The following is a 56,240-nucleotide window of genomic DNA, read 5'->3' as shown; positions in this document are numbered from 1 at the left end:
TTCCCGAAGAACTTCCTGCGTGATTTGATGCGGTTCACGATACCTGGCGCCACCGTTTACGACGCGGTGGCCTACTGCCGCAATCGACGAAAGACCGATCTGCTCGGCAAGCCAGTCGAGCAGGAAATCTGTCGCCGAACGATGATCGAGCTCACCGATGCCGCGATTACCCTGCTGCTTCCGGGTGGGGTCATCGAAAGTGAAATGGGTTCCCTGCAGGCCGATGCGGTCGATCTTGCCGCGCAGTCTCTTCCGGGGCTGGTCGCCGTCCATCCTGTACACCGCGAACTTGATGCTCGAGGAGCCCCCGTTGATCGTGAGGATGCACGCGCCGGGTGACATCAATCGAACCCCTCTTGCGCATGTAGCCCTGCGTAGGTCGTCCGCGCTGCTGAATGCGCCGAAGTCATGATCCACCGGCTCCATGCTCCGCGTGGCCGACGCCACGCGTTGCGGTCCATTGACCGAGGTAGATCCGCAGGAAGCCGAATACCGCGCCGATCGCGATCGCGGCGTAGAGGACGATGGCGGGATCGCTTTGCAGTTTCATCGCAGTGAAGGCCGCGAGCACCGCCGCGTCGGAGCCAATCGCCGCCAGCAGCACAGCGCCCGCGGCACCGATCTCTTGCCGTCGGTACCGGAACACGCCCCAATGGATGGTCATGTCCATGATCAGGTAGAAAAATGCGCCCAGCGACGCGATGCGGCCCAGATCAAAGAATACGGCCAGCGCCGAAGCGATGACGACAGTGTAGATCAGCGTGTGGCGCTGGATCGGACCCGACATGCCGAAATGGCTGTGCGGGATCAGCTTCATGTCGGTGAGCATTGCCAGCATCCGCGACACCGCGAAGACACTGGCCAGCAGTCCCGAAGCGGTGGCCACCGCCGCGAGAAGCACGGTCAAGAGGAACCCCGCCTGGCCCAGGGCGGGCTCGGCGGCCTCGGCCAGCGAATAGTCGCGCGCTGCGATGATCCGGTCGATGGTGAGGCTCGATCCGACGCCGAAAGCCACAAGCAGATAGACGACGACGCAGAGCGCGATGGAGATCATGATGGCCCGGCCGACGTTGCGGTTCGGTTCGGTGATCTCGGCGCCGCTGTTGGTGATCGTGGTGAAGCCCTTGAAGGCGAGTATGGCCAGCGCCACAGAAGCGACGAAGCCGGTCGCGGTGAAGTCCCGGCCGGTCTCAGAGGCGGCGGCGAAGGAAAATCCGCTCGCCCACAACGCCGCGATCCCGAAGAGCGCGATGCCGCCGATCTTGAGCGTGGCCATGACCAGCGAGAACAGCCCGACCGACCGGTTGCCGGCAATGTTGACGAGGAACGCGAACAGGATCACCGCAACTGCGAGGATCGGCACGAGCGGCCCGCCCGTTATGTCGAACGGTCGCAGCACATAGGTCGCGAAGGTGCGCGCCACCAGGCTTTCGGCGATGACCATGCTGAGCGCCATCAGCAGCGCCGCACCGGCGGTGACCGCTCCCCGCCCATAGCACTTCTGCAGGATCATCGCGATTCCGCCCGAGGAGGGCCAGGCGTTCGACATCTTGATGTAGCTGTAGGCGCTGAGCGCGGTCACGATGGCGCCGACGATGAAGGACAGCGGAAACCAGGGTCCCGCCAGTTCGGCGATCTGACCGGTCAGGGCAAAGATGCCGGCGCCGATCATCACGCCCGTGCCCATCGCGACCGCACCGTGCAAGGTGATGCTGTTTTCCTTGTACTGCCCTTGCATTCGGGGCTGGCCCGTCGACGGAGTCATAGTTTTGCGCGCTTCAACAGTTGCGCGTTGATGGCCACAACTACCGTGCTCGCGGACATCAGGACCGCGCCCACCGCGGGCGTCAGCAGTATGCCCCAAGGCGCCAGAACGCCGGCGGCAAGGGGGATCGCGAAGATGTTGTAACCCGCCGCCCACCAGAGATTCTGGATCATCTTGCGGTATGTGGCGCGGCTCAGGGTGATGATCCGCGGGATGTCGCGGGGATCGGATCGCACCAGCACGATATGCCCGGCCTCGACGGCGACATCCGCGCCCGCACCGATCGCGATCCCGATATCGGCCGTGGCCAGGGCTGGGGCGTCGTTGACGCCATCGCCGATCATTGCGACCTTCTTGCCCTGAGCCTGAAGCTCGCGGACCTTCGAGGCCTTGTCCTCGGGCAGCACTTCCGCGAACACGGTATCGATGCCCAGCTCCCTGGCGACGGCATCGGCCACGGCCTGCGCGTCGCCGGTCAGCATGGCAACCTCGATCCCCCGTTCATGCAGCGCCGTAATGGCTTCGCGGCTCTCCTCGCGGATCGCGTCCGCCACGGTGTAGACGGCCAGGGCCTTGCCTTCGCGGACGAGATAGATGGCAGCCCGTCCACTGTCGGCCGCCGCCTTGGCCGCCTCCAGCAGCGCCTGCGGTACCTGCACATTCTCGGCCTTGAGCAGAGCCGGGCCACCCATGTGGTATTCGGTGCCGGCGATCGTCGCCGCCACCCCCTTGCCGGTGATTGCGCGGAAGCCTTCGGCGACGGGCACGTCTATGCCCTTGTCCTGTGCGGTCTTCACGATGCCCCGGGCGATCGGGTGCTCGGATTCGGCTTCGATGCCGGATGCGATCCGAAGCGCCTCGTCCTCGGCCAGCCCATCCGCGACAGACATCGCCACGACCCGGAACTCGCCAAGCGTCAACGTGCCGGTCTTGTCGAAGATCACGGTGTCGAGGTTCCTCGCCTCCTCGAGTCCGCGCCGGTCGCGCACCAGAAGCCCGTTGCGGGCGCCCAGCGTCGTCGAGATGGCCACCACCAGCGGCACGGCCAACCCAAGCGCGTGCGGGCAGGCGATCACCAGCACCGTCACCATCCGCACCACGGAGAAGTCGATCGCTGCGCCGACAGACTGCCACACCACGATGGTGATGGCCGCGGCGGCGATCGCGACGAAGGTCAGAAGCCGGGCTGCGCGATCTGCAAGGTGCTGCGCTCTGGACTTGGACTTCTGGGCATCGGCCACGAGTCGCATGATGCCGGAAAGCTTGGTTTCCTCTCCGGTGCCGGTGACCTCGACGCGCAGAGACCCTTCTCCGTTGATCGTGGCGGCGATCACCTCGTCGCCTTCCCGCTTTTTCACCGGCCGGGACTCGCCGGTGATCATGGCCTCGTTGACGTCGCTCTCTCCCTTTCGCACGGTCCCGTCGGCGGGAATGCTCTCCCCCGGATGCACCAGAACGAGGTCTCCGTTCCGCAGCGCGCTGACGGCGACCTTCTCCTCGCCCCCGTCGGTGATCCGCGTCGCGGTATCCGGAAGGAGCTTCGCGAGTTCCTTCAATGCGCCTTCGGCCTGGTTGATGGACCGCATCTCGATCCAGTGGCCAAGCAGCATGATCGTGACCAGCGTCGCCAGTTCCCACCACAGGGCACTCGCCTCGATCAGCTCGAGCTGAACCACCCAGGAAAACAGGAAAGCGACGGAGATCGCGAGCGAGATGAGGGTCATCATCCCCGGCAGCCGGGACCGCAGTTCCCGCCAGGCCCCCTGCAGGAACACGAGACCGCCGTAGAGGAAGACGACCGTGGAGAGCACGGGGCCGATCCACTCCGATCCCGGAAACGCGGGGGCCCGGTAGCCGAGAAGGTCCTGGATGTGGGCCGACCAGATAACCACCGGAACCGTCAGGGCAAGCGAAAGCCAGAAGCGGTCCCGAAACATCGCGGGCGAGTGGCCCGCGTGCTTGTCATGGTCCTGGTGTCCTGAATGGCCCGATGCCGGTCCTGGACTCTCTGGTGATGCTCCGGCCGTCGCGTGGCTTTCGTGCCCCCTGCCGGTCGAAGCGGCAGGCGGCGCATCGACGCCGGGACCAGGCCGCCGAACCAGGGATTTGATGTCGGCGACCTTTATGCGGGTCTCGTCGTATTCGACCGTGGCGTTTTGCGACGCGTGATCCACGGAGACGCTTTCGACGCCCGGCACCTCGCCGATCCGCCGTCCCACTTCGTCCGGGCCCAAGGCTGTCAGCAAGTCGCCGACGTCGATTGCGATTGTTTTCATCGTGTTCTCCTTAGGCGGGCGCCAGTACCGGTGTCAGGTGTCCGCGTTATTCGGCTATCTGCCGGAACAGACCGGGATAGCGGTTGAAGGCGAGCTTCTGCACCAGCGAGCCGTCCACGGTGACGATCTCTGCAGTGATGCTCCCGTCAGGCGCAGTGCCGATCTCGCCGAGCCTCAGACGGGGATTGCCAAGATTGGTCAACTGCTGCTCGAGCAAGGCGCGGACGCGATCCTCCGTCATCTCCTCCGGTGTGCCGTTCGGCGTTCCGAGGAGGATGCCCTGACCACCCATCATGCCGGGCATGCCCATTCCTGCCTGGCCGTTCATCATCATTCGCATCATCGGGCACGCCATCATGCCTGCGATGGGCATCTGACCGGCCATGCCTGGAACCGCGCCACCCTCGGCCATGCCCTGGCCTGCCATTTCGCCCATCATCATGCCGGTCATTGCACCCTGACTCATCATGCGCTGCATCATCTGCATCATCTCCGGCGTCATCATGCCCATGCCGGGCATGCTTCCGGGTGCGGCTGCTGAGGGCGCGTCACCGGGCGCCGGGCTAACTGGCGGAGCGTCCTGGGTTTCTTCCGGGTGGTGTTCGTCCTGTGGCTGTGCGCTGGTTTGGGCTGCGACCGATGCTGCGGTCCCGATAAGTAGCAAACCCGCGAACAGGGCCGCCTGAAGGTTTCGTGTTCTCACGTTTCGTACTCCTTGGTTGATGAGATGGAAAAATCGCCACAGTCACCACCTGCTCGAACGAAGCAGATCGGAGGGGCGCGGCAGGAAAGCCGGAACCGCACTGGCATAGCGGCGGTATTGGTCACCGAAGGCCGCCTCCACTTCGCGCTCCTCGGTCCTTGCGAGCCGCCAATACATGACCAGAAGCACTGGCAGCATCAGACCCGTCACCAGCGTTGGCCACTGCAGGAAAAATCCGATCATGATCAGCGCGAAGCCGAGATACTGCGGATGCCGCAAGCGGGCGTAAGGGCCGGTCGTCGCGAGCAATCCCTTCTTCTGCGCATCGTGCAGCACCCGCCAAGCGGCGGCGATCAGTATGAAACCGCCGCCAATGAGGACGTAGCTCAGCAGATGGAACGGGCTGAAATGCGGATTCATGGACCAGCCGAACAGGGCTGGCCAAAGATGTCCTGCATCGTGCGAGAGCGGATCGAAAGCCGGCACGGTGCTGCCGAGCCAGCCTGCCAGCAGATAGAGCGTCAGCGGGAACCCGTACATCTCGGCGAACAGGGCAACGATGAAGGCCGAAAAGGCCCCGAGCGAGCGCCAGTCGCGCGTCGTTTCGGGCTTGAAGAAGCTGAAGGCGAACAGGATGAAGATGCCCGCGTTCAGGGCCGCCAGAAACCACAGGCCATAGGCGGGAACGTCACCGTTCATCGCTGCCACCACCGTGACCACCATGGCCACCGTGACCTCGATGCATGAAGAAGTGCATGCCGCCGCAGACAAGCAGGAACAGGAGCGGCCAGGCTCCCAGAAGGTGAACCCGGTGCTCGAAAACAAGAAGGACGCCGCCGACGGCGAGAAACACGCAGATCGCAAGTCCGGCCGGTGTTTTCAGAAACGGCTGGCGCCGATCTTCGTCTGCCTTTGGCTCGGCGGGTGAGTGATCGTGATGGGTCATGACCCTGCGCCCTCGTGACGGGGGCACTTTGAAAACAGCAGCGAAGAAGCCGCGCCGATCATGCCTGCGGTGTCGGTGAATGCCAGAAACTGGCGATATGATGGATGGTTCATGACGAAACTCTCTCGGGAACGTTGCAGGGCCGGACCGGCGGGACCGGTCGGATCAGCCCGACACGCCGGGAGAGGCGCGCGGGCTCAGCCGTTCGCGGAGAGACTCGGAGGTCGCAAACCGGGCGACGGCGCGCGGCCGGGATGAACTTCGTCGGGAAGGCGTGCTACAACTTCAGCGACCGTCGCCATGCTCGTGCCTCCCGCCGAGACCGGCGGGACGAAATAGGAACAGACGCTGCCGGTGCAACAGGTTGGACCGTGGGCTTCATGGGCATCGCCGCCACAATCCGGTTCCGCAGTCACGGCCTGATCAATGGACGCAACATCAAGCGAAAGCGATGTTGCCGATGCGGCATGGTCGCCCATCGAAACATGGGCAAGACCTGACGTTGAAAAGGCAAGTACAAGCAGCAGCGCCAGCCAATGCTTCAGGCCCCGTGTCAAACGATACGGATCCTTTCTGCGCTGCCAAGTAATTGCCTGCGACATGCGCTTCCTTGCCCTGTCCAACGGACTTGCTTCGATTCTCCATGTAGGGTGGGGTCGCCGCGTCCGCACTGATCTGGATCAATATGACAATGATAGGACGGATTACGCTCGAATGAAACCGTCAGTTCTCTGCATCGGGCAAAGCTTGGCACATCGGCAATGACCATTGGCGCTGCCTTCCGCCTTCTCGTGGTCATGGTGCTTTGGGCCGCCTGCTTTCCCCTCATCACCATTGGCCTGGACCTTGCGCCGCATCTTGCCTTTGCGGCCCTGCGGGCCGCGCGGGCAGGCCTTTGCCTGATTGCACTCGGAGTCCTCTGCCATCGTCCGGTGCCCGTCGGCGCGCGGCCCTGGTTTCTGATCGTCGTGGTCGGGCTGGGGGCGACAAGTATGGGTTTCCTCGGCATGTTCCATGCGGCCGAGTTCGTTTCGCCGGGACTCGCGACCGTCATCGCGAACGTGCAGCCGATCGTCGCCGCGGTTCTCGCGTATGTCTTCCTGGGGGAACGCCTCAAGGCGACTGGAAGGATCGGGCTGGCGGTCGGCCTGGCCGGCATCGCGGTGATCGCCTGGCCGGGCCTCGCCGGAGACAGCGCCCGCGGCTACTCCCAAGGCATCGCCTATGTCCTGCTCGCCGCCACCGGTGTTTCCATCGGCAATGTTGCCATCAAGCGCCTCACCGGCCAGGCCGACCCCGTCATGGCGATGGGTTTCCAGTTGCTCATCGGTGCGGCACCGCTGGCTCTGCTGTCCATGTTGACGGAAGATGTCTCGTTGCTGGCGTGGTCGAAGGAATTCGTCCTCGTCCTCGTTTCCCTTGCGGTCCTCGGATCATCGCTCGCATTCTGGCTCTGGTTCGTGGCGCTGGAGCGAGTCGAGCTCAGTCGGGCGAATGCCTTCACGTTTCTGGTGCCAATCTTCGGGCTCATTATCGGCGCGGCCTTTTTCGGTGAGCGGCTGGAGGCGGTCCAGATTATCGGTGTCGTCCTGGTGCTGAGCGGCATCTTGCTGGTGCAGCGGAGCGCCGCTTCATCCTGACGGCGCCAGCGGAAACGAGGATGGCATTGGACAGGCCATGATAAGATGGACACCGTTCAAAGAATTTCGCCAAGCCGGGTGGTTCGGGAGCAGTAACTGAGCCGCATTTGTGGAATACTTGGCAGTATTTCGACAGCAGCCAGCGGCACATCACGGACGTGCGCTACCAACGCGAGGAGAAGCCGATGACCCCAGCGAAAAAGATCCGCGTCGCCGTGAACGGCTACGGCGTGATCGGAAAGCGTGTCGCCGACGCCGTTGCGATGCAGGACGATATGGAACTGGCCGGGGTTGCGGATATCAGCGCCGACTGGCGGCCACGCATGGCGACGCAGAAGGGTTACCGCCTTTTCGCAGCCACCGGTGACCATGCAGAGGCGATGCGGAACACTGGACTCGATGTCGCCGGGAACCTCGATGATCTGCTTGAGGCGAGCGACCTGGTGGTGGACTGCACGCCGAAACGGATCGCGGCGGTGAACGTCGACATCTATCGACAAAGGGGCATCAAGTTCATCGTCCAGGGTGGCGAGAAGCACGATGTGACCGGACACTCCTTCGTTGCGGAATCTACCTATGCGAGTGCGCTGGACCGGGACAGCACGCGCGTCGTCTCCTGCAACACCACCTCGATCGTGAGAACCCTTACGGCATTGAAGCAGGGAGGCCTGCTGCGTCGCGCGCGCGGGACGCTGCTGCGCCGGGCGACGGACCCCTGGGAAAGTCACCTTGGCGGGATCATGAACACGCTCGTCCCCGAGCCCGAGATTCCCAGCCATCAGGGGCCGGATGCGCAGAGCGTCGACCCCGATCTCGATGTCGTCACGATGGCGGTCAAGGTGCCAGAGACCCTGGCGCATCTGCACTACTGGTCGGTGCAGTTGACCCGTCCGGCCTCAAGGGAAGAGGTGCTCGACGCTTTTGCAGCATCGTCCCGGATTGCCCTGATCCGCATGGATGCCGGATTGACGGCGATCAACGCGGTCAAGGAGCTCATGGCCGACCTGGGCCGGCCACATGACAACCTCTACGAGGTGGCGCTGTGGTCGGACATGCTGAAGGTCCAGGGAGACGAACTGTTCTACGCCTACATGGTGGACAACCAGGCCATCGTCATTCCAGAGACGATCGACGCGATCCGGGCACTGTGCGGAGTGATCGCGAGCGCCGAAGACTCCATCGCAAGGACGGATGCGGCACTCGGGATCGGCCTGCTGACCGAAACACTGGGGCAACGATGATGCCAAGACTTTTCGATGCCCGCATCGGGCCTGACGCGCGTCCGGCCTGGGGACAGCCAGGGCTTTGGGGGCGATGAGCGATCCAGGCCCCACGTCCACGGGTCCAGTTCAGACCCTCTCGGAGCGGCTGAACCAGAATTGCTTGTGCATCACCCTCGACCGTCGGTCGCTCTGCGAGGCGCTTGAGCGCGAGGCTGGCGACCCGGAGTTCTGCGAGACCTTCATCCTACCCAAGGCGCATTTGTTCTCGAATGTGCCAGTGTTCCTCGCGGCCAGCCAGGTGGCCGAGATGCAGGAGGTGGTCGCAGCGATCGAGGCGACCGCGCGGCTCGCCGCATACAAGGCCGCCGTCCTCTCCTGGGCGCCGGAAATCTCGCAAGAGGATCATGGCCCTGTTGGCGCGTTGATGGGCTACGATTTCCATCTAGGCGAAGACGGGCCCCGGCTCATCGAGATCAATACCAACGCCGGCGGGGCATTCCTCAACGCCCTTCTTGCAAGGGCGCAGCGCGCTTGCTGTGCCGAAATGGACATGCCCTTGAAGCCGCACGCCTTCGAGGATGTGGCATTTCGCATGTTCCAGGACGAATGGGAGCGCCAGCGGGGAAGCGGTTCCGCAGGCCGAATTGCCATCGTCGACGACAGGCCGGAAGAGCAGTATCTCTATCCCGAGTTCGTCCTTGTGCGGCAGGCGCTGGCCGCACGCGGCGTCGATGCCGTTATCGCGGACGCCAGCCATCTTCGCCATGAAGCCGGTAGGCTCAGCGTCGAGGGGAAACCGATCGACCTCGTCTACAACAGGGTCACCGACTTCACGTTCGATCAGCCGGAACACAGCGCGCTAAGAGATGCCTACCGGGAGGGCGCGGTGGTTGTGACGCCAAATCCGCACAACCACGCCCTTCTCGCCGACAAGCGCGCCCTTTCGCTGCTCTCGGATCCGGCAACGCTGCAGGCCTGGGGGTTGGCCCCAACACTTCTTGCGCGGCTCGAATCCGTCCCGCGCACCGTCCTTGTCACTCCCGAAAATGCCGATGAATTGTGGAGATCGCGCAAGAGCCTGTTCTTCAAGCCGACAGGCGGACATGGCGGCAAGGCGGTGTACCGCGGCGACAAGGTGACGAAAGGCGTCTGGTCGGACATCGCGCATGGCGGCTACGTCGCCCAGACCCTGGTCAAGCCGAGCGAGCGCATGATCCGGATCGACGACGCAATCGAGGCGCGCAAGATGGACGTGCGGCTCTATACATATGACGCGCAGGTGCTTCTGGTGGCCGTCCGCCTCTATCAGGGCCAGACCACCAATTTCAGGACGCCGGGGGGCGGCTTTGCCCCGGTCTTCGTAATCTGATTGCCAAGGCATGACCGGCGACCCCAAACAAGTGGAGGCTATCGATGACCCGGAAGATGAAGGTGACCATTTTCGTGGAGCCCGGCCGCATCGCGCTGGATGAAAAGCCGATCCCCGATGTTGGCCCGCTCGATGCGCTCGTCCGTGTCTCAACCACTACGATCTGCGGCACGGACGTGCACATCATGAAGGGCGAGTATCCGGTCGCGAGAGGGCTGACGATCGGCCATGAACCGGTCGGCGTGATCGAGAAGCTCGGCTCTGCGGTCGTCGGTTACACGGAGGGACAGCGCGTCATTGCCGGAGCGATCACTCCGAGCGGCTGGAGCAATGCCTGCCTCTGCGGCTACTGCTCGCAGGATGGTGCCGGCACGAAACACGGCTGGAAGCCGATGGGGGGTTGGAAATTCGGCAACACCATCGACGGCTGCCAGGCGGAGTACGTTCTCGTACCAGACGCGATGGCCAACCTTGCGCCCGTGCCGGACGGGCTCACCGACGAGCAGGTGCTGATGTGCCCGGACATCATGTCGACCGGCTTCAGTGGCGCGGAGCGCGGCAGGGTCCGCATCGGCGACGCGGTCGCGGTCTTCGCCCAAGGCCCGATCGGTCTTTGCGCGACAGTCGGCGCACGGTTGAGCGGCGCGACGACCATCATCGCCGTGGACCGGGTGGCCGAGCGGATGGCAATCTCGCAGAAGCTCGGCGCGAACAACGTCATCGACTTCACGAAGGTCGATCCCGTGGACGAGATCATGCGCATCACCGATGGCCGGGGCGTCGATGTCGCCATAGAGGCGTTGGGCACCCAGGCGACGTTCGAAGCTGCGCTTCGCGTCCTACGGCCAGGGGGATGGTTGTCGAGTCTTGGCGTCTATTCAAGCGACCTCAAGATACCGCTCGGTGCGTTCGCTGCCGGACTCGGTGACCACACCATCGTGACACTGCCCGGGCGGCAAGGAGCGCATGCGTCGACTGATGGAAGTCATCCGGTCCGAGCGTGTTGACCTGACACCGCTGGTGACGCACCGCTACAAGCTGGACGACATCGAGGCGGCCTACGACCTCTTTTCTCACCAGCGTGACGGCGTCCTGAAGGTCGCAATCACGCCGTAGTCGCACATAAAGCCAGACGTCGAACGCGTTCCGCGGTGACGCGAGCAACGGATCACCGGTCGGGTGACTTGGCCGCATTCCCCGAGACGGGCAGAGTCCTGCCACGCACTCAAGCATCGTGACGTACCGAACTCGTGGCTTCGACGCAGAGCATGGCGTGCGCCACCAGCATCCCGAGGACCGCAAGACCCGCGAGAAACCCTGCGCGCAAATTCATCTCAGATCGCCGCGACGGCCTTCGCCAGAAGGTCGCGAACCTCACCCGCGACCGCGGTCAGTTCAGGGTTCTCGATCGCTTGCATAGACGCCACCGGGTCGATCGCGCTGACCTCGACGCCGCCCTCGACCTCGCGCAGGATGACGTTGCAGGGCAGCATCGCACCCACCCGAGGCTCGATCCCGATGGCCCGATGCGCCATTTTCGGGTTGCAGGCGCCGAGGATGCGATAGGGCGGCATCTCGACGTCAAGCTTCGTCTTCATCGTCGCCTTGACGTCGATCTCGGTCAGCACGCCGAAGCCGCGGTCTGCAAGCGCTTTTCGGGTCCGCGCGTCGAGGTCGTCGATATTCGCGTCGGAGATCATGCGATTGATCGTGTAGCTCATGTAAGCGTTCTCCTGGTTATGTGAATGGCGACACCGGGTAGGCCGCCGCAGGGCGGGCGAGCCGGATTCGGCGTTCGTGGCGAGCATCCGGGGCGACCCGCTCCAGCCACCTTCTGCAACATAGCACCTGAAAGCAGGATCGCGGGATTGATGTAGATCAGGGCGCGGAGGTTACTCACCCTCCATATGAGTACGTAATGGCAATTATCGCCAACCAAAAGGATGAGACGGATGAAAACCAGAAGCTTTGCGGTGGCCACAAACCTCATCGCAGCAACAATCGCAACAGCGCATCCCGCGATTGCGCAGGTCGGAGACATTCCGGATCGTAGCGCCCCTTACTTCTACGGACATGACATGATGTGGGGTGGCAGCCAATGGGGAGGATTCGGCATGATACTCGGACCGATCTTCATGATCCTGATCGTGGTCGCGATCATCGCCGGGACGGTATTCCTCGTCCGGCACTTCGGCGGTCCGGCGATGACCGGCAGCGGCCATGGGGCGCATGATCGAGCCCTGGCACTGCTCAAGGAACGCTATGCCAAGGGCGAGATCGACAGCAAGGAATTCGAGGAACGCAAGAAGCTGCTTGCAGATTGACCGGCCTTCCCTTGCTTCCATGATCCAAGAGGATGATATCCCGTGTGCGCGTGCACGATGGAATGGCATCCGTCCTCGGGCACGTGATACGGGGAACTGCAAGCGATTTGCCCATGGGGTCCGGGTGGCCCAGCATCGGGCACCCGGCATGCCTATCGAAAGACCAGAATGAAAAGACGCCAGTTCCTGACTTCCTCGTCCTCCGCACTCCTGACCGCCGGTATCCTTTCGTCCGTGCCTGCCCGGCGTGCCTTTGCCCAGGACACCGCTCGCTTGACACGCCTGTCGATGCCGCCACTCCTCGATACGCGGGCGACGGGTCGGCTGTCCCTGACAGCGATGGCTGGCAGCAGGAGATTCAGTGACGGACCCGCCGTTGCAACCGCTGGCTTCAACCAGGGTTATCTGGGGCCGACGATCATCGTGCAGAACGGCGACCTTGCGACCGAGGTCACCAACAGGCTGGACGAGCCTGTCAGCGCGCATTGGCACGGTCTCCTGGTGCCGGGAGAGCATGATGGCGGTCCGCACCTCGCCATTGCGCCCGGTGCGACATGGCGGCCGGAGATGGTGATCGCTCAGGATCCGGCAACCGCCTGGTATCACACGCATATTCATGAACGCACGGCGGCACAGGTCTATTCCGGCCTGGCGGGCGTCATCCATGTCGCCGACGGCCGCGACGACCAGCGCGGTCTTCCAGCGGAGTACGGTGTCGATGATCTGACACTGGTGCTCCAGGATCGACGATTCGATGCCGCGGGACGGATGGTCTATGACCCTTCCATGATGGACATCATGCACGGGTTCGCCGGCAACCGGATGCTGGTGAACGGGCAGGCGGGCGCGACGGCGGTCGTGCCGGAAGGGATCGTCCGGCTGCGGCTTCTGAACGGCTCCAACGCGCGCATCTACACGCTGTTCTTCGACGACACGCGGCTGATGCACCTGGTGGCGACGGATGGCGGCTACCTGCCTGCGCCGCTGGCGCTGGACGTGCTGCGGCTTGCTCCGGGCGAACGCGCGGAGATCCTTGTCGATTTCGCCGCAGGCGGGGCGCCGGTGCTGCTCAGCGATCCCGGTCAGCCCTATGGTGTTCTGCAATTCGAGAAAGATCCCACGCAGACGGCCCGGATCATGCGCCTGCCGGACCAGCTTGACGGTGCACCCGAGGATCTGTCGGGCAACGAGATCAGGACCCGACAGGTTTCGCTCGACATGGGCATGGGCGGCATGATGATGGGCGGCGGCGGCTTTGCCATCAATGGCCGTCCTTTCGACATGAACAGGGTCGATTTCGAGGTGGCGCTCGGGTCGGTCGAGCGCTGGCATGTCCGCAGCACGATGGTGGCCCATCCATTCCACGTCCACGGCGTGCGCTTCCGGGTGGTGTCCGAGAATGGCGGGCCGCCACGACCCGAAGACACCGGGTGGAAGGATACCGTTCTGGTCCCCGGCGAGGCCGAGATCCTCACCCGCTTCGACCAGCCGGCGAGCCGCGAGACACCGCTCATGTTCCACTGCCACATCCTCGAGCATGAAGACGCTGGCATGATGGGGCAATTCACCGTTACCTGAGCGAAGCATCGTGCAGCGCGCTGGACGCCCGGAAGTGACCCCGGCGCCGACACATAACACCAGTCGGCAAAGGAGACCGCCGCCGCTCTCCTGTCTTTGCACGCCACACTACGACGACGCTAATTCCTTGTTGAATCGACCCTAAAGCAGGCCCTTTTAATCATCCCCGCATGGGGACCATCTGGTTTGTCCCCGTCGAAATCGGGGATCAGATGGCGACCTCGCATCACAATTCGGAAGGTATTGCGCGCGGCGCGCGGATGTTACGCACCGCGCTCGGTCCCGCCATCGGCCGCTTTCTCGAAGACGCAGGCGTCGTCGAGGTGATGCTGAATCCGGATGGGCGGCTGTGGATCGACCGCCTCTCCGAAGGCCTGTCCGATACGGGTGAACGCCTGGCGCCGGAGGATGGCGAGCGGATCATCCGTCTCGTCGCCCATCATGTCGGCGCGGAGGTCCATAGCGGGAGCCCGCGCGTTTCGGCGGAGCTGCCCGGGACGGGGGAGCGCTTCGAGGGGCTTCTGCCGCCGGTGGTCGCAGCCCCGGCCTTCGCGATCCGCAAGCCCGCCGTCGCGGTGTTCACTCTCGACGACTACGTCGCCGCCGGCATCATGACGGCCGAACAGGCCACCGCGTTACGCGGCGGCGTCGCGGCCCGCGCCAACATCCTCGTCGCCGGCGGCACCTCGACCGGCAAGACGACGCTGACCAATGCGCTTCTTGCCGAGGTCGCGAAGACCGCCGATCGCGTCGTCATCATCGAGGACACGCGCGAACTGCAATGCGCAGCCCCCAATCTCGTCGCCATGCGGACGAAGGATGGCGTGGCCTCTCTCTCCGATCTCGTCCGCTCTTCGTTGCGCCTGCGTCCCGACCGCATTCCCATCGGCGAGGTCCGTGGCAGTGAGGCGCTTGATCTTCTGAAGGCCTGGGGCACCGGCCATCCGGGCGGCGTCGGAACGATCCACGCGGGCTCGGCACTCGGTGCGCTGCGCCGTCTCGAACAGCTCATCCAGGAAGCCGTTGTCACCGTTCCGCGCGCGCTGATCGCCGAGACCATCGATCTCGTGGCGTTGCTGTCAGGCCGTGGCACGGCCCGCCGTCTTTCCGAACTCGCCCGCGTCGAAGGCCTCGGGCCGGATGGCGATTACCGCGTCGTGACAGCCGTGGTCGCGCCTGGCGCAGCTCTTCTCGCACCAGCCGCAAAGGAAAGTCCACATGCATCAGACCCTGCGTAACGCCTACCATCGCCTGGCTGCGGCGGCTTCGGTCGTGGTCATCGCCTTGATGACCACGCCTGCCGCTCATGCGTCTGGTTCCTCCATGCCATGGGAGGCACCGCTCCAGTCCATCCTCGAATCGATCGAGGGGCCAGTCGCGAAGATCCTCGCCGTCATCATTATCATCATCACCGGCCTGACACTCGCCTTCGGGGACACGTCGGGCGGCTTCCGGCGCCTCATCCAGATCGTCTTCGGTCTGTCGATCGCCTTCGCGGCAAGTTCGTTCTTCCTGTCGTTCTTCTCCTTCGGCGGCGGAGCGCTCGTCTGATGTCGAGCCTTGGCGAACAGGACGGCGAGCTGCTCGGCTTCTCGGTCCCGGTCCACCGGGCATTGACCGAGCCGATCCTGCTCGGCGGTGCGCCGCGCGCCATCGCCATCATGAACGGCACGCTCGCGGGCGCCATCGGGCTTGGCTTGCGGCTTTGGCTCGCTGGCATCGCGATCTGGGCCATCGGTCATCTGGCCGCCGTCTGGGCCGCCAAGCGCGACCCTCTCTTCGTCGAGGTCGGCCGCCGGCACCTGCGCATTCCCGCGCATCTGACGGTCTGAGCGAGAGGAACCGCCCATGATGAACCTCGCCGAATACCGCAATCGCAACGCACGCCTCGCCGATTTCCTGCCCTGGGTGGCGCTGGTCGGCCAAGGCATCGTCCTCAACAAGGACGGGAGCTTCCAGCGCACCGCGCGGTTCCGCGGCCCGGACCTCGATTCGGCTGTCCCGGCCGAGCTCGTCGCGGTCGCGGGACGCCTCAACAACGCCTTCCGCCGTCTCGGCTCGGGCTGGGCGATCTTCGTGGAGGCGCAACGCCATCCATCGAACAGCTATCCCGACAGCCGCTTTACCGACGCCGCATCCGCGCTTGTCGACGCCGAGCGCCGGGCGAGCTTCGAGGAGGCCGGCGCGCATTTCGAATCCAGCTATTTTCTCACCCTCACTTATCTGCCGCCGGCCGAGGATGCCGCCCGCGCCGAGGGCTGGCTCTATGAGGGCCGCGAGACCAAGGGCGTCGACCCGCATGAGGTGCTGGCCGGATTCGCCGACCGAACCGACCGTGTGCTGCACCTGGTCGAAGCCTTCATGCCCGAATGCCACTGGCTCGATGACGCGGAGACCCTGACCTATCTCCACGGCTGCGTCTCCACCAAGCGCCATCGCGTCCGTGTTCCCGAGACGCCGATGTATTTGGATGCGCTGCTCGCCGATCAGTCGCTCGCCGGCGGGCTCGAACCGCGTCTTGGCGACCAGCATCTGCGCGTCCTGACCGTCACCGGGTTTCCGACTGTCACGACGCCCGGCCTGCTCGACGAGCTCAACCGGCTGGCCTTTCCCTATCGCTGGTCGACCCGCGCCATCCTGATGGACAAGACCGATGCGACCAAGCTGCTGACACGCATCCGTCGCCAATGGTTCGCCAAGCGCAAGTCGATTGCCGCGATCCTGAAAGAGGTGATGACCAACGAGGCCTCGGTGCTGGTCGACACCGACGCATCGAACAAGGCGGCGGACGCCGATCTCGCGCTGCAGGAACTCGGCGCCGACTATGCCGGCGTCGCCTATGTCACCGCGACAGTGACGGTGTGGGACGCCGACCCCCGTGTGGCCGACGAGAAGCTGCGCCTCGTCGAGAAGGTTATCCAGGGCCGCGACTTCACCGCGATGCCCGAAACCATCAATGCCGTGGATGCCTGGCTCGGCTCATTGCCCGGACATGTCTACGCCAATGTCCGCCAGCCGCCGATCTCCACGCTCAATCTCGCCCACATGATCCCCCTCAGCGCCGTGTGGGCGGGGCCGGAACGGGACGAGCACTTTGCAGCGCCCCCACTGCTGTTCGGCAAGACCGAAGGCTCTACCCCGTTCCGGTTTTCCCTTCATGTCGGCGATGTCGGGCACACGCTCGTCGTCGGTCCGACCGGCGCGGGCAAGTCCGTGCTTCTGGCGCTGATGGCGCTGCAGTTCCGCCGCTATGCGAGTGCCCAGGTCTTCGCCTTCGATTTCGGCGGCTCGATCCGCGCCGCGGCGCTCGCCATGGGCGGCGACTGGCACGATCTCGGCGGCGGCCTGACCGAAGGCGACGAGCACAGCGTCTCGCTGCAACCGCTTTCCCGCCTCGAGCAAACAGCGGAGCGCGCCTGGGCCGCCGACTGGGTCGTGGCCATTCTCATGCGCGAGGGCGTCGGGATCACACCGGAGGTGAAGGAACATCTCTGGACGGCGCTGACCTCGCTCGCCTCGGCGCCTGTCGAAGAACTCACGATCACCGGCCTTGCCGTGCTGCTTCAATCCAACGACCTCAAGCAGGCGCTCAAGCCCTATTGCGTCGGCGGCGCCTATGGCCGTCTGCTCGATGCGGAGGTCGAGCATCTCGGCAAGGCGTCCGTGCAGGCTTTCGAGATCGAGGGCCTGATCGGCACCGGGGCGGCGCCTGCGGTGCTCGCCTACCTCTTCCACCGCATCGAGGACCGGCTCGACGGCTCGCCGACGCTCATCATCATCGACGAGGGATGGCTGGCGCTGGACGACGAAGGCTTCGCCGGTCAGCTCCGCGAGTGGCTGAAGACGCTCAGAAAAAAGAACGCGTCCGTCGTCTTCGCCACGCAGAGCCTCAGCGACATCGACGGCTCCCCCATTGCGCCCGCCATCATCGAGAGCTGCCAAACGCGATTGCTCCTGCCCAATGAGCGGGCGATCGAGCCGCAGATCACCGCGATCTACCGGCGCTTCGGCCTCAATGACCGGCAGATCGAGATCCTCGCGCGAGCGACGCCCAAACGCGACTATTACTGCCAGTCGCGGCGCGGCAACCGGCTGTTCGAGCTGGGGCTCAGCGAAGTGGCGCTCGCGCTCTGCGCCACCTCCGCCAAGACCGATCAGGCCGCCATCGCCCGCATCCTTGCCGAACATGGTCGCGGCGAATTCCTCGACGCCTGGCTGCGCCATCGCGGCGTCGACTGGGCCGCCGACCTCATTCCTGACCTCAGCAATCTCATCCGCCAAGCCGAAAAGGAAACCCTGCCATGAAGACCCGTAAACCCCGCACACGTGCGGCCCGCTTTGCCGCCGCTCTGATCGCCGCGCCGATCGCGGCACTGCCGATGGTGCTGGCGCCACCGGCGCAGGCACAGTGGATCGTCTATGACCCCACCAACTATGCGCAGAACGTGCTCCAGGCGGCGCGGGCGCTGGAGCAGATCAACAACCAGATCACCTCGCTCCAGAACCAAGCGCAGATGCTCATCAACCAGGCCCGCAATCTTGCGAGCCTGCCGCATTCCTCGTTGCAGCAACTTCAGCAAGCCGTGGGCCGCACCCAGGCATTGCTCAGCCAAGCCCAGAACATCGCCTTCGACGTCCAGCAGATCGATCAGGCCTTCCAGCAGAACTACAGCAACATCGACATGAGCGCCTCGGAGCAGCAGTTCGTCGCCGATGCGCGCTCGCGCTGGGAGAACACCGTCGGCGGTCTGCAGGACGCCATGCGCGTCCAGGCCGGCGTGGTGGGCAATATCGAGACCAACCGCGCCCAGATGTCTGCGCTGGTCGGTCAGAGCCAGGGCGCGACCGGCGCCTTGCAGGCGACACAAGCCGGCAACCAGCTCCTCGCACTTCAGGCGCAACAGCTCGCCGACCTTACGGCGGTCATCGCCGCCAACGGCCGGGCACAGGCCCTGACCGACGCCGAGCGCGCGGCCGCGGCCGAACAGGGTCGCGTCCAGCGCGAACGGTTTTTGACACCCGGCAGCGGCTATCAACCCGGCAATGCGCAGATGTTCAACGGCAGCAACTGACCCGCCAGACGACCGGAAAGGGGGAAGAAATGGAAGGCAAAAATCTGGCGCGGATCGGAGCGATCGTCTTCGTCGCCTTCGCCATCACGGCGACGGTGATCGAGCTGACGCGCAAGGACGAACCGGTGCGACCGGTCTCCACACCAGCGCTGGCGCCTTCCGCCGACCCGCTGCGCGCGGAACAGCGCCGCTGTCAGCAAATGGGCGAGGCCGCCGCGAACGAACCCGAATGTCTCCGCGTCTGGGCCGAGACCCGCGACCGGTTCCTCGGCCGCTCACCCTCCGATTCCGTCCAACGCGATAACGAGGATCAGTGATCCATGGGCGGGACGGGCGTCATCGACAATTTCCTCGGGGTATTCACCAGCTATATCGATAGCGGATTCGGCCTGCTCGGCGGCGAAGTGGCGTTCATCGCCACGACGCTGATCGTCATCGACGTGACGCTGGCCGCGCTCTTCTGGTCATGGGGCGCCGACGACGACATCATCGCCCGTCTGGTCAAGAAGACCCTGTTCGTCGGCGTCTTCGCCTACATCATCGGCAACTGGAACAATCTCGCCCGCATCGTCTTCGAGAGCTTCGCGGGCCTCGGCCTGATGGCGTCGGGCACCGGCTTCACCGCAGCCGATCTGATGCGGCCCGGCCGCGTCGCCCAGACCGGGCTCGATGCCGCGCGGCCGCTGCTCGAATCCATCTCAGACCTGATGGGGTGGGTCGCCTTCTTCGAGAACTTCATCCAGATCGCCTGCCTGCTGTTCGCCTGGGCGCTGGTGCTTCTCGCCTTCTTCATCCTTTCCATCCAGCTCTTCATCACCCTGATCGAGTTCAAGCTGACCACGCTTGCCGGCTTCGTCCTCATTCCCTTCGGCCTCTTCGGCAAGACCGCCTTCATGGCCGAGCGCGTGCTCGGCAATGTGATCTCGTCCGGCATCAAGGTACTGGTGCTCGCCGTCATCATCGGCATCGGCTCGACGCTGTTCTCGCAGTTCACCGCCGGCTTCGGCGGTGTCACCCCGACCATCGACGAGGCCATGGCCGTGGTGCTGGCCGCGCTGTCGCTGCTCGGGCTCGGAATCTTCGGACCAGGCATCGCGAACGGAATCGTGTCCGGCGGACCGCAACTCGGTGCCGGGGCCGCAGTCGGCACCGGCCTTGCCGTCGGCGGCGCCGCGCTCGCCGGCGTGGGTGCCGCTGGTCTGGCAGCGCGTGGTGGCGGTGTGGCGTTCTCCGGAGCGGCGGCCGCTGCTCGCGGCGGCGTCGCCGCGGCGGGAGGGGCGGCGACCGCCTACAGCCTTGGCTCGGCCGGTCAGTCGGGCGCCGCAGGCGTCGCCTCTGGGCTCGGCGCTGTAGCGAGCACAGGCGCGCGCGCTGCCGTCTCTCCACTGCGGCGCGCCAGCGCCAACGCCTCCGGCAGCCTGAGGCAGAGCTTTCAAGCCGGCGGGCGAGCCGCCTTCGAGACGACGGGCGGCACTGTAGGCAATGCGGGCGGTGCAGCAACCGCCGCGGCTGCACCATCCCCCTCATCCGCCTCCGACAGTCCTCCGGATTGGGCCAAGCGCATGAAGCGCTCTCAGCGGCTCTCCCATGGCGTCCAGGCCACTGCCCATGCCGTGCGATCCGGCGACAGCCATGGCGGCGCCAGCTCCGTCAATCTCTCCGAAGGGAACCGCTCATGAGCTTCTTCAAACGATCCTCGACCCACTACGGCAAATCTCCCGGGCCTGAAACGCCCTATCAGCGTGCAGCCCAGGTCTGGGACGAGCGCATCGGCTCGGCCCGCGTGCAGGCGCGCAACTGGAGATGCATGGCGTTCGGCTCGCTGATCCTCTCCGGCGGCCTCGCGGCGGCGCTCGTCTGGCAGTCCGCCACAGGTTCAATCGTGCCCTGGGTGGTGCAGGTCGACAATCTCGGCCAGGCGCAGGCCGTCGCGCCTGCCACTGCCGACTACCAGCCCACCGATCCGCAGATCGCGTTTCATCTGGCGCGCTTCATCGAGCAGGTGCGTTCGATCCCCGCCGACGCGATCGTGGTCCGTCAGAACTGGCTGCGCGCTTACGAGTTCACCACCGACCGCGGGGCGCTCGCGCTCAATGACTATGCGCGGGCCAACGATCCCTTCACGCGCGTGGGACAAAACCAAGTCTCCGTCGAGGTCTCCAGCGTCATCCGCGCTTCGCCGAACTCCTTCCGGGTGGCCTGGACGGAGCGGCATTTTGAGAACGGGCAGCTCTCCGTCACGGAGCGATGGACGGCGATCCTGACCATCGTCATCCAGCCGCCGCGCGACGCCGAGAAGCTGCGCGCCAACCCGCTTGGCATCTACGTCAACGCCATCAACTGGTCGCGGGAGATGAGCCAATGAGCACGATCTTCCGCAAACCCGCACTTCCGGTTTTCCGTAAATCCGTACTGATGTTTGTGCTGCTTTCCGCCTCCACGCTTGCCGGATGCGCCACCTACCGCCCACCGCAAATCAGCTACGACGACAGCGTGCCGCCGCTGCCCACGGTGCAGAGACCAAGCACGGACGAACGGCCGCGGGCGCTCCATACGCCACCGGCATGGACGGTTGCACGAGGCGGCACGGATGCGTCCACGCCGACCGGCCAGGTCGAGAGCGCCAATGCGGCCGCGCGTATCGAACCCCGCCGGGAAGGCTATTACAACGCGATCCAGATCTATCCCTGGAGCGAAGGCGCGCTCTATCAGGTCTATGCGTCGCCAGGCCAGATCACCAACATCGCGCTCGAGCCGGGCGAGGCCCTCACCGGCGCGGGACCGATCGCCGCCGGCGATACCGCGCGATGGATCATCGGCGACACGACAAGCGGTTCCGGCGCGACACGGCGCGTCCATATCCTCGTCAAGCCCACGCGTCCGGACATCACGACCAACCTCGTCGTCACCACCGATCGCCGCACGTATATGATCGAACTGCGCGCCGAAGAGGAACCTTACATGCCGGCGGTCGCCTGGGCCTATCCGCAGCCGCCGGCCACCCAGCGCGCGACGCCGGCCACCCCGACCATTCCAGCAACCTCGGCGCGACACTATCGCTACGGCCTGCAAGGCGACAGCCCGCCCTGGCGGCCGGTGTCGGTCTTCGACGACGGGCGGCGCGTCTACATCGTGTTCCCCGCCGGAATCGTGCAGGGCGAGATGCCACCGCTCTTCGTGCTCGGCTCCGATGGAGAGCCGGAGATCGTCAACAGCCGCATCTATCGCAACATCCTGATCGTGGACCGTATCTTCGCGGCCGCCGAGCTGCGTCTCGGCAGCGGCGACCGACAGCAGACAGTCAGGATCGTGCGAATCGACGGGAGGCCTGCGTCATGAGCGATATCGATGACAATAAAGACGAAAGCGCTCCGCTCACCGCATCGCCCGCCGACACGGCCGAACCGATGCGGCTGCGCGGCAATCCTCCGCGCGTCACACGTCTCTCTCGTCGGGTATTGGCCGGCATCGGCCTCGTCGCCGCGCTCGGCGTCGGTGGTGCGCTCATCTATGCGCTTCAGACCCCGAAGGACGGAGTTGGCAGCGAGGAGCTCTATTCGACCGAGAACCGCAGCACCGCGGATGGGCTCAACGAATTGCCCCGCGATTATACCGGCCCGGTGCTCGGTCCCGCCTTGCCCGGCGATCTCGGCCGGCCGATCCTCGACGCCCAGGAGCGTGGGCGGCCCGTCGTCCCACCCACGATGAACACGCCGGCAGTCGATCCAGAAGAACAACGACGCCTTGCCGAAGAAGAGGCGGCGCGCACCAGCCGGGTCTTCTTCCAGACCGCCCCGGCCGCGGCGAATGCCACGCCTGCGCCCGAAACCGTGGGTCTCAGTCTCGGCGTTCAGCCGCCCGCCGCTCAGAACAGCAATGTCGCATTCCTCAGCGGTCCCGTGGACCGGCGCACCGTTGCGCCCGATCGCGTCATGCCGCCGGTGTCGCCCTATGTGCTACAGGCCGGGTCCGTGATTCCGGCCGCGCTCATCACCGGCATTCGCTCCGATCTGCCCGGACAGATCACCGCGCAGGTCACCCAGCACATCTATGACAGTCCGACGGGCAGCATGCTCCTGATCCCCCAGGGCACCCGCATCATCGGTGAGTACAGCAATGATGTGGGCTTCGGCCAGCGTCGGGTATTGCTCGTCTGGAACCGGCTGATCTTTCCGAACGGGCGTTCCATTGTACTGGAACGTCAATCTGGAGCCGACACGCAAGGCTATGCCGGGCTTGAGGACGGCGTCGACTATCACTGGTGGGACATCGCCAAGGCGGCTGCACTCTCGACCCTGCTCGGCGTCGGGACGGAGCTGGCCGCCGACGACAACGATCGCCTGATCAGCGCCATTCGCGGCGGTGCGCAGGACACCATCAACGACGCCGGCCAGCAGATCGTCCAGCGCCAGTTGCAAGTTAGGCCGACGCTCACCATCCGGCCCGGCTTTCCCGTCCGCGTGATCGTTACGCGCGACCTTGTCCTCGAACCCTATGGCGGATGATCCATGGCAAAACTGAAACTCGGCGCCATTGCCGACGACCGGCCGGTCAAACTCACCATCGAACTTCCCGCCGCAGTGCATTGCGACCTCGTCGCCTATGCCGAAGTCCTGGGCCGGGAAACGGGACAGCCTGTCGGCGAACCGGCCAAGCTGATCGCCCCGATGGTGGAACGCTTCATGGCGACCGATCGCGCCTTCGCCAAGGCGCGGCGGAACTCTCATTCGTCGTTGGACAGCAAGGGGTAGCGCTCCTCGAGCAGCTTGAGGAAATGCGCCAGCGCCGGATTGTCGTTGTCGCCTTGCCAGTAGGCGGCATAGCTGATCCGGCTCGGGCCGTTGCCGTCGCGCGCCTCGCGATAGACGACGCCCACATAGCTGGCGCCAATGCATGCCTCGCACATCAGGCCGACGCCGAATCCCGCGCCGACCAGGCTCTTGATGTTCTCGCGGCTGATATCATGGCTGATCACCTTCGGCCGCTCGCCGGGCGCGGCAAGCTTCGCCAGAAGGATGTCCTGGATCTCCGGTCCCGGATCGCGCTGGCTAAGAAGGAAGGTTTCGTCCTTAAGGTCTGTCCAGTAGACGATATTGTTGGCCGCCAGCCGGTGGCCTTCGGGCAGCGCGACCATGACACGCTCGCTCCAAAGCGGCATGGTCTTCACGTCGCGCGTGCTCGGCTCTCCGGTGATGATGGCGACGTCGAGCCTGCCGCGCTCCAGGCCGGCGAATAGGCTCCGCCGCGATCCCTCGATCGTCTGAATGTCCACCTTCGGGAAGCGGGCCGCGTACTCGATCAGGCTGGCACGCAGATTTCCGGCCGAGAGTGACGTATAGAACCCGATGGTGAGCTGGCCGGATTCGCCCCTGCCCATGTCCCTGGCGGTCGCCGCCATATGATCGACGGTCTCAACAAGATGGCGGGAGGTGCGCAATACTTCTTCGCCTGCGATCGTCAGGCGCACACCGCCGCTGGTTCGCTCGAACACCTTCACGCCCAGTCGGTCTTCCATCTGGCGAATGCAGCGGCTCAGCGTCGACTGCTTGACACCCAGTTCCTCAGCCGCACGCCGGAAGCTCTGGAAATGAGCAGCGGCGACCGCATAGCGCAAATGCCTCAGTTCGATACCCGCTGCCAGTGATCGGAACTCCTCCTGGCGCTTCCGGCCCCACCCAGGCTGGCGTCACCGGGAGACTTTGTGTTCGGCCGATGCGCGACCTTTTCAATTGTATGCCGTTGACACGAAGGAATTGTGACCCCCCCCCGTGCAACCGACTCGGATCACCAGAGCCGCTGACGGGTGTATAATCCGATGAGCCTAGAAACACTAATGAGAAGCATTCGCACATAAGGCTAATCGGCATTCAGGGGACGGTTCCCTTGTCAGCGGACCGCCGTAAGCGCGCTACGGTATCCGGGGACTTTCGTCCGGGTGCATAGATGGTGCCTAAATGACGACGGATTGGGCGCTCTAAGCAAAAGACGGTCCCACAGGGCCGTTCTCAAACGCTTGATTTTTTTGGGAAGTTTTGACCAGGCGAACAGATTCGGCCCTCGACCCCAACCTTGGCAGGTTGGCGCACCCGACAGGATTCGAACCTGTGGCCTTCGCCTTCGGAGCCGTTGTCAAACGCTTGATTTTCTTGGGAAGTTTTGACCAGGCGAAGGTATTCGGCCCTCGACCCCAACCTTAGCAGGTTGGCGCACCCAACAGGATTCGAACCTGTGACCTCTGCTTTCGGCAGGCCTGAGATCATCTCTCTAAAAGCACAACATATTGTTTTAATTGAGAGTTTCCGGCGACTAACCTCTGCCGTCCTTGATTGCGCGGACAGTCAGTTAGAATAATGGATACCAAAATAATAGAGCGGTCCCTACTGGACCGGACCGGGAATTGAACATGACCATCTCGTTGCCAGTTCGTTGGTCGAGCGCGACGGAACGGGCACCCTCAGCTGCACATACACCCTATTCTAGCTTGGCGAAGAGGCTGAAGGATTGAGGCGCCAGACCGCGAAATTGAGCGCCGTGGCGAACGTGACCCAGGCGAGGTAGGGCACGAGCAGCAAAGCTGCCCCGACGGAAATCGAAACGAAAAGCATGATCGTCGTGACGATGGACAGCCACAGCAGAACGATGTCGACGAAGCCGAGATCGGGACGGTGCAGGCCAAAGAAGAGCGGCGTCCACGCGGCGTTGAGAAGGAGCTGAAGGGCATAGACGGCGAGCGGCAGCGCCGCGCCGGCGAACCCCGCCTCCCGCCAAACCAGCCAACCGGATACCGCGATCATCAAATAGAGAACCGTCCACACCGGTGCGAACAGTCGGTTCGGCGGACGCCACGCCGGCTTCTTCAAGCGCTCGTACCACTCGCCTGGCCGGAAGAAGGCGCCGGTCATGGCCGCGAGTAAGCAAGCGGCGACAAACCCCACGAGCGGAAGCCAGGACGACGCATCCATCACCACCTTCTCCGATCAGATCGCGACCGTAGGGGCGTCGTCGCCTGAGCGACAGTAGTCATTCGGTTGTCTTGCCGTCGAAATGCTCTTCCGAAGCCTCGGCGTCAGCCCTTGTCGCCCGCACCGTGCCGTCGCGATGCGCCGGCGGCCCATAGAGGGTATAGAGCCTCAAGGGCTTGTCGCCGGTGTTGATAACGTTGTGGCGGGCGCCGGCCGGCACAATGATCGCGTCATCGCCTTTGATCTTCGAGCGATGCCCGTCGATCACGACCTCGCCCTTGCCCTTCTCAACCCGGAAGAACTGGTCCCCACCATCGTGGACCTCTTCCCCGATCTCTCCGCCTGGCTCGATCGCCATCAGCACCAATTGAAGGTTCTTGCCGGTGTAGAGCACTCGACGGAAATCGGTGTTTTCTTCCGTCAGCTCCTCGATGTCCGCAACGAAACCCTTCATCGTTCTTACTCCTTTGTTCGGTAGTCACATGAGCGTCGTTGCCCTGGATCATCGCCGGCAGCACGAACCCTTGCGTGTCGGCTCAAACCACAGTTCCAAACAACGCGCCGATGCCCGCTGTCAGGGCCATCGCCAACGCGCCCCAGAATGTCACGCGGGCGGTGGCGCGCAGAACATTCGCTCCACCTGCTCTGGCCCCGATCGCGCCCAACAATGCAAGAAAGACGAGGGATGCGGCAGATACCAATGGCACCATCATGCTTGCCGGCGAAACAAGGACCATCAACAGAGGCATGGCGGCACCGACGGAAAATGTCGCAGCCGAAGTCAGCGCAGCCTGGACCGGACGTGCGGTGGTGATCTCCGAAATCCCCAGCTCATCGCGAGCGTGAGCCATCAAGGCGTCTTTCGCCATCAGCTGCTCGGCGACCTGCCGTGCAAGCGTCGGATCGACGCCGCGCTTCACATAGATGTCGGCCAACTCCTCGCGCTCAAACCCGATGTTCTCGCTCAACTCCTTGCGTTCGCGCGCGAGATCGGCCTGCTCGGTATCCGATTGCGAACTGACTGAAACATACTCTCCGGCCGCCATCGACATCGCACCGGCGACTAATCCCGCGATACCTGCAATCAGCACTTCGTTCTGGCTTGCCGCCGCCGCAGCAACACCGACGATCAAGCTTGCCGTCGAAACGATGCCGTCGTTGGCTCCGAGCACCGCGGCCCGAAGCCACCCGATACGCGCGACCAGATGACTCTCAGGGTGTGCGTGAAGACGGCTCATCGCGAAGTCCAAGGCGCTGAGGTCAAAGCCTACCCATGAGAACCAGAACGACGAGAATGATTAGGATGACGCCGATAACACCAACGCCGCCATGACCGAACCCGTAGCCGTAGCCACCGAAGCGGCCGCTGAAGCCACCGAGCAGGAAGATGACAAGAATGATGATGAGTATGAGTCCGATCGACATGATCTATCTCCCGTTGCCCGACTGAGCCGGACGATGCCCTTTGAACGCGAGTTTGGAAACCGGATTGGCTCTGCCCTACGGCGCGGCCGTTCTACTTGGTCTCGATAGAAACGTCACCCTCGCCCACTTCGATCTGTATGCCGGTGGTACTCTGCTGCTGTTGGTAGAATTGATATCCTAGAACCACAGCGACTACGGCAAGCACACCGATGACAGATAGAGCACATTGCGATTCATGATTGGATGACCTCGATCAAAGAATCCCCGGCCGGTGGGGTGCCGACCGGGGTCCTTAAGCCGGACGTCGAGGGGGCGGGGGATGACGCCCGGCGGGGGAAACAGTGCTTGACTCGTCGACATCGAGGTAGCTCTGCGGGATCTCGCTGGATTTGGCTCATGATTGGCAGAGAAACGCGGTCCCGCACCTATTTCCGTTTTATTGCGTCTTTCAGTCCGCCGACCGCGTTCTGCACTTTGCCTTCGATCTTGTCGGCCGTGCCTTCGGCTTCCAGCTTGGAGTCGCCAACGGCCTTGCCGACGGCTTCCTTGACCTTGCCTTTGGCTTCCTTCGCCGAACCTATGACGCGGTCCTTGTCCATGACTTCTTCTCCTCTGCTTTAGTGGGCTGGGTATTCGAAGCGACCGGTGATCGATATCGCGGTTCCAGAACCGTTCGGCCCGATTGCAGTCTCGAGGCGCCCGTTGAGTTGCTTGACAAGCGCCGCGACGATGCCCGTTCCAAGGCCCAATGCAGACGGGTGTTGATGGCCATTCAGCTTACCAACTCCGTTGTCGGAAACGGTAAGCCGCCAGCCGTGCCCTTCGACCCGATAGGTCACCGTGATCCTGCCGGCGGCAGCCTCGGCGATGAACGCATGCTTCAGCGCGTTAATGACCAATTCGGTGACAATGAGACCTATGTTCGTCGCGACAGCGGAAGAAACCGCACCGACATCGGCCTGGACATCGATCGCGATCCGCGCGGTGTTGCCAACAACTGATGCAGTCAGATTTTCACAAAGCTGGCGCAGGTAGGCCGCGAGTTCAAATTCGCTGCCCTCGCGTGAAATCTGGAGTTGCTGCTGCACGGTGGCCACCGCCAGGATGCGTCGATGGGCATTCTCCAGATGCAGGCGCGCCTCGTCGGAATGCACTTTGCGTGCGTCGAGCGCCAGAATGCTGGCGATGATCTGCAGGCTGTTGCCGACACGGTGATGCACTTCCTGCAGGAGGGTGTCCTTGTGCTGAAGCAGCGCCGCCATCCGCGCCGGGGTCATTTGGGGGCTTCGCGTGCGGATCTCCGGGAAGGGCCGCAGCCGTCCAGTCACAAACGGGGTCGTCCGGAGCGGCTGCCTGACCAGATTCAGTGTTGTCATGTTGGTGCTCCCACCAATTGGCGCCCAAGCTCATTCCCACCGGGCGCGGCGGGGATAAACGTCCAGGGCGGCCTCGGGCCGCTTAAGGAAATTTGGGATCAGAGGGGAATTACCCCCGCGCTATTAACCTATGCGCCTGCAGAGCTGACGACTGTGCAGAATTGATCACCCCGACCAACAATCTGTGGCTCAGCCATCGACATCTGGATCGATGTGAGGTTGATCGTGGAGTACTGCGTTCAGCAACGACCGATGAACCTCGATACCGCCATTGTATGAAATGAAGCCGAGCTTGCGGAATTTGTTCATGAAAAAGCTGACGCGGGCGCGCGTGGTGCCGACCATCTGGGCAAGAGTCTCCTGGCTGATCTTCGCGATCATCGGCTCAGGTTCGCTCTCCTTGCCAAAATTAGCGAGCAGAAGAAGAAGCCGAGCAAGTCTCTTCTCGCTCGAATTGAAGAGCTGATCGATCAGATCGGCCTCGACGCGGACGGCACGTCCCAGGAGGTGGGCAATGAACACCTCCGAAAATTCAGGCTCCTCATGAATCAGCCGGAGGATCGCTGATTTTTCGATCCGAGAAATCACCGAATCCGAAAGCGCCACGACCGTCGAAATACGCTTTGACTGACCGGCAAGGCCGCCTTCACCGAAAAACTCCTTCGGGCCGAGCAGCGCGACGACGGCTTCCTTCCCCTGTTCAGAGACGACCGAAATCTTCACCTTGCCCTGCTGGATGTAGAAGACTGCGTCTGCGGGATCGCCCTGCGAGAAGATGGTCTGCCCGACGGCATAGCTTCCGACGCTGCTGCCGTTGCCGACGCGCGCCAGAAAAGCCTTGGTATCGAACGCCAGCAGGGTTTTTCTTGCCATGGCAGTCGCTCCATCTGCTTCGCACTTCAGAACGAAAGGCTCCGATCGGAATCCGCGTGATAGAGCAATAGCATACTCTGTAGCGCTTTGACTCTGGTCCATCACGCGGCTCAGTCATCGGCTGAGTTCGCGCCAGACCACGGCAACCTCTCGCCTCACTCGCCGATGTTGAGGCAAGCCGCGCCATCAGGCAGGCTGAGCAGGAAGCTTGCCAAGCTCATCCTGATGCCGGCGCCGCAGCCGGCATCAAGCGGCGGCGTCACGTCTCACCAGCGGTCGTTCGTCACGCGCGCCGTTCTCTACGTCGACTTCTTCAACGCAATCGGCGCATTCCCGACAGTTGAGGGCAACGCTGCGACGGCGGTTGCCAGCTGTACAGCGGACCTGGTTGGCAGAGCCCCTTGGAATTGTCCCAAATTTGTCCCATGCGGCGTCGGGGGGCAGCCTGTCTCAAACACGCCATTTATAAATCATTGCTTCTTATCAGTAAATTGGCGCACCCGACAGGATTCGAACCTGTGGCCTTCGCCTTCGGAGGGCGACGCTCTATCCAGCTGAGCTACGGGTGCTTACCGTGTCGCAACTGCTTACGCAGTGCTTACGTGAACTTTTCGCGAGTTGAAAGGCAAGAACGAAGACCTCGCAAATCCTTGTTCCTACTACCTCTTTTGGTCTCCTCATATTCTACCAGCCCCTTGACATCAGCCTTCGGAGGGCAGCGCTCTATCCAGCTGAGCTACGGGTGCTGAGCCGAAGCGGGCGCAACCTAGCCCAGCTTCGGCGTTCCTGCAATCGGGGATTGGCGCTCGTCCCCGACGATATCGGACAGGGGACCAGTCGCGGCCGAAGCCCTGCCGCTCAATGCGCTTTCAAGCCGACAGGTCGCAAGGCTTTCTTCCGGCGGGAGGAGGGCCCGATCAGGTCGATGATCCAACCTGATTGGATCCGCCCCTCTAGCGCCCACTCAGGCTGCGCTCGATCCACAGCCCGGCCGCGAGGATGGCGTCGTCGTCGCCGGAGGGGCGCGAGAACAGGGCCGAAGTCGGCAGGCCCTCGGCATCCGTTCCAGAGGGCATGGCGAGGCCCGGCATGTCGAGGAAGCTGCCGGCCATGGTCAGCGTGAGCGTGGCGAGATTGATGCGGGCGAACAACTCGGGATCCGCTTCGAGCAGCGCGAGCTCCGGCGCCACGTGCTTGACCGTGGGGAGCGCGAACAGCGCGCCGTTAAGCTCATCGGCGATCGAGCGCGTGAGCGTGGCCCGGAGGCCGCGCAGGCGCTCGGCGGCCTCGGCCGTGATCGCCGCCGCGCCGTCGAGCCGCTTCACGACGCGCGCATCGATGAGGTCGCGTTTCGGGCCGCTGATGGCCTCAAGGTGCCAAGCGCGCGCCTCGACGGCGCCGAGCCAGCCGATCTCGGTGATGGCGCGCCGCGCCTCGCGCCAGGCGGCCACCGGCACGCGGCGGACGCGGGCGCCCGATGCTTCGAGACGGGCGAGCACGGCCTCGAAATTGGCGCGCACGATATCCTCGAGCCCGTCTTCCTCCAGCACGGCCGGATCGACGACGATCTCCGGTGCGGCGGAGGCGGCTTCGACGGGCCGCCCGGCGCCCCGCATGACGGCGTCGATGGTCGCGCAATCGGCGACGGTGCGGGCGATCGGACCGAGGCTGTCGAGGCTCTTCGCCAGCGGGAAGACGCCGGCCATGTCATAGCGCCCGCCCGAAGCCTTGAAGCCGACGAGGCCGTTGAGGGCCGCCGGCACGCGCACCGAGCCGGCCGTGTCCGTGCCAATGCCGAGGGGAACGATACCGCGCTGAACGGCAACCGCCGAACCGGAGGACGAGCCACCGGGCACGCGCGGGGCTACCCCGGGGAAATCCGGCGTCGGCGTACCGAAATGCGGGTTCGGGCCCAGGCCGGAGAAGGCGAACTCGCTGAGATTGGTCTTGCCGAGCGGGATGAGCCCCGCCCGCCGCGATGCCGCGACCACCGGCGCGTCCTCGCGCGCGGGCGGGGCATCGTCGCGCGTGCGCGAGCCCGCGGTCGTCCGCGTGCCGGCGATGTCGAAGAGGTCCTTCCAGGCGATCGGGATGCCGTCGAGCGGGCCGAGCGCCTGGCCGTTGCGCCGGCGCGCGGCGGCGGCGCGGGCCTCGGCCAGCGCCTCCTCGGCCATGAGGGTGATGAAAACGGCGGGGGCCGCGCGGGCCTTGTCGAGCGCCTCCTCGACGAGGCGCACGGAATCCGTCCGGCCCGACGCAAGGTCAGCCGCGATGTCGGTCAAAGTCTGATGAGCCATGCCGTTCTTCTGTCCCTGGATGGATATGGCGTGTGATGCGGTCAGCCGGTCACGATGGCGACGCTGGCGCTCGCGCCGATGCGCGAGGCGCCGGCGGCGAGCATGCGCAGAGCGTCCTCGCGCGTGCGGACGCCGCCCGAGGCCTTGACGCCGATGTCCGGCCCGACGATCCGGCGCATGAGCGCGACATCTTCCACGGTCGCGCCGGCCTTGCCGAAGCCGGTCGAGGTCTTGACGAAATCGGCGCCGGCGGCGACCGCGAGGCGGCAGGCCACCTCCTTCTCAGCGTCGGAAAGGAGGCAGGTCTCGATGATGACCTTGAGCAGCGCGGGGCCGCACGCCTCGCGGACGGCGGCGATATCGGCGCTGACGTCGCCCTCCCGCCCCTCCTTCAGGGCGCCGACGTCGATGACCATGTCGACCTCGCGCGCGCCCGCAGCGACCACCCAGCGCGCCTCGGACGCCTTGAGCAGGGACGGCGTCGCCCCGAGCGGGAAGCCGACGACGGCGCAGGTGGCGACGTCGCTGCCGGCGAGCGCCGCGGCGACATCCGGCACATGGACCGGATTGACGCAGACGGAGAAGAAGCCGTGCTCGCGCGCCTCGCGGCAGACCGCCGCCACATCGGCGCGCGTCGCATCCGCCCGCAGGATCGTATGGTCGATGGTGCGCGCAAGTTCGGCGCGCGTCAGGGTCGTCATATGTGCCGCCTCTGCCTCGCGCACACCTTATAGGGCGCGCCGCGCAGCGCCCGCAAGCTCAGAAGCCGAGGGCGCAGCCGTCCTTGCGCTGGTCGGAGCCGGCGTGCAGCACGCCGCGGGCATGGTCGATCCAGATGGCCTGCCCGCCGCCCAAGGGCGAGGTGCGCGGCTTGATCGTGTGGCCCTTGGCGGCGAGCGCGGCGATGACGCTCTCGCCGAGGGTCGGCTCCACCTCCAGCGCGCCGTTGAAGGCGAAGCTGCGCGGCGCATCGAGCGCCGCCTGCACGTCGAGGCCGCGGTCGAGCACGCCGGAGAGGAAGGCCGCGTGGCCGGCTGCCTGATAGTGCCCGCCCATCACGCCGAAGGGCGCGACGGTGCGCCCGCCGCGGCGCATGAGGCCGGGAATGATGGTGTGCATGGGCCGCTTGCGCGGGCCGATGGCATTGGGATGGCCCTCGACGAGGTTGAAGGACGCGCCGCGGCTGTGCAGCACGATACCCGTCTCCGGGTCGAGCCGCGTCGAGCCGAAGGCGTGGAAGATCGAATTGATGAAGGAGATGGCGTTGCCGTCGCGGTCCACCGCGCAAAGATAGATCGTGTCCCGGTGCTCCGGCTCGTGCCAGAGCGCCGGCGCGCCGGCCTGCCCCATGTCGATGCGACCGCGCAGCGCCTGCGCCACCTCGTCCGAGAGCAACTGCTCGACCGGATAGGGCAGATGCGCGGGATCGGCGATGAGCGCATCGCGGTGATGGTAGGCGAGCTTGGTCGCCTCGGCATGGAGGTGCACGCGCTCGGCGAGCGGCAGCTTCTCCGACAGGTCGAAGCCGGCGAGCACGTTGAGCATCATGAGCGCGGCGAGGCCCTGACCGTTGGGCGGGCATTCGTAGACGTCATAGCCGTGATAGCTGGTGACGATCGGCGTCACATAATCGGCGCCGTCGACCGCGTCGGCGAAATCCTCGAGCGTGTGCAGGCCGCCGAGGCCGTTGAGGAAGCGCACCAGGCTCTCGGCCGTGCGGCCGAGATAGAAGGCCGGCGCGCCGTCGCGGGCGATCTCGCGGAGGCGCTGGCCGAGCAGCGGCTGGGCGTGCCGCTCGCCCTCGGTCGGCGCGCGTCCGCCGGGCAGGTAGACGGCCTTGGCGCCGGCATCGCGCGCCAGAAGCGGCACCTCCTCCGCCCAGTCGAGGGCGACGCGCGCGGTGACCGGATAACCGTTATCGGCATAGGCGATGGCGCGGGCGAAGAGCCGCTCCAGCGGCAGGCGGCCGTGGTCGCGGTGCAGCTTCGTCCAGGCGGCGATGGCGCCCGGCACGGTGACGGCATGGGGGCTGGTGCGCTCGATGGTGGAGACGCCGAGGTCTTTGAGGCGTCCCACGCTCGCCGCCGCCGGGGCGCGACCGCTGCCGTTGAGGGCAAGGACCTCGCCACCGGCCGGGGCGTAGAGGACGAAGCAGTCGCCGCCGATGCCCGTCATGTGCGGCTCGACCACGCATTGCACGGCAACCGCCGCGATGGCGGCATCGACCGCATTGCCGCCGGAGGCGAGGATATCGAGCCCGGCCGCGGTCGCGAGCGGATGGGATGTGGCGATGGCGGCCTCGCCCGCGAGTGTCGGTCCACGTCCCGGCCTGAAGAAATCGCGCATGCCTGACCCCGCCGTTCTAGTCACAGCCGCCCACGCGCGGTGCAGCGCCGCGCCGGCTGTCCGTCCCATGGCGGTAACAGTGGCGGGCGCTGCGTGCAAGGGCGCTGCGTGCGAGGGCGGGGCGGTCAATGCGACATGAGCTTCTGCCCCTCGCCGGCGCCTTCCTCGTCCCGCGTCTTCCACAGCGACCAGCCGATGCCGGCACCGAGGATGGCGAAGGTCACGGCGAGCGACCATTCGGCCGGGAACTTCGTCCAGCCGAGGAGATCGGCGACGAACACCTTCGAGCCGATGAAGACGAGCAGGACCGCCAGCGCCTGCTTGAGATAGGCAAAGCGGTGCAGCACGGCGGCGAGCGCGAAATAGAGCGCGCGCAGGCCGAGGATGGCGAAGATGTTCGACGTGTAGACGATGTAGGGATCGGTCGTGATGGCGAAGATGGCCGGCACCGAGTCGACCGCGAAGATGACGTCGGCGATCTCGATGAAGACGAGCGCCAGGAACAGCGGCGTCAGGAACAGGAAGCTGCGGCCGTTGCCGCTGCTTCGGCGCACGAAGAAGCGCTCGCCGTGCAGGCGCCGCGTCACCCGGAAGCGGCGCTTGATCAGCCTGAGCAGCGGGTTCTGCGCGAGGTCCGTCTCCTTGTCGCCCCACCACAGCATCTTGAGCCCGGTGATGACGAGGAAGGCGGCGAAGAGATAGAGCACCCATTCGTATTGCGCGACGAGGGCGGCGCCGAAGCCGATCATGATGGCGCGCAGCACGATGACGCCGAGGATGCCCCAGAACAGCACGCGGTGCTGGTAGCGCCGGGGGATGGCGAAGAAGCCGAAGATCATCGCGATGACGAAGATGTTGTCCATCGCGAGGCTCTTCTCGACCACGAAGCCGGTGACATATTCGACGCCCGACTGGGCGCCGAGCTGCCACCACACGAAGCCGCCGAAGCCGAGGCCGAGCACGATGTAGAAGGCGGAGAGCGCGAGGCTCTCGCGAACGCCGATCTCGCGCGAGCCGCGATGCAGCACGCCGAGGTCGAGCGCCAGGAGCGCCATGACGAGGCCCATGAAGCCGAGCCACATCCACAGCGGATGGCCAAGAAAAAGGCTGGTGAGAACGTCCATCGGTTTCCTCTCTGTCCGGAGGGGAAACCCGGTGCAAAGCCCTGACTGGACAAAAGCAGAAATCCGGACCCTGCATCGGGTTCACCCGATACGGTCCGACATCACGATGCATCGGCATCGCCAGAGGGGCCCGGCCCGCGGCACGGCACATGGGAAGCGGCAGGGCCGATTGCAAGGCCCGGAGCGGCGACTGATCGAAATTGCCCCGCACGATCTCCCGATGCGCTAAGACGCGGGGAGGTGGAGTTCGAGGGACGGGCCGGCGATGATCGATCTCAGGAACATCGAGACCTTCTTCTGGGCGGCGGCGCTCGGCAGCCTGCGCGCGGCCTCCGAAAAGCTCGGCACGACCCAGCCGGCCGTGTCGCACCGCATCGCCTCGCTCGAAGAGGCGCTGGGGGTGCGCCTGTTCGAGCGGGACGCGCGCGGCGTGACGCTGACCGCCAAGGGGCAGGAGCTGCTCTCCCATGCCGAGCGCATGATCCAGCTCCGCGGCGACATGGTGCGCGCCGCCCAGGACCAGAACGTGATGAGCGGCACCGTGCGCATCGGCGTCGCCGAGACCATCGTGCAGACCTGGCTGTCGCGCCTCATCGAGAAGGTGCACGCCGCCTATCCGGCGCTGGCGCTCGAGATCGAGGTGGACAGCTCCATGGTGCTGCGCTCGCACCTCATGTCACGGCAGATCGACCTCGCCTTCCTTATGGGTCCGGTGCTGGAGGAGCGGGTGGAGAACATCCACCTGTGCACCAACCCGCTCGCCTGGGTGGCGAGCCCGCGGCTGAAGCTCGGCGACGGGCCGATCACGCTGAAGCGCCTGTCGGACCGGCCGATCATCACCTATCCCTCCAACAGCCGGCCCTATCTCGTGCTGCGCGACATGCTGGCCCGCGCCGGCGTGAAGGCGCGGCTCTACGGCAGCGCCTCCCTCTCCATGGTGGTGCGCATGGCGCTCGACGGCATCGGCACGGCCGTGATCGCCCCGGTGTTCCTCGGCAAGGAGCTCGCCGGCGGAGACTTGAAGATTATTGATGTCGAGGCCGATCCGCTGCCGGACCTGAGCTTCACCGCCACCTGGATCAACGGCCCGGAAAGCCACGCCGCCCGCGTGATCGCCGTGATGGCGCAGGAGGTTGCTGCCCAGGCCGACAGCGGCATGACGAGCGGTCCGGAGACGGAGGGTTGAATTGAATTTATACCCCCCATTCGAACATACGATTGGACATGAAAATCAATCCCGAGCTGCAATGCAGGCGGGGCGCCGGCTGCGGCCGGCCCGGCGGAAAAGCCGCCACAAGACCAGCAGGGGACTGACACCGTGAAACACCTTCTTCGTGCCGCCGTTGCCGTAGCCGCGCTCGCCGGATCGGCCGCGCTCGCCCAGGACCTGCCGAAGACGAACCTCAAGATCGTCGGCGGCCTCAGCAACCTCACCGCCTACAACGACTACGAGAAGCCGTTCTGGACCCAGAAGGTGCCGGAGCTGTCGAACGGCCAGATCACGGCCGAGATCAAGGGCTTCAACGAGATGGGGCTGAAGGGGCCGGAACTGCTGCGCCTCATGTCCCAGGGCGTCGTCGAGTTCGGCACCGCCACCCTCTCCTATTTCGCCAGCGACAACGCCATCAACGAGGCCATCGACCTCGCCGGCCTCGCCCCGGACGTGACGACGGCACGCGCCGTCACCGAGGCCTTTACGCCGGTCTACGCCAAGTTCTACGGCGATGGCGCCAAGGTGAAGCTGCTCGGCATCTCGACCTATCCGGCGCAGGTGCTGTTCTGCAACGCCGAGATCAACAAGCTGTCCGACCTCAACGGCAAGAAGGTGCGCACCTCGAGCCGCACCCAGGCCGAGTTCGTCGAGGCCTTCGGCGGCACGAGCGTGACGATGGCCTTCGGCGAGGTGGTGCCGGCCCTGCAGAACAAGGTGGTCGACTGCGCCATCACCGGCTCGCTCTCCGGGTATTCGGCCAAGTGGTACGAGGTGTCCACGCACCTCTATGCCCTGCCCATCAACTGGAACCAGCAGATCCACGCCGTCAACCAGGCGGCCTGGAACAAGCTCGACCCCAAGGTGCAGGCCTTCATCGAGACGAACGTCAAGACGCTCGTCGACGACATCTGGAAGGCGGCCGCCGAGCAGACGGAGCTGGGCTATGCCTGCAACACGGGCTCGGATGCCTGCACCCTGCCGGTCAAGGGCAAGATGAAGCTGGTAACGCCGAGCGACGCGGACCGCCAGCAGCTGCGCGGCGTGCTGGGTGAGATGGTGCTGCCGAAGTGGGCGGCGCGCTGCTCGGCCGATTGCGTGAAGGATTTCAACGACACCGTCGGCAAGGTGCTCAACATCTCCGTCTCGAAGTAAGGGAATGGTGCGCCGCCCCGCGCGGCGCACTCACCCGAGGCGCCGCAGCGGCGGCGCCACCGATCCCGACGAGGTGGAGCCCATGTCCCTGCATCGTCTTTCCCTCGCCGACCTGACGCGCGGCGCGGAACGCCTGTCGCTTCTCGCCGTCTGGGCGGGCGGCGCCCTCACCATCGGCAGCGTGCTGCTGATCTCCTTCGACGTCATCGCGCGCAAGTTCTTCGGCTTCAGCACGGGCGGCGCCGACGAACTGTCGAGCTATGCCTTCGCCATCAGCACGTCCTGGTCGCTCGCCTTCGCCACGCTGCAGCGGGCCAATGTCCGCGTCGACGTGATCTACCAGCACCTGCCGGTGCGCCTGTCGGCGGTGCTCGACTGGATCTCCATCGTCGCGCTCGGCGTCTTCATGGCCATGCTGACCTTCTACGCCTACGACGTCGTCGCCACCTCCTGGGCCGAGAGCTCGACCGCCAACACGCCGCTGGGCACGCCGCTCTACATCCCGCAGGGGCTGTGGCTCGCAGGGCTCGCCTGGATGTGCCTCGTCCTCGCGCTGATGCTGCTGCGCGCCTCGATTGCGCTCGTCACCGGTGACATCGACACCGTCAAGACCATCGCGGGCGTGCGCTCGGCGAAGGAAGAGGCGGCGGAAGAGGCGGCGGCCGGCGAACGCCTCGTCAAGGAGGCCGCGGCATGATCGCGACCGCGCTCGTCCTTCTCTTCGTCCTCATCGGACTCTCCATCCCCGTCGGGGCGGCGCTCGGCGTGCTCGGGCTCATCCTCGACCCGCTCTATTCCATGCTGCCGCTGACGCGCGCCATGGGCGAGCTCGCCTGGGGCACGAACAACGAATTCCTGCTCGTCGCCATCCCGCTCTTCATCCTCCTCGGCGAAGTGCTGCTCCGAGCCGGCTTCGCAGAACGCATGTATGCGGCCATGAGCCTGTGGCTGTCGTGGCTGCCCGGCGGGCTGATGCATGCCAATATCGGCGCCTCGACGCTCTTTTCCGCCACCTCCGGCTCGAGCGTCGCAACGGCCGCCACGGTCGGCACCGTCGCCATCCCGCAGATCCGCCGCTACGGCTACAACGAGCCGCTCTTTCTCGGCAGCATCGCGGCCGGCGGCACGCTCGGCATTCTCATCCCGCCGTCGATCAACCTCGTCATCTACGGCGTCCTGACCAATTCCTCGGTGCCGAAGCTCTATCTCGCCGGCATCATCCCGGGCCTGCTCATGGCCAGCCTGTTCATGGCCGTCATCGCCGGCGGCTGCCTGGCGCGGCCCGGCTGGAGCGGCCACCAGGTCCGCGCCTCGTGGGGCGAGCGCTTCCGCGGCCTCGTGCATCTTGCCCCGCCGCTCGGCATCTTCCTGCTCGTCGTCGGCTCGATCTATGCCGGGCTCGCGACGCCGACGGAAGCGGCGGCGCTCGGGGTGCTCGGCGCCCTCATCCTCGCCGCCTGCTTCGGCCGCCTGACATGGACGATGCTGCGCGGCGCCGTCGAGGGCGCCATGAAATCGACGGCCATGATCATGCTGATCGTGATCGCGGCCGGCTTCCTCAACTTCATCATGTCGGCGACCGGCCTCACCGATGCCATCACCGGCTCGATCAGCGGCCTCGGCCTGTCGCCCGGCTGGATGCTGCTGATCATCGTCGTCTTCTATCTCGTGCTCGGCTGTTTCATGGAGACGCTCTCCATGATGATCACGACGATCCCGATCATCGCGCCGATCATGATCGGCATCGGCTACGACCCGATCTGGCTCGGCGTCGTCATCATCGTGCTGGTCGAGGCGGCGCTGATCACCCCGCCCGTAGGGCTCAACCTCTTCGTCGTGCAGAGCCTGCGCAAGGCCGGATCCATGGACGCGGTCATCGTGGGCACGCTGCCCTTCGTCCTCGCCATGTTCTTCATGCTCGCGCTGCTCGCCTTCTTCCCGGCGCTCGCCCTGTGGCTGCCGGGCCTGTTCGGGTGAGCGACCAAGCTTCCTACCGCTGAAGGACCATCATGAGACTTGCCTTCGACATCGCCGGCGCCACGGGCGCCGGTGCCCTCGACATCGACATTGTGTCGCTCATCATCGCCGGCTGGGCCGGGCGCGATCGCCACGCGATCGAGCACCACATCGAGGAGCTCGCCGCCATCGGCGTGCCGCGGCCGAGCACGGTGCCGCTCTACTACCGCGTATCTGACAGCCTGCTGACCCAGGCGCCGCGCATCCAGGTGGTGGGCGGCGAGAGCTCGGGCGAGGTCGAGGTCTTCCTCTTCCAGGCCGGCGGCGAACTCTTCGTCAGCCTCTCCTCCGACCACACCGACCGCAAGCTCGAGACCGTCAGCGTCGCCCTGTCGAAGCAGGTCTGCGCCAAGCCGGTGGCGCGGCAGGCCTGGCGCTTCGCCGAGGTCGCCGGCCACTGGGACGAGCTCGTCATCCGCTCGCACATCGTCGAGAACGGCACGCGCGTCGTCTACCAGGAGGGCCGGCTCGCCGCGCTGCAGCCGCCGCTCGACCTCGTCGCGGGCTTCACCGGCGGCGCAGCCATGCTGCCGGAGGGCACGGCGATGCTTTGCGGCACCGTCGGCGCGAACGGGGGCATCCGCCCGGCTGCGTCCTTCGCCATGGAGCTCTTCGACCCGCACAGCGGCCGCTCGCTCAGCCACGGCTACGACATCGAGGTTCTGCCGGAAGTCGCGTGAGCCGCCCGGCCAGGAGCGGCCCGGCCAAGTGCAAGAGGGACATCATCCATGTCACCAGACTTCGACCGCACGGATCCCCATGCGGTGCGCCTTGCCGCCCGTGCGGGCGAGCTGACGGGGCATACGGCCAATCTCGCGCCGGGGCGCGTCCAGGCGAATCTCGCCATCCTGCCCGGGGCGCTGGCGCACGATTTCCTGCGCTTCTGCCAGCGCAATCCCAAGCCCTGCCCGCTCGTCGCCGTGTCCGAGCCCGGCGATCCGATGCTGCCGACGCTCGGGCGCGACGTCGATATCCGCACGGACGTGCCGCGCTACCGCGTCTGGCGCGACGGCGAGCTCGTCGACGAGCCGACGGACATCCGCGACCTGTGGCGCGACGACCTCGTCGCCTTCCTCATCGGCTGCTCCTTCTCCTTCGAGGATGCCATGCTCGCCGACGGCCTGCCGGTGCGCCACATCGAGCAGGGCACCAACGTGCCGATGTACCGGACCAACGTGCCGACCGTTGAGGCCGGCCCGTTCGGCGGGCCGATGGTCGTCTCCATGCGGCCCCTGACCGCCGCCCAGGCCATCCGGGCCGTGCAGGTGACGTCGCGCTTTCCGGCCGTGCACGGGGCGCCGGTGCATCTCGGCGATCCGGCCGCGATCGGCATCGCCGATATCGGCAAGCCGGACTATGGCGATCCCGTCGAGATCCGACCCGGCGAGATCCCGGTGTTCTGGGCCTGCGGCGTGACGCCCCAGTCCGTCATCGAACATGCCCGCCCGCCGTTCTCGATCTCGCACGCGCCGGGGCACATGCTCGTCACCGACCTCAGCAACAGCGCCGTCGCGGTGATGTAGAGGGCGTTCACGCCCCCGCGACAACGGCGGGCGAGAATTTACCCGGACGGCGTCGCCGGCTATGCTCGTCCGGCCCCGAACAGCAACGGGCCGGACGATGCATCACTACGCCATCTTCGAGACGGACATCGGCTTCTGCGGCATCGCGTGGAGCGAGAGCGGCATCGTGCGCTTCCAGCTGCCGACCACGGACGCCGCCGGCACCGAGCGCCTGCTGAAACGGCGCCTTCCGGACGCGATCCCAGGCACGCCGCCTCCGCCCGTCGCCGAGACGATCGCGGCGGCAAGAGCCTATTTCGCCGGCCGCGAGACGGATTTCTCGGCCTGCATGCTCGACCTTTCCGGCCGTGATGCCTTCGCCAGGGAGATCTATGCCGCGGCCCGGCGCGTCGGCTGGGGGCATACGACGACCTACGGCACGCTCGCGCGCGAGGTCGGCGCCGGTCCGGAGGCGGCGCGCGACGTCGGCCGGGCCATGGCGGAGAACCCGGTGCCGCTGATCATCCCGTGCCACCGGGTGCTGGCGGCCGGCGGCCGGCTCGGCGGCTTCTCCGCCCCCGGCGGCACTACGGCCAAGCTGCGCATGCTGGCGCTGGAAGGGATCGACCTTGCGCCGGAGCCGGCGCAGCAGTCCTTCGCCTTCTAGGATCTGCCGCGGGCAGGTCGCCTTTGAGCGACCTCAAGGCGCGGCCGCCGCTGCGGTTCCACGATGCTCCGTCGACAGGCGACAGGGAGCCTCACCATGATCCGCGACATTCTCGTGCATCTCGACGGCAGTGCTCAAGACGAGACACGCATCATCCATGCCGAAGCCATCGCCGGGCACTTCGATGCCCATGTGACCGGCCTTTTCACGAACGTCGTGCCGACGCCCGTCATTCCCGCGGCCGACGGCCTCGCCGTGGCCAGCATCCTCGAGGAAAACCGGCTGCAGGCCGAGGCGGCAGGCGACGCCCATGCCACGCGCCTGGCGCAGCGCCTCGACGCGCTCGCGGCCCCCACCGAGCTGCGCCGGTTCGATCTTTTCGCCGATGCCGTCTGGAGCGCCGTCGCGCGGCAGGCGCGCGCCTGCGATCTCTTCGTCACCCTGCGCCCCTACGGCGCCGACGAGTCATCCCGCTGGCCTGAGGTGGTGGAGGCGGCCCTGTTCGGCTCCGGCCGCGGGGTCTACCTCGTGCCGCCGAACGTCTCCGCCCGTCCACTGGGGACCGTGCTCGTCGCCTGGAACGATACGCGCGAAGTTGCCCACGCGGTGGCCGAGGCGATGCCCCTGCTCAGGCTGGCGAAGCAGGTCGTCGTCGCCACCGTCGACACCGAGGGCCCGCCCGAGGAGGACCGCGAGGAGCCCGGCGCCGACATCGCCCGCCATCTCGACCGGCACGGCGTCAGGGTCGACCTGCGGCATCTGCCGGAATGGCGCGAGGTGTCCCGCGCGCTCCTCAACGAGATCGAGAAGAGCGGCGCCGATCTCGCCGTCCTCGGCGCCTACGGGCATTCGCGCCTGCGCGAGTGGATGCTGGGCGGGGCGACGCGCGATTTCCTGACGCACTGCCCGGTGCCGATGCTGATGGCCCATTAGGCCGATGCCACGCAAGAAAAGGCCGCCCCGGCATCCGCAGGGGCGGCCTTGTTCCGTCGCTGCCCGCTCAACGATAGACGAGGACGGGGATCGTCGAGTGGGTGAGCACCTTCTGCGTGACGCTGCCCAGCACGACGGCGGCCACGCCGCCGCGCCCATGCGAGCCCATGGCGATGAGGTCGCAGCCGCGTTCCTTGGCGGTATCGATGATGGCGCGGTAGGGCTCCTCGTCTACCACCTGCACCGTCTCGTAGGGTACACCGTTCACCCGCGCGACATTGCTCGCGGAGGAAAGAAAGCCGGCGGCGCGGCGGCGTGCGTGAGCCTCGTATTCCGCCCGTGTGTCCGTGAGCTGCTCGGCATCCGTCGTCAGGAGATGGAACGGCTCGACAACAGTCAGCAACGTCACCTTGGCCCCGGCGTCGCGCGCGAAGGCCATCGCCTGCTCCACGGCCGCAGCCGACAAGAGCGAACCATCCGTCGGAATGAGAATGTTCTTGTACATGGCGCTCCCCTTCTTGGCGCTCCCTTTGTCGATGCGCAGGAAGGGTAAGGGGGTGGCGCACAGCGCCGCCTTGCGCAGGATCAAGCCGATTGTACGACCTTCGGACGAGATTGGGACCCCGGCCGCCCAGCCGCTCAGTCGAGCCGGATCTCGAAGGGGCCGACGGCTGCCGAGTGCAGGCGAAGCTCCGGGCCCCAGCGCAGGTGCGAGGCGGCGAGAGCGGCGCCATGCGCCGCAAGGGCAGGCGCCAGGACGCGCCTGGGGTTGGCGCAGGCGAGCCTGAGCGCCTCGCGCGGCGTCGCGGCGCCGAAGGCGACGATATTGCGCACGGCGGCATCGAGGCAGAGCGAGGAGCCGGCCAGGTAGCGGCTGCCCGGGTTGCGCACCGTGCCGTCTTCCGCAAGCTCGATGTCCATGCCCGCGAAACGGTGCAGGCCCGGTGCCGCGGCGGCGGCTGCGACCGCATCGGTGACGAGGATGGACCGGTCGAGCCCCTTGGCGCGGATCATCACCTTGAGCGCCTGCGGCGGCACATGGATGCCGTCGGCGATGAAGGTCGCGGTCAGCCTGTCCTCGGCGAGCTGCGCGAAGAGGGGATTGGCAAGCTTCGGCAATTGCTGAGGCAGGCCGTTGCCGAGATGGGTGGAGAGGCTGAGGCCGGCTGCAACCGCGCGGGCCAGGCTGTCCTCGTCGGCGCGGCTGTGGCCGGCCGCGACGCACTTGCCGCGCGCCACCGCAGCCGCGATGAAGGCGTCCGCGTTCTCCACCTCCGGCGCCAGCGTCACCATGAGGATCGGCCGCGCGAGATGCCGCTCGATCTCGTCGACGAGAGCCATGTCGGCTCCCCTCATCGCCGCGGGCGGATGGCAGCCCGCATAGCCGTCGGCGGGGTTCAGGAACGGCCCCTCGAGATGGTAGCCCGGCACCATCCACCGCCCGAGGCGGCTTCCGGCAACGGCTTTATCGAGCGCAACAAAGCGCGCGAGCAGCTCCTCGCGCGTCGCGGTGATGATCGTCGGCAGAAGGCTGGTGACGCCCGTCCTCAGCACGGCGAGGAGCGCATGGTCGAGCGCCTCGGCGGTCAGCCCCGCGTCGTTGAAGTCGACGCCGGCGAAGCCGTTGACCTGGAGATCGACGAGGCCCGGCGTGCCGCAGGCCGGAAAGTGCGAGCCTGTCGGCGCCGGCCGGCCTTCGCCGGCACGCCAGAGCGCATCGGCAGGGCAGTCCCGTACCTCGAGGCCGTCGTCGAGCCGCAGCGGCTCCGGTGCGCGCTCGGTGAGGTTGCTCATGTCACTTCCCCGGGCGCCCCTTCAGCCCGGCGGCCGAGGCTTCGTCCAGGAAGAGCCGGCAGGCCGGATGCTGCTGCAGGATCGAGGCCGGATGTTGCGGGCTCACCGGCCCCTCGACCGCGTGGCGCACCGCTTCGGCCTTGCGCGCGTCCGGCACCGAGACGACGAGCAGCCGCGATTTCATGATCTGCCGGATGCTCATCGAGATGGCTTGCTGCGGCACATCTTCGAAGGTCGGGAACCAGCCCTCGCCGAGCTGCTGCCGACGGCAGGCTTCGTCGAGCGTCACGACGATATAGGGCTCTTCGGTATCGAAATCCGCCGGCGGGTCGTTGAAGGCGAGATGGCAGTTCTCGCCGATGCCGGCAAAGCACACGTCGACCGTCTCACTGCGGATGAAATCGCCGAGGCGCCGCGTCTCGGCCGCGGCATCCGCCGCATCACCGTTCACCGGCACGAAGGTGACGGCCCCACCGAGCGGCTTGACGAAACGCTCCTCGAGATAGCGGCGGAAACTCGCGGGATGCGTTGTCGGCAGCCCGACATATTCGTCGAGATGGAAGGCGGTGACGCGCGACCAGTCGATGTCGCGCCGCGCCGTCAACGCCTCCAGCATCTCGAACTGGCTCGCCCCCGTGGCGACGATGATGGTCGCCCTGCCCTTCTCGGCGACGGCCGCCGCGATGGCGTCCCCGCCGATGCGCGCCGCCTCGCGGCCGAGGCTCGCCTTGTCCGGGAAGACCGAGATGTCCATGCCGCATCCTTTCGAACGATCGATGATCATAAAATTCAATGCCGTCACAAACGGTAGCCCGAATGGCGCCTGCCGAGCCAGAATAATTTTTGTCACGATCCGTTCAAAAACAGATTGACGGTGGCCGAGGGGAACCGCACGCTAGGGGATACAATCGTGGAGGAGGAACCAATGAAGCGTGCTTCGCTTGCAACCATCATCGCCGCTGCGGCGCTATTCGCTGCCGGCGCCGCCCAGGCCGAGGTCGTCCTGCGGCTCGCCGAGAACCAGCCGGACGACAACCCCGTCACCATCGCCATGCGCGAATTCGCCAAGCTCGTCGACGAGAAGACGAAGGGCGGCGTGAAGGTGGAGGTCTATGCGGGCGCGCAGCTCGGCCAGGAGCCGGAGACGATCGAGCAGACCCAGGCCGGCATCATCGACCTCGCCCGCGTCAATTCTGTCGTGCTCGCCAATGTCAGCCCCTCCATGGGCGTCTTCACGCTGCCCTATGTCTTCCGCGACGCGGAGCACAAGTACAAGGTGCTCGATGGCGAGGTGGGCAAGGAGGTCACGGCCGACCTCGAGAAGGTGGGGCTCGTCGGCTTTCCCTACATGGAGGCGGGCACGCGCAACTTCTACACGCGCGCCGGCAAGCCGGTCAAAAGCCTCGAGGACCTCAAGGGCCTGAAGATCCGCGTGCAGCCGGCCCGCATCTCGACGCGCATGGTGGAGCTCCTCGGCGCGACGCCGACGCCGATGAACTACGGCGAGGTCTTCTCCGCCCTGCAGACCGGCGTCATCGACGGCGCCGAGAACGATTATGTGAGCTACGTCACCTCCTCGCACTACGAGGCGGCGCCCAATCTCATCGAGGACGGGCATCTCAGCCCGCCGGCCATCCTCGTCATGAACAAGCAGAAGTTCGATTCCCTCTCCGAAGAGCACCGCAAGGCGATCGTCGAGGCGGCGGACGAGGCGGCGAAGTTCGAGCGCAAGGCCATGTTCGCGGCCAATGAGGAAGCCAAGAAGAAGGTCGAGGCCGCCGGCGTCACCATCGTCTCCGTCGACAACGAGCCCTTCCGCAAGGCCGTGGAGCCGATCTACGACGAGTTCCCGGCGCTCAAGCCGCTCATCGCGCGCATCCAGGCGGTCGACTGACGGTCGGCGGGAGAGCGGCGGCGGTGATGCGCAAGATCGACTGGCTTCTCGACGCGGTCGACAGGCTGATGGAGATGGTCTGCCATCTCCTTCTCGTCGGCATCATCGCCGTCACGGCGCTGCAGGTCGTGCTGCGCTTTCTCTTCAACAGCCCGACGAGCTGGTCGGAGGAAGTCGCGCTCCTGATGCTGGTGTGGTTCGGGATGATCGCGATCGCCATCGGCATCCGCCGCCACGGCCATATCGCCATCACCACATTGCGCGACCGGCTGCCGCTGCCCCTCGCCCGCAGCGTCGACTTTCTCGCCGAGGCGCTCCTCGTCGTCTTCTCGCTCGTCCTGCTGTGGCAGAGCTTCGCCCTCATCCGCCTCGCCGGCGTGCAGGTGATGCCGGCAACGGGCCTGTCGCGCGCCTGGCTCTATTACCCGGTGCTCGTCGGCGGCGCACTCATGAGCGTCAACGGGCTGTTCAACCTCGCCGCGGGGCGCGTCGCCCCGCGGCGGCCGGAGCTGGCCGAACAGGAACTGCCCGGGCATGAGTAGCAACACGATCGGCATCATCATCCTGCTCGGCGGCTTCCTCGGGCTCATGGCGCTGCGCGTGCCCATCGCCTTCGCGCTCGGCCTCTCGTCGCTGGCCACCGCCTGGTATCTCGGCGTGCCGAGCCTGCTCGTCGCGCAGCGGATGGTGAACGGGCTCTACAGCTTCACCTTCCTCGCCGTGCCATTCTTCATCCTCGCCGGGCAGATCATGTCCGAAGGGGGCATCTCGGAGCGGCTCGTGCGCTTCGCCGACATCATCGTCGGGCGCATCCGCGGCGGGCTCGCCCAGGTCAACATCTTCGCCAGCACGCTCTTCGGCGGCATCTCCGGCTCGTCGGTGGCCGATGTCGCCTCCATCGGCTCCTTCCTCATCCCGGCGATGGTCAAGCGCGGCTACAAGCCGGAATATGCCGTGGCGGTCACCGTCACCTCGTCCGTGCAGGGTGTCCTGATCCCGCCCAGCCAGAACATGATCTACTACGCGCTCGCCGCCGGCGGGCTGCCGATCGGCCAGTTGTTCCTCGCCGGCTACCTGCCGGGCGTCCTCCTCGGCCTCGCCCTCATGGTGCTCGCCTATGTGCTGGCCGTGCGCCAGAACCATCCGGCGGGCACGCGCTACGGCTGGCGCGAGGGGCTGAAGACCGCGATCGACGCCTCGATCGGCCTCTTCACCATGGTGATCATCGTCGGCGGCATCGTGGCCGGCATCTTCACCGCGACGGAATCGGCCGCCGTCGCGGTGGTCTACGCCCTCCTCGTCACCGTCTTCGTCTACAAGACCATGGACCGCGCCGCGATCCTGCGCGTCCTCAGGGAATCGCTCGGCACGCTCGCCATGGTGATCGCCATCATCATGACGTCGTCGGCCTTCGGCTTCCTGCTGTCCTACCTGAAGGTGCCGGCGCTGCTGGCCGAGGCGATCTTCATGGTCTCGCGCGAGCCGTGGGTGGTGCTTCTCGCGATCAACGCCCTCCTCATCGTGCTCGGCATGCTGATGGACATGGGCGTGCTGATCCTCATCCTCACGCCGATCCTCCTGCCGATCGTGAAGAGCATCGGCGTCGACCCCATCCACTTCGGCGTCGTCCTCCTGATCAACCTCGGCATCGGCCTGTGCACGCCACCCGTCGGCACCTCGCTGATCGTCGGCTGCTCCATCGCACCGACCAGCATCGAGCGCACGACGCGCGTCCTCGTGCCCTTCTATGTGGTGATGATTGCCGTTCTCATGTTCGTCACCTACGTTCCGGCCCTCTCCCTTGGATTGCCGAGTCTCTTCCGATGAGCGGCCCTTCTCCGCTGCTGCGCCCGCCCCTCCCGACCGCCCATGCCGCCGAGCGCTGGCGCGTGCTCGCCACGCTGATGGCCGGGCGGGCGAGCGCGCGCCGGGAGCTGTCGGACGCCCTGCACCTGCGCTCGACATCCGTGTCCGACCATGTCGGGCATCTCGTGGCGAGCGGGCTCGTGGTCGAGAGCCACCGGCCGTCCGGCGGGCGGGGGCGGCCGTCGGGCGTGCTCATCGCCAATCCGCATCGGCTGGCGGCCGTCGTCTACCAGGTCGAGAGCCAGTCGATCGCGGCGAGCTGCGTCAACCTCGCGGGGCAGGAGCTGGCGCGCGTCAGCCGCCACGTGCCTCCGCAGGCGGACAATGCGGACATGGCGGGCGTCCTCGGCGCGCTCCTCGACGAGGTCACCCTCGCCGCGCCGACGGCGACCGAGCTCGCCGGGATCAGCTTTTCCCTGTCCGGCGTCCTCGACGCCGAGGCGCGCCGCTGGCTGTTCTCTTCCCGCTGGCCGGCGCTGCGCGATTTCGACGCCGCGGCGGCGGTCGGCCCGCGCGGCCTGCCCGTCTCGGTCGCGCGCAATCTCGACGTCGAGCTCTCCGCCCGGCTGGCACATGCGCAGGACACGTCCGGCGGCACGCTGCTCGTCCACTGGGGCTGGGGCATCGGCGCGGCCTATGCCGTCGACGGCGTGCCGGTCAACGGCGCGGCTGGCCGCTTCGGCGAGATCGGCCATTGGCGGATGGGCGGCGAGGCGAGGCCCTGCCGGTGCGGCGGTATCGGCTGCCTCGAGACGGTGGCAGGGCTGTGGGCCTGCGGCGAAGGCCTGCGCGAAGCCGGGCTCGAGGTGCCCACGGACGAGCATCTGGCCGGGCTGCGCCTGCGCGATGCGCGGCTCTTCGGCGTGCCGTGCTTCGAGCGGGCCTTCGAGGCGATGGTCGTCTCGCTCGGCAATCTCTGCCGGGTTCTGTTTCCGCGGCGGGTGATCGTCTCCGGCCCCTTCGTGGCGAATGCGGCCGTGTGGAGCAGCCTGCGCGAGGCACTGGCGCGCGAGGGCACCCTGCCCGGCGCGCCGGCAGCGGACCTGCAGGCGGACCAGCGCAGCCGGGAACTCGAGCGCGAGGGCGCCGCCGCTGCGCCGCTCAATACGGCGCTCGCGCGGCTGCTGGCCTGATAGCCCCTACCGGCTGCAGCGACGCGGCGCCTTCAGAAGAATTCGTCGAGCAGGCGGTAGAAGGCGAGACGGTCGGGATCGACGGCGCCGCCGTAGCATCGCAGGAAGGGCTCGACCCAGTCGTCGCCGAGATTATGGCGGATGCTCCAGCTCGCCAACGCCAGATCCTGGTGGCGGTCCGCCACGCCGAGCCTGCCGCAGTCGACGAAGCCGGTGAAACGTCCGGCTTGCGCGAGGAGGTTGGGCAGGCAGGCATCGCCATGCGTGACGACGAGGTCTTCCCCGTCGAGGCGGCCGGCAAGCAGGTCCTCGAAGAGATCGGCCGCGCTGCGGCCGAGGCGTTCCTCGTCGAAATCCGCCTCGTCCACGAGCCCGGCCTCCATGCGCGCCCGGGCGAGCGCGATGCGGCCCTCGAGCCGGTGATCGAAGGGGCAGGCATGCGCATCGAGCGCGTGCAGGCCGCGCAGGGCCTCGGCCACGATCGCCACGATCCGCTCGGGCGCGAGATCGGGCGACGAGGCAAGGTCGCGACCGTCCACGGCGCTCATGAGAACCCAGTGGCGCTGCGCCTCCTCAGCCTCGGCGAGGACGCGCGGGCAGGCGACGTCCTGCCCCGCAAGCCAGCGCAGCCGGGCGATCTCATCCGGCAGCTCGCAAAGCGGCCCGACCGGCTCCGCCTTCACGAACAGGGTCGGGCGGCCCTTCGCCTCGAGCCGGAAGACCGCGGCCTCGGAGCAGCCGATCGTCTGCGGGCGGCACGCGTAGTCGGAAAGATCCGCCGCCCAGGCGCGCGGTAGCTCGGGCACCATCTGCAAGTTCACCGAAGTCACGCCGATCGCTCTTCACCTGCCGCGCCGCAATACTGGCCGCGCGGCAGGATTATCCGCCGGTGGCGAGGGCCGCAAGGCGTGGAAGGCGCGTGACGGGATCGGCTCCGGTCAATCGCCGACCACTTCCGGGACCAGCGCCCGGGCACCGACGAAAAACCCCCGTACCGCGTCGCGGATGACGTCGTCCAGACGGTCGGGCGTCGGCGTCTGGTACACGTAGCGCCGGATCGCGATGTAGAAGATGCGGCCGTGGAGCCCCCAGAACATCTCCGTCTCACGCTCCTCGACGGGACGCTCCACCGGGCCCGGCAGGCCGAGCTCGTGACGCAGCTCGACACAGGCCGGCTCGATGATCTCGCGACGCACGATGTCGAGATAGCGGCTGGTGATGTAGAAGGGGCGCAGTCCCGAAAAGACGAAGATCCGGACCCAGTCATAGTCGAAGACCCGGGCCGCGTATTCCTCGTAGAACTGCATGAGGCGGGCTTCCAGCGGCCGTGACCGGTCCTTGATCAGCGGCCCCCAGGATGCCTGCCAGCGGTTGAGGTAGACCTGCTCGTAGACGCGCTCGATCAGCGCCTCCTTGCTCGGAAAATGCCGATAGATCGCCGAATGCGTGATGCCCATGCGCTTGGCGAGCTCGCGGGTCTGGCCCTCGAAGCCGTGCTCGGCGAAGAAGCGGATCGCCTCGTTGAGGATCGCCTGCTCGCGCTCCGGCGCCCGCATGTTGCGCCGCCGCGGGCGCTTCTCCACCGCAACGTCCGTCGTCGTCATTCTCGTCCTCGTCATGCCCCGGCGACTATAGCGCGATGTGCTGGTGGGGCAAATTTGTGACCATTTGGTTATTTTCGCTTGACGCGCCTCGCCGCCCGTGCCCTTATTTTGAGACCAGATGGTCACAAATCTGGAACGGAAACGCACCCAGGGGAGTTCGGCGCCTTGAAAGCCCGAGCCTTCGATTACATCCGCCCGACCACGGTCGCGGAGGCGCTCGCCGCCTTTGCGGAAGCCGGAGGGGACGCGAGCTACATCGCCGGCGGGCAGAGCCTCGTGCCGGCGCTCGCCCTGCGTCTGCAGGCGCCCGAGCGGCTGATCGACATCGCCCATATCCCCGACCTGCGCGGCATCGACCTGCGCGACGGCTGGCTGCGGCTCGGCGCGCTGACGCGCCATGCCGAGGCGCACGACCACCCGCTCATCGCCGCCCACGCGCCGCTGCTCGCCCTGGCGGCTCCCCATGTCGCCCATCCCGCCATCCGCAACCGCGGCACGCTCGGCGGCAGTGTCGCCCTGGCCGATCCGGCTTCCGAATTCCCGGCGATGATGCTGGCGATGGGAGCGGAAATGGAGATTGCCGGCCTGCAGGGCACCCGGCGCGTGCCGGCCGACGAATTCTTCCAGGATCTCTACCAGACCGCGCTCGAACCCGGCGAACTCCTCGTGGCGCTGCACGTTCCCGCAGCGGGCCCGCAGCATCGCTGCGCGTTCGACGAAATCGCCCGCCGGCGCGGGGATTATGCCCTTGTCGGTTGCGGCGTCATGCTGACGGCGCCCGCGCGCGAGGTCGAAAGCGCCCGCATCGCCTTCTTCTCGGTCGGACCGACACCGATCCGCGCGCTTGCTGCGGAGGCGGCCCTCACCGGCCGGCGTCTCGACGGCGAGGCGATCCGGCTCGCCCAGGCGGCCCTGTCGCAGGATCTGGATCCGCCCGACGACGAACAGGTGCCGGCGGCCATGCGGCTGCATCTGGCGCGCGTTCTCATCGGCCGCCTGCTCGGCCGTATCGCGGAGGGTCCGTGAGCATGCCTGTTGCCATCACGCTGACGGTGAACGGCGAAACACTCACCCGCCTCGTCGAGCCGCGCGAGACCCTCGCCGATTTCCTGCGCCGCGACCTCGAGCTCACCGGCACCCATACCGGTTGCGAGATGGGCGTCTGCGGCGCCTGCCTCGTCATGCTCGACGGGCTGCCCGCCCATGCCTGCCTGATGTTTGCTGTGCAGGCGGACGGCACGCGGGTCGAGACGGTCGAAGGGCTGACCGGGAGCGCGGCACTCGCCGATCTGCAGCGCGCCTTCCATGAGCGCAACGCGCTGCAGTGCGGCTTCTGCACGCCGGGCATGCTGATCTCGGCCGAGGGTCTGCTCGCACGCAAGGCGATGCCGAGCCGCGAGGAGATCCGCGACGCGCTCTCCGGCAACTACTGCCGCTGCACCGGCTACGAGGCGATCGTCGACGCCATCGAGACGGTGGCCCGCCGTCGCGCCGCCGGCGAGGCCGCCCTCCCCTTCGCGGAGGAGCCGGCATGAACAGGCCCCTCAGCGCCCTCGACCGGCCGAACTCCTACATCGGCCGCTCGGTCTCGCGGCCGAACGCCAAGCGCCTGCTGGCGGGGCGCGGGCGCTACGTCACCGACCTCGTCCTGCCGCGCATGCTGCACGCGGCCTTCCTCCGCAGCCCCTATGCCCATGCGCGGATCGTCGCGATCGACGTTGACGCGGCGCGCGCCATGCCGGGGGTGCGGCTCGTCGCAACCGGGGCCGATCTCGCCAAGCTCTGCAAGCCGTGGACGGGCACCCTCGATCATTTCAAGGGGATGACGTCGGTGCCGCAGCTGCCCCTGCCGCTCGAGGAGGTGCTGTGGGCGGGCCAGGCCGTCGTCGCGGTGGTCGCCGACAGCCGCGCCGAGGCGGAGGATGCGGTCGAGGCCATCGTCATCGAATTCGAGGAGCTGCCGGCAGTCGTCGATATCGATCTGGCACGCGCACCCGGCGCCGACCGCGCCGCCGCCGGCCTCGAGAACAACCTGTGCTTCCACAGCCGGCTCGATACCGGCGGGATCGACACGATCTTCGCGGGCGCGGCCCATGTGGTGGAGGAGGAATTCCATTTCGGGCGGCATACCGCCGTGACGCTGGAGCCGCGTGCCATCGTCGCCGACTACGACCGCAGCGAGGGACGCCTCACGGTTCACCACGCGACGCAGACGCCCTACCAGTTCCAGGACCTCTATTCGCGCCACTACGGCATCCCGGAGGCGCGCGTGCGCGTGATCGCGCCGGATATCGGCGGCTCCTTCGGCATGAAGCTGCACGTCTACCACGAGGACATGGCGGTGGTGGGCCTCAGCATGCTGACCGGCCGCCCCGTCAAGTTCGTCGCCGACCGCATCGAATCCTTCGTGTCCGACATCCACGCCCGCGATCACAGGGTGCGCGCCCGCATGGCGCTCGACGACGCGGGCACCATCCTCGCCATGGACGTCGAGGACGTGACCGCCATCGGCCCCTTCTCGACCTATCCGCGCACCAGCGCCGTCGAGGGCAACCAGGTCATCCGGCTGATCGGCGCGCCCTATCGCCTGCGCAATTATCGCGCGGAGCTGTCCGTCGTCTTCCAGAACAAGGTGCAGACGAGCCAGTACCGCGCCGTCGGCCACCCGATCGCCTGCGCCGTGACCGAGCGGCTGGTCGACATGGCGGCGGCGAAGGTCGGCCTCGATCCGGCGGCGATCCGCGCGCGCAACCTCATTCCCGATGACGCCTATCCGTGCGAGTCGCCGACGGGCTTCAGGTTCGAGGCCCTGTCGCACCAGCAGTGCCTTGCCCGGCTGAAGACCATGATGGACTACGAGCGGCTGCGCGACGAGCAGGCGGCGCTGCGCGCGCGCGGCATCCACCGGGGCATCGGCATCGCGACCTTCGTCGAGATCTCCAATCCGAGCCCGGCCTTCTACGGCATCGGCGGCGCACGCATCTCGGCCCAGGACGGGGCGATCGTGAAGGTGACGCCCTCGGGCGAGGTGCGCTGCCTCATCTCCGTCACCGAGCAGGGACAGGGCACCGAGACGATCATCGGCCAGATCGTGGCCGACCATCTCGGCATCCCCTGCGAGCGGGTTCAGGTCGTGACCGGCGACACTGAGGTCACGCCGCACGGCGGCGCCACCTGGGCCTGCCGAGGCGCCGGCATCGGCGGCGAGACGGCGCTGCAGGCGGCCCGCCGCCTGCGGGCGAACATCCTCGCGCTGGCGGCGACGATCCTGCAGGCGAAGCCGGAGACCCTGACGCTGCAGGACGGCATCGTCGTCGATGCCGTGACCGGCGCCGAGCGCATCAGCCTCGCCGAGATCGCCCGCATCGCCTATTTCCGCTCCGATATCCTGCCGCCGGACGCGAGCGCCCAGCTCTCCGTCGCCCATCACTACGCGCCGCAGGGCTACCCCTTCGCCTTTACCAACGGCATCCAGGGCTGCCACGTCGAGCTCGACGCCGAGACGGGTTTCGTCAAGATCCTGAAGCACTGGGTGGTCGAGGACTGCGGGCGCATCATCAACCCGCTCCTCGTCGACGAGCAGATGCGTGGCGGGGTGGTCCAGGGGCTCGGCGCCGCCTTCTTCGAGGAGTGCCTCTACAACGACGGCGGCCAGCTCACCAACGGCTCGCTCGCCGATTATCTCGTGCCGATGGCCTGCGAGATGCCCGATATCGAGATCGGCCATGTCGAGACACCGACGGCCGATACCGTTCTCGGCGCCAAGGGCTGCGGCGAGGCCGGCACCGCCGCCGCCTCCGCCGCCGCCCTCAATGCCGTCAACGACGCGCTGGCGCCCTTCGGTACCTCGATCGCACAGATCCCGATGACACCCGCGCGCCTGCTCAAGGCGCTCGGCCGCATATGAACAACGACAAGAAGACAGAGGATGGAGGAGACGAGATCATGAGCAGCAAGCAGGGGAATTCAGGAACCTCCCGTCGCGACGTGCTCGCGGGCCTGTCGGCGGGCACAGCGCTCCTCGCCATGCCCTGGGTCGCCCGGGCGCAGGGGGAAACCATCCGCATCGGTTTTCCGACGCCCCTGACCGGGCCCTTTGCCGCCGAGGCCAAGGACCAGGTCAAGAGCGCGGAACTGGCGGTCAAACTCGTCAACGACAAGGGCGGCATCGCCGGCCGCAAGGTCGAGCTCCTGGTGCGCGACGACAAGCTCAACGCCGGCGAGGCGGCGACGCGGACGCTCGAGCTCATCGAGAAGGACAAGGTCCACGCGATCGTCGGCGCGCTGTCGAGCGCCGTCCAGCTCGCGGTCAACGAGGTCACACGCGCCCGCGGCGTGATCTACGTCTCCATCAGCCAGTCCGACACCATCAACGAGGTCAAGGATTTCAGCCGCTTCACCTTCCACGAGGCGCTCAACCCGCACATGACGACGGCCGCGGTCGCCAAGCATACGTTCAAGCAGGGCACGAAGGTCGCCTATCTCGTCGCCGACTATGCCTACGGCCACGAGATGCTGCGCGGCTTCAAGCGCGCGGAAGCCGCGCTCGGCGCGACCGGCGTGGGCGAGATCCTGCACCCCTTCGGCGCCGCCGACTATTCCACCTTCATGCCGCGCCTGCGCTCCATGCGGCCGGACATCCTGTGCATCTGCAACTTCGGCCGCGACCAGGCCAATGCCATCAAGCAGGCGGTCGATTTCGGCATGAAGCAGCAGATGCAGATCGTCGTGCCGGTGCTGCTGCACAACCAGCGCCTCGCCATCGGCCCCGAGGCCTTCGAGGGCGTCATCGGTGGCGCCAACTACTATTGGGGGCTGGAAGAGACCATTCCCTCGGCCAGGTCCTTCAACGACGCCTTCCGCGCCGCCAACGGCGGCGCCATCCCGACCGATTACGGCGCCTATGGCTTCACCGGCGTCTATTCGCTGCTGCTCGCCATGGAGAAGGCCGGCGGCACGGACACGGACAAGGTCATCGCCGCGCTCGAGGAGCTGCAATACGACATCGCCAAGGGGCCGCAGCGCTACCGCAAATGCGACCACCAGTCGGTGCAATCGGTCCTGGTGCTGGAATCGAAGAAGAAGGCCGACATGGGCAGCGAAGCCGATTTCTTCCGGGTCATGGCGACCGAGCCCGCCTCGGAATCGATCCTGCGGAGCTGCTCCG

At 66.3% G+C, this 56,240-nt stretch carries 57 protein-coding genes, 1 tRNA gene and 1 pseudogene (2 of these 59 only partly in view); 33 read left to right on the top strand and 26 right to left on the bottom strand.

The annotated features are described in order from the left end of the window. The 7 genes from AL346_RS10540 to AL346_RS25010 all read right to left on the bottom strand — a co-directional run. On the bottom strand, positions 1-342 hold the 5' portion of the coding sequence (locus AL346_RS10540; protein WP_019400695.1) for an acetate/propionate family kinase. Its footprint begins 882 nt before the window's first position; the window shows 342 of its 1,224 coding nt (coding positions 1-342); its start codon is at positions 340-342; its stop codon lies beyond the left edge, outside the window. A gap of 64 nt (positions 343-406) precedes the next feature. Continuing rightward, the gene (locus AL346_RS10535; RefSeq protein WP_050996453.1) at positions 407-1,738 is read right to left on the bottom strand and encodes an APC family permease; all 1,332 of its coding nucleotides are present in this window, start codon (positions 1,736-1,738) and stop codon (positions 407-409) included. A gap of 23 nt (positions 1,739-1,761) precedes the next feature. Continuing rightward, positions 1,762-4,041, bottom strand: a complete 2,280-nt coding sequence (locus tag AL346_RS10530; protein ID WP_082312489.1) for a heavy metal translocating P-type ATPase — start codon at positions 4,039-4,041, stop codon at positions 1,762-1,764. Positions 4,042-4,087: 46 nt separating this feature from the next. Further along, positions 4,088-4,552, bottom strand: a complete 465-nt coding sequence (locus AL346_RS25015) for a hypothetical protein (RefSeq protein WP_053193622.1) — start codon at positions 4,550-4,552, stop codon at positions 4,088-4,090. A gap of 234 nt (positions 4,553-4,786) precedes the next feature. Continuing rightward, positions 4,787-5,467, bottom strand: a complete 681-nt coding sequence (locus AL346_RS10520) for a methyltransferase (RefSeq protein WP_019400699.1) — start codon at positions 5,465-5,467, stop codon at positions 4,787-4,789. Then, positions 5,433-5,690, bottom strand: a complete 258-nt coding sequence (locus tag AL346_RS24610) for a DUF2933 domain-containing protein (protein ID WP_082312487.1) — start codon at positions 5,688-5,690, stop codon at positions 5,433-5,435. Before AL346_RS24610 ends, AL346_RS10520 begins: the two co-directional genes overlap by 35 nt. Positions 5,691-5,887: 197 nt before the next feature. Then, on the bottom strand, positions 5,888-6,292 hold the full coding sequence (locus AL346_RS25010; protein WP_156332729.1) for a hypothetical protein: 405 nt from the start codon (positions 6,290-6,292) through the stop codon (positions 5,888-5,890). Between the two features lie 159 nt (positions 6,293-6,451). Here AL346_RS25010 and AL346_RS10510 point away from each other — a divergent pair, with 159 nt between their 5' ends. From AL346_RS10510 to AL346_RS10495, 4 genes and pseudogenes are all read left to right on the top strand, one after another. Next, positions 6,452-7,330, top strand: coding sequence for a DMT family transporter (locus AL346_RS10510; RefSeq protein WP_019400701.1), 879 nt, complete (start codon positions 6,452-6,454; stop codon positions 7,328-7,330). 185 nt (positions 7,331-7,515) lie between these two features. Further along, a complete protein-coding gene (locus AL346_RS10505; RefSeq protein WP_026014866.1) occupies positions 7,516-8,571 on the top strand; it encodes a type II glyceraldehyde-3-phosphate dehydrogenase in 1,056 nt (351 codons plus the stop codon). A gap of 142 nt (positions 8,572-8,713) precedes the next feature. Further along, complete coding sequence (locus AL346_RS10500) at positions 8,714-9,922, top strand: hypothetical protein (protein WP_019400703.1); 1,209 nt, start codon at positions 8,714-8,716, stop codon at positions 9,920-9,922. 44 nt (positions 9,923-9,966) lie between these two features. Beyond that, positions 9,967-11,038, top strand: a pseudogene (locus AL346_RS10495) (NAD(P)-dependent alcohol dehydrogenase). A 218-nt stretch (positions 11,039-11,256) separates the two neighbouring features. On the opposite strand, the gene AL346_RS10490 reads toward AL346_RS10495, so the two are convergent. Next, positions 11,257-11,643, bottom strand: coding sequence for a DUF302 domain-containing protein (locus AL346_RS10490; protein WP_019400705.1), 387 nt, complete (start codon positions 11,641-11,643; stop codon positions 11,257-11,259). Between the two features lie 231 nt (positions 11,644-11,874). On the opposite strand from AL346_RS10490, the gene AL346_RS10485 reads away from it, so the two are divergent. The 13 genes from AL346_RS10485 to AL346_RS10425 all read left to right on the top strand — a co-directional run bounded on the left by AL346_RS10485 (position 11,875) and on the right by AL346_RS10425 (position 23,647). Further along, positions 11,875-12,246: an SHOCT domain-containing protein gene (locus AL346_RS10485; protein ID WP_197286558.1), complete on the top strand. Its 372-nt coding sequence runs from the start codon at positions 11,875-11,877 to the stop codon at positions 12,244-12,246. Between the two features lie 168 nt (positions 12,247-12,414). Continuing rightward, positions 12,415-13,824 (top strand): multicopper oxidase family protein, encoded by a 1,410-nt coding sequence (locus AL346_RS10480; RefSeq protein WP_026014869.1) that lies wholly within the window; start codon positions 12,415-12,417, stop codon positions 13,822-13,824. A 212-nt stretch (positions 13,825-14,036) separates the two neighbouring features. After that, positions 14,037-15,062, top strand: a complete 1,026-nt coding sequence (trbB, locus tag AL346_RS10475) for a P-type conjugative transfer ATPase TrbB (protein ID WP_040403557.1) — start codon at positions 14,037-14,039, stop codon at positions 15,060-15,062. Further along, a complete protein-coding gene (locus tag AL346_RS10470) occupies positions 15,043-15,375 on the top strand; it encodes a TrbC/VirB2 family protein (RefSeq protein ID WP_019400709.1) in 333 nt (110 codons plus the stop codon). The genes trbB and AL346_RS10470 overlap by 20 nt, the downstream gene beginning before the upstream one ends. After that, positions 15,375-15,656 carry a VirB3 family type IV secretion system protein gene (locus tag AL346_RS10465; protein ID WP_019400710.1) on the top strand — a complete coding sequence of 94 codons (282 nt, stop codon included), beginning with the start codon at positions 15,375-15,377 and terminating at the stop codon, positions 15,654-15,656. The genes AL346_RS10470 and AL346_RS10465 overlap by 1 nt, the downstream gene beginning before the upstream one ends. 16 nt (positions 15,657-15,672) lie before the next feature. Then, positions 15,673-18,129, top strand: a complete 2,457-nt coding sequence (gene trbE, locus AL346_RS10460; RefSeq protein WP_019400711.1) for a conjugal transfer protein TrbE — start codon at positions 15,673-15,675, stop codon at positions 18,127-18,129. Then, positions 18,126-18,896 (top strand): P-type conjugative transfer protein TrbJ, encoded by a 771-nt coding sequence (trbJ, locus tag AL346_RS10455; protein WP_019400712.1) that lies wholly within the window; start codon positions 18,126-18,128, stop codon positions 18,894-18,896. The genes trbE and trbJ overlap by 4 nt, the downstream gene beginning before the upstream one ends. A gap of 29 nt (positions 18,897-18,925) precedes the next feature. Next, on the top strand, positions 18,926-19,213 hold the full coding sequence (gene trbK-alt / locus AL346_RS10450) for a putative entry exclusion protein TrbK-alt (RefSeq protein WP_019400713.1): 288 nt from the start codon (positions 18,926-18,928) through the stop codon (positions 19,211-19,213). A gap of 3 nt (positions 19,214-19,216) precedes the next feature. Further along, a complete protein-coding gene (gene trbL / locus AL346_RS10445; RefSeq protein ID WP_019400714.1) occupies positions 19,217-20,575 on the top strand; it encodes a P-type conjugative transfer protein TrbL in 1,359 nt (452 codons plus the stop codon). After that, positions 20,572-21,261, top strand: coding sequence for a conjugal transfer protein TrbF (trbF, locus tag AL346_RS10440; protein ID WP_019400715.1), 690 nt, complete (start codon positions 20,572-20,574; stop codon positions 21,259-21,261). Before trbL ends, trbF begins: the two co-directional genes overlap by 4 nt. Beyond that, on the top strand, positions 21,258-22,235 hold the full coding sequence (gene trbG / locus AL346_RS10435) for a P-type conjugative transfer protein TrbG (protein WP_026014871.1): 978 nt from the start codon (positions 21,258-21,260) through the stop codon (positions 22,233-22,235). The genes trbF and trbG overlap by 4 nt, the downstream gene beginning before the upstream one ends. After that, positions 22,232-23,401, top strand: a complete 1,170-nt coding sequence (locus AL346_RS10430) for a TrbI/VirB10 family protein (protein ID WP_019400717.1) — start codon at positions 22,232-22,234, stop codon at positions 23,399-23,401. Before trbG ends, AL346_RS10430 begins: the two co-directional genes overlap by 4 nt. Before the next feature lie 3 nt (positions 23,402-23,404). Next, complete coding sequence (locus tag AL346_RS10425) at positions 23,405-23,647, top strand: DUF2274 domain-containing protein (protein WP_019400718.1); 243 nt, start codon at positions 23,405-23,407, stop codon at positions 23,645-23,647. Here the strand turns inward: AL346_RS10425 and AL346_RS10420 are convergent. The 13 genes from AL346_RS10420 to AL346_RS10365 form a co-directional block, all read right to left on the bottom strand. Continuing rightward, on the bottom strand, positions 23,620-24,510 hold the full coding sequence (locus AL346_RS10420; RefSeq protein WP_019400719.1) for a LysR family transcriptional regulator: 891 nt from the start codon (positions 24,508-24,510) through the stop codon (positions 23,620-23,622). The two genes, AL346_RS10425 and AL346_RS10420, sit on opposite strands and share 28 nt — an antisense overlap. An 862-nt stretch (positions 24,511-25,372) precedes the next feature. After that, entirely contained in the window at positions 25,373-25,858 is a 486-nt protein-coding gene (locus tag AL346_RS10415) for a TspO/MBR family protein (protein WP_019401567.1), read from the bottom strand. 58 nt (positions 25,859-25,916) lie between these two features. After that, positions 25,917-26,312, bottom strand: a complete 396-nt coding sequence (locus AL346_RS10410; protein ID WP_019401566.1) for a cupin domain-containing protein — start codon at positions 26,310-26,312, stop codon at positions 25,917-25,919. Positions 26,313-26,394: 82 nt separating this feature from the next. Then, the gene (locus AL346_RS10405; RefSeq protein ID WP_026015028.1) at positions 26,395-27,096 is read right to left on the bottom strand and encodes a VIT family protein; all 702 of its coding nucleotides are present in this window, start codon (positions 27,094-27,096) and stop codon (positions 26,395-26,397) included. Positions 27,097-27,118: 22 nt separating this feature from the next. Continuing rightward, positions 27,119-27,283, bottom strand: a complete 165-nt coding sequence (locus AL346_RS24605) for a DUF3309 family protein (protein ID WP_019401564.1) — start codon at positions 27,281-27,283, stop codon at positions 27,119-27,121. Positions 27,284-27,708: 425 nt separating this feature from the next. Next, the gene (locus AL346_RS10400) at positions 27,709-27,882 is read right to left on the bottom strand and encodes a CsbD family protein (RefSeq protein ID WP_019401563.1); all 174 of its coding nucleotides are present in this window, start codon (positions 27,880-27,882) and stop codon (positions 27,709-27,711) included. Between the two features lie 18 nt (positions 27,883-27,900). Beyond that, positions 27,901-28,659, bottom strand: coding sequence for a sensor histidine kinase (locus tag AL346_RS10395; RefSeq protein ID WP_082312486.1), 759 nt, complete (start codon positions 28,657-28,659; stop codon positions 27,901-27,903). Positions 28,660-28,848: 189 nt separating this feature from the next. Further along, on the bottom strand, positions 28,849-29,532 hold the full coding sequence (locus tag AL346_RS10390; protein WP_019401561.1) for a Crp/Fnr family transcriptional regulator: 684 nt from the start codon (positions 29,530-29,532) through the stop codon (positions 28,849-28,851). A gap of 492 nt (positions 29,533-30,024) precedes the next feature. Further along, a tRNA-Arg gene (locus AL346_RS10385) sits at positions 30,025-30,101 on the bottom strand. 384 nt (positions 30,102-30,485) lie between these two features. Beyond that, positions 30,486-31,829 carry an amidase family protein gene (locus tag AL346_RS10380; RefSeq protein WP_026015142.1) on the bottom strand — a complete coding sequence of 448 codons (1,344 nt, stop codon included), beginning with the start codon at positions 31,827-31,829 and terminating at the stop codon, positions 30,486-30,488. A gap of 41 nt (positions 31,830-31,870) precedes the next feature. Then, positions 31,871-32,530, bottom strand: a complete 660-nt coding sequence (gene deoC / locus AL346_RS10375; RefSeq protein ID WP_019402242.1) for a deoxyribose-phosphate aldolase — start codon at positions 32,528-32,530, stop codon at positions 31,871-31,873. 58 nt (positions 32,531-32,588) lie between these two features. Further along, entirely contained in the window at positions 32,589-34,175 is a 1,587-nt protein-coding gene (locus tag AL346_RS10370) for a gamma-glutamyltransferase family protein (protein ID WP_019402243.1), read from the bottom strand. 125 nt (positions 34,176-34,300) lie between these two features. Continuing rightward, positions 34,301-35,299, bottom strand: coding sequence for a TerC family protein (locus AL346_RS10365; protein WP_019402244.1), 999 nt, complete (start codon positions 35,297-35,299; stop codon positions 34,301-34,303). 265 nt (positions 35,300-35,564) lie between these two features. Between AL346_RS10365 and AL346_RS10360 the strand changes: the two genes are divergently transcribed. From AL346_RS10360 to AL346_RS10325, 8 genes are all read left to right on the top strand, one after another. Next, positions 35,565-36,485: a LysR family transcriptional regulator gene (locus AL346_RS10360; protein ID WP_019402245.1), complete on the top strand. Its 921-nt coding sequence runs from the start codon at positions 35,565-35,567 to the stop codon at positions 36,483-36,485. Positions 36,486-36,617: 132 nt separating this feature from the next. Beyond that, positions 36,618-37,664, top strand: coding sequence for a TRAP transporter substrate-binding protein (locus AL346_RS10355; protein ID WP_019402246.1), 1,047 nt, complete (start codon positions 36,618-36,620; stop codon positions 37,662-37,664). Positions 37,665-37,746: 82 nt separating this feature from the next. Further along, positions 37,747-38,361, top strand: a complete 615-nt coding sequence (locus tag AL346_RS10350; RefSeq protein WP_040404437.1) for a TRAP transporter small permease subunit — start codon at positions 37,747-37,749, stop codon at positions 38,359-38,361. Beyond that, the gene (locus AL346_RS10345) at positions 38,358-39,641 is read left to right on the top strand and encodes a TRAP transporter large permease (protein ID WP_019402248.1); all 1,284 of its coding nucleotides are present in this window, start codon (positions 38,358-38,360) and stop codon (positions 39,639-39,641) included. The genes AL346_RS10350 and AL346_RS10345 overlap by 4 nt, the downstream gene beginning before the upstream one ends. A 32-nt stretch (positions 39,642-39,673) precedes the next feature. Next, on the top strand, positions 39,674-40,360 hold the full coding sequence (locus tag AL346_RS10340) for a DUF2848 domain-containing protein (protein ID WP_019402249.1): 687 nt from the start codon (positions 39,674-39,676) through the stop codon (positions 40,358-40,360). 48 nt (positions 40,361-40,408) lie between these two features. Continuing rightward, positions 40,409-41,203, top strand: a complete 795-nt coding sequence (locus AL346_RS10335) for a putative hydro-lyase (protein WP_019402250.1) — start codon at positions 40,409-40,411, stop codon at positions 41,201-41,203. 97 nt (positions 41,204-41,300) lie between these two features. After that, on the top strand, positions 41,301-41,849 hold the full coding sequence (locus AL346_RS10330) for a methylated-DNA--[protein]-cysteine S-methyltransferase (RefSeq protein ID WP_019402251.1): 549 nt from the start codon (positions 41,301-41,303) through the stop codon (positions 41,847-41,849). 96 nt (positions 41,850-41,945) lie between these two features. Next, entirely contained in the window at positions 41,946-42,782 is an 837-nt protein-coding gene (locus AL346_RS10325; protein ID WP_019402252.1) for a universal stress protein, read from the top strand. A 67-nt stretch (positions 42,783-42,849) separates the two neighbouring features. Here the strand turns inward: AL346_RS10325 and AL346_RS10320 are convergent, their stop codons facing one another. From AL346_RS10320 to AL346_RS10310, 3 genes are all read right to left on the bottom strand, one after another. Next, positions 42,850-43,287, bottom strand: a complete 438-nt coding sequence (locus tag AL346_RS10320) for a universal stress protein (RefSeq protein ID WP_019402253.1) — start codon at positions 43,285-43,287, stop codon at positions 42,850-42,852. A gap of 134 nt (positions 43,288-43,421) precedes the next feature. Further along, the gene (locus AL346_RS10315; RefSeq protein WP_019402254.1) at positions 43,422-44,576 is read right to left on the bottom strand and encodes an N-acetylglucosamine-6-phosphate deacetylase; all 1,155 of its coding nucleotides are present in this window, start codon (positions 44,574-44,576) and stop codon (positions 43,422-43,424) included. A gap of 1 nt (position 44,577) precedes the next feature. After that, positions 44,578-45,330, bottom strand: coding sequence for a glucosamine-6-phosphate deaminase (locus AL346_RS10310; protein WP_019402255.1), 753 nt, complete (start codon positions 45,328-45,330; stop codon positions 44,578-44,580). Positions 45,331-45,501: 171 nt separating this feature from the next. Between AL346_RS10310 and AL346_RS10305 the strand changes: the two genes are divergently transcribed. From AL346_RS10305 to AL346_RS10290, 4 genes are read left to right on the top strand one after another with little or no spacing between them, the layout of a single operon-like run. Next, positions 45,502-46,470, top strand: coding sequence for a TRAP transporter substrate-binding protein (locus tag AL346_RS10305; protein WP_019402256.1), 969 nt, complete (start codon positions 45,502-45,504; stop codon positions 46,468-46,470). A 26-nt stretch (positions 46,471-46,496) separates the two neighbouring features. Further along, entirely contained in the window at positions 46,497-47,012 is a 516-nt protein-coding gene (locus AL346_RS10300) for a TRAP transporter small permease (protein WP_019402257.1), read from the top strand. Beyond that, positions 47,005-48,297 carry a TRAP transporter large permease gene (locus AL346_RS10295; RefSeq protein WP_019402258.1) on the top strand — a complete coding sequence of 431 codons (1,293 nt, stop codon included), beginning with the start codon at positions 47,005-47,007 and terminating at the stop codon, positions 48,295-48,297. Before AL346_RS10300 ends, AL346_RS10295 begins: the two co-directional genes overlap by 8 nt. Beyond that, a complete protein-coding gene (locus AL346_RS10290; RefSeq protein WP_053193618.1) occupies positions 48,294-49,469 on the top strand; it encodes an ROK family transcriptional regulator in 1,176 nt (391 codons plus the stop codon). The genes AL346_RS10295 and AL346_RS10290 overlap by 4 nt, the downstream gene beginning before the upstream one ends. Before the next feature lie 32 nt (positions 49,470-49,501). Here AL346_RS10290 and AL346_RS10285 read toward each other — a convergent pair whose 3' ends face one another. Together AL346_RS10285 and AL346_RS10280 are read right to left on the bottom strand one after the other, a co-directional pair. Then, entirely contained in the window at positions 49,502-50,278 is a 777-nt protein-coding gene (locus AL346_RS10285; protein ID WP_019402260.1) for an APH(3')-II family aminoglycoside O-phosphotransferase, read from the bottom strand. Positions 50,279-50,407: 129 nt separating this feature from the next. Further along, positions 50,408-51,073 carry a TetR/AcrR family transcriptional regulator gene (locus AL346_RS10280; RefSeq protein ID WP_019402261.1) on the bottom strand — a complete coding sequence of 222 codons (666 nt, stop codon included), beginning with the start codon at positions 51,071-51,073 and terminating at the stop codon, positions 50,408-50,410. A 165-nt stretch (positions 51,074-51,238) separates the two neighbouring features. Between AL346_RS10280 and AL346_RS10275 the strand changes: the two genes are divergently transcribed. The 4 genes in view from AL346_RS10275 to AL346_RS10260 are tightly spaced (at most 38 nt apart) and all read left to right on the top strand, a layout consistent with a single transcriptional unit that may run on beyond the window. Beyond that, entirely contained in the window at positions 51,239-52,099 is an 861-nt protein-coding gene (locus tag AL346_RS10275) for a xanthine dehydrogenase family protein subunit M (RefSeq protein WP_019402262.1), read from the top strand. 2 nt (positions 52,100-52,101) lie between these two features. Continuing rightward, a complete protein-coding gene (locus AL346_RS10270) occupies positions 52,102-52,608 on the top strand; it encodes a (2Fe-2S)-binding protein (RefSeq protein WP_156332853.1) in 507 nt (168 codons plus the stop codon). Further along, positions 52,605-54,980: a xanthine dehydrogenase family protein molybdopterin-binding subunit gene (locus tag AL346_RS10265; RefSeq protein ID WP_019402264.1), complete on the top strand. Its 2,376-nt coding sequence runs from the start codon at positions 52,605-52,607 to the stop codon at positions 54,978-54,980. Before AL346_RS10270 ends, AL346_RS10265 begins: the two co-directional genes overlap by 4 nt. 38 nt (positions 54,981-55,018) lie before the next feature. Continuing rightward, a protein-coding gene (locus AL346_RS10260; protein ID WP_026015145.1) for an ABC transporter substrate-binding protein crosses the window boundary here: on the top strand, positions 55,019-56,240 show its 5' portion. It continues 20 nt past the right edge of the window; only the first 1,222 of its 1,242 coding nucleotides appear in the window; it begins with the start codon at positions 55,019-55,021; the stop codon falls past the right edge of the window.

The organism is Chelatococcus sp. CO-6, from assembly GCF_001271345.1.
Taxonomy (GTDB): Bacteria; Pseudomonadota; Alphaproteobacteria; order Rhizobiales; family Beijerinckiaceae; genus Chelatococcus_A; species Chelatococcus_A caeni.
This window is presented reverse-complemented; position numbering and strand designations above follow the sequence as displayed.

Bases quoted from the DNA above. Each gene is read 5' to 3' on its own strand.
- AL346_RS10510 (WP_019400701.1), top strand. From the start codon at position 6,452: ATGACCATTGGCGCTGCCTTCCGCCTTCTCGTGGTCATGGTGCTTTGG.
- AL346_RS10485 (WP_197286558.1), top strand. From the start codon at position 11,875: ATGAAAACCAGAAGCTTTGCGGTGGCCACAAACCTCATCGCAGCAACA.
- AL346_RS24605 (WP_019401564.1), bottom strand. From the start codon at position 27,283: ATGTCGATCGGACTCATACTCATCATCATTCTTGTCATCTTCCTGCTC.
- trbF (WP_019400715.1), top strand. From the start codon at position 20,572: ATGAGCTTCTTCAAACGATCCTCGACCCACTACGGCAAATCTCCCGGG.
- AL346_RS10390 (WP_019401561.1), bottom strand. From the start codon at position 29,532: ATGGCAAGAAAAACCCTGCTGGCGTTCGATACCAAGGCTTTTCTGGCG.
- trbJ (WP_019400712.1), top strand. From the start codon at position 18,126: ATGAAGACCCGTAAACCCCGCACACGTGCGGCCCGCTTTGCCGCCGCT.
- AL346_RS10360 (WP_019402245.1), top strand. From the start codon at position 35,565: ATGATCGATCTCAGGAACATCGAGACCTTCTTCTGGGCGGCGGCGCTC.
- AL346_RS10365 (WP_019402244.1), bottom strand. From the start codon at position 35,299: ATGGACGTTCTCACCAGCCTTTTTCTTGGCCATCCGCTGTGGATGTGG.
- AL346_RS10340 (WP_019402249.1), top strand. From the start codon at position 39,674: ATGAGACTTGCCTTCGACATCGCCGGCGCCACGGGCGCCGGTGCCCTC.
- AL346_RS25010 (WP_156332729.1), bottom strand. From the start codon at position 6,292: ATGTCGCAGGCAATTACTTGGCAGCGCAGAAAGGATCCGTATCGTTTG.
- AL346_RS10370 (WP_019402243.1), bottom strand. From the start codon at position 34,175: ATGCGCGATTTCTTCAGGCCGGGACGTGGACCGACACTCGCGGGCGAG.
- AL346_RS10425 (WP_019400718.1), top strand. From the start codon at position 23,405: ATGGCAAAACTGAAACTCGGCGCCATTGCCGACGACCGGCCGGTCAAA.
- AL346_RS10520 (WP_019400699.1), bottom strand. From the start codon at position 5,467: ATGGTGGTCACGGTGGTGGCAGCGATGAACGGTGACGTTCCCGCCTAT.
- AL346_RS10325 (WP_019402252.1), top strand. From the start codon at position 41,946: ATGATCCGCGACATTCTCGTGCATCTCGACGGCAGTGCTCAAGACGAG.
- AL346_RS10415 (WP_019401567.1), bottom strand. From the start codon at position 25,858: ATGGATGCGTCGTCCTGGCTTCCGCTCGTGGGGTTTGTCGCCGCTTGC.
- AL346_RS10480 (WP_026014869.1), top strand. From the start codon at position 12,415: ATGAAAAGACGCCAGTTCCTGACTTCCTCGTCCTCCGCACTCCTGACC.
- AL346_RS10270 (WP_156332853.1), top strand. From the start codon at position 52,102: ATGCCTGTTGCCATCACGCTGACGGTGAACGGCGAAACACTCACCCGC.
- AL346_RS10295 (WP_019402258.1), top strand. From the start codon at position 47,005: ATGAGTAGCAACACGATCGGCATCATCATCCTGCTCGGCGGCTTCCTC.
- AL346_RS10410 (WP_019401566.1), bottom strand. From the start codon at position 26,312: ATGAAGGGTTTCGTTGCGGACATCGAGGAGCTGACGGAAGAAAACACC.
- AL346_RS10330 (WP_019402251.1), top strand. From the start codon at position 41,301: ATGCATCACTACGCCATCTTCGAGACGGACATCGGCTTCTGCGGCATC.
- AL346_RS10470 (WP_019400709.1), top strand. From the start codon at position 15,043: ATGCATCAGACCCTGCGTAACGCCTACCATCGCCTGGCTGCGGCGGCT.
- AL346_RS10310 (WP_019402255.1), bottom strand. From the start codon at position 45,330: ATGGACATCTCGGTCTTCCCGGACAAGGCGAGCCTCGGCCGCGAGGCG.
- AL346_RS10505 (WP_026014866.1), top strand. From the start codon at position 7,516: ATGACCCCAGCGAAAAAGATCCGCGTCGCCGTGAACGGCTACGGCGTG.
- AL346_RS10530 (WP_082312489.1), bottom strand. From the start codon at position 4,041: ATGAAAACAATCGCAATCGACGTCGGCGACTTGCTGACAGCCTTGGGC.
- AL346_RS10465 (WP_019400710.1), top strand. From the start codon at position 15,375: ATGTCGAGCCTTGGCGAACAGGACGGCGAGCTGCTCGGCTTCTCGGTC.
- AL346_RS10400 (WP_019401563.1), bottom strand. From the start codon at position 27,882: ATGGACAAGGACCGCGTCATAGGTTCGGCGAAGGAAGCCAAAGGCAAG.
- AL346_RS10350 (WP_040404437.1), top strand. From the start codon at position 37,747: ATGTCCCTGCATCGTCTTTCCCTCGCCGACCTGACGCGCGGCGCGGAA.
- AL346_RS10535 (WP_050996453.1), bottom strand. From the start codon at position 1,738: ATGCAAGGGCAGTACAAGGAAAACAGCATCACCTTGCACGGTGCGGTC.
- AL346_RS25015 (WP_053193622.1), bottom strand. From the start codon at position 4,552: ATGGGCATGATGACGCCGGAGATGATGCAGATGATGCAGCGCATGATG.
- AL346_RS10405 (WP_026015028.1), bottom strand. From the start codon at position 27,096: ATGAGCCGTCTTCACGCACACCCTGAGAGTCATCTGGTCGCGCGTATC.
- AL346_RS10290 (WP_053193618.1), top strand. From the start codon at position 48,294: ATGAGCGGCCCTTCTCCGCTGCTGCGCCCGCCCCTCCCGACCGCCCAT.
- AL346_RS10430 (WP_019400717.1), top strand. From the start codon at position 22,232: ATGAGCGATATCGATGACAATAAAGACGAAAGCGCTCCGCTCACCGCA.
- AL346_RS10380 (WP_026015142.1), bottom strand. From the start codon at position 31,829: ATGGCTCATCAGACTTTGACCGACATCGCGGCTGACCTTGCGTCGGGC.
- trbK-alt (WP_019400713.1), top strand. From the start codon at position 18,926: ATGGAAGGCAAAAATCTGGCGCGGATCGGAGCGATCGTCTTCGTCGCC.
- AL346_RS10300 (WP_019402257.1), top strand. From the start codon at position 46,497: ATGCGCAAGATCGACTGGCTTCTCGACGCGGTCGACAGGCTGATGGAG.
- AL346_RS10315 (WP_019402254.1), bottom strand. From the start codon at position 44,576: ATGAGCAACCTCACCGAGCGCGCACCGGAGCCGCTGCGGCTCGACGAC.
- AL346_RS10395 (WP_082312486.1), bottom strand. From the start codon at position 28,659: ATGACAACACTGAATCTGGTCAGGCAGCCGCTCCGGACGACCCCGTTT.
- AL346_RS10305 (WP_019402256.1), top strand. From the start codon at position 45,502: ATGAAGCGTGCTTCGCTTGCAACCATCATCGCCGCTGCGGCGCTATTC.
- AL346_RS10280 (WP_019402261.1), bottom strand. From the start codon at position 51,073: ATGACGACGACGGACGTTGCGGTGGAGAAGCGCCCGCGGCGGCGCAAC.
- AL346_RS10320 (WP_019402253.1), bottom strand. From the start codon at position 43,287: ATGTACAAGAACATTCTCATTCCGACGGATGGTTCGCTCTTGTCGGCT.
- AL346_RS10265 (WP_019402264.1), top strand. From the start codon at position 52,605: ATGAACAGGCCCCTCAGCGCCCTCGACCGGCCGAACTCCTACATCGGC.
- AL346_RS10345 (WP_019402248.1), top strand. From the start codon at position 38,358: ATGATCGCGACCGCGCTCGTCCTTCTCTTCGTCCTCATCGGACTCTCC.
- AL346_RS10490 (WP_019400705.1), bottom strand. From the start codon at position 11,643: ATGAGCTACACGATCAATCGCATGATCTCCGACGCGAATATCGACGAC.
- AL346_RS10285 (WP_019402260.1), bottom strand. From the start codon at position 50,278: ATGGTGCCCGAGCTACCGCGCGCCTGGGCGGCGGATCTTTCCGACTAC.
- AL346_RS24610 (WP_082312487.1), bottom strand. From the start codon at position 5,690: ATGACCCATCACGATCACTCACCCGCCGAGCCAAAGGCAGACGAAGAT.
- deoC (WP_019402242.1), bottom strand. From the start codon at position 32,530: ATGACGACCCTGACGCGCGCCGAACTTGCGCGCACCATCGACCATACG.
- trbG (WP_026014871.1), top strand. From the start codon at position 21,258: ATGAGCACGATCTTCCGCAAACCCGCACTTCCGGTTTTCCGTAAATCC.
- trbE (WP_019400711.1), top strand. From the start codon at position 15,673: ATGATGAACCTCGCCGAATACCGCAATCGCAACGCACGCCTCGCCGAT.
- trbL (WP_019400714.1), top strand. From the start codon at position 19,217: ATGGGCGGGACGGGCGTCATCGACAATTTCCTCGGGGTATTCACCAGC.
- trbB (WP_040403557.1), top strand. From the start codon at position 14,037: ATGGCGACCTCGCATCACAATTCGGAAGGTATTGCGCGCGGCGCGCGG.
- AL346_RS10335 (WP_019402250.1), top strand. From the start codon at position 40,409: ATGTCACCAGACTTCGACCGCACGGATCCCCATGCGGTGCGCCTTGCC.